Source organism: Nostoc sp. FACHB-892 (genome assembly GCF_014698795.1).
Lineage (GTDB): Bacteria > Cyanobacteriota > Cyanobacteriia > Cyanobacteriales > Nostocaceae > Nostoc.
On sequence record NZ_JACJTR010000005.1, the window covers coordinates 57672 to 115342 of the forward strand.

At 40.0% G+C, this 57671-nt stretch carries 24 protein-coding genes (2 of these 24 cut by a window edge); 13 read left to right on the forward strand and 11 right to left on the reverse strand.

What is annotated here, in order from left to right:
• From H6G96_RS08790 to H6G96_RS08805, 4 genes are all read right to left on the reverse strand, one after another.
• A protein-coding gene (locus tag H6G96_RS08790; protein WP_190911099.1) for a response regulator crosses the window boundary here: on the reverse strand, positions 1–188 show its 5' portion. 1702 nt of this gene lie to the left of the window's left edge; the window shows 188 of its 1890 coding nt (coding positions 1–188); its start codon is at positions 186–188; the stop codon falls past the left edge of the window.
• On the reverse strand, positions 154–648 hold the full coding sequence (locus H6G96_RS08795; RefSeq protein ID WP_190911100.1) for a response regulator: 495 nt from the start codon (positions 646–648) through the stop codon (positions 154–156). The genes H6G96_RS08790 and H6G96_RS08795 overlap by 35 nt, the downstream gene beginning before the upstream one ends.
• Positions 649–955: 307 nt before the next feature.
• Positions 956–4306, reverse strand: coding sequence for a PAS domain-containing protein (locus H6G96_RS08800; protein ID WP_190911101.1), 3351 nt, complete (start codon positions 4304–4306; stop codon positions 956–958).
• 563 nt (positions 4307–4869) lie between these two features.
• Positions 4870–6246: an FAD-dependent oxidoreductase gene (locus tag H6G96_RS08805; RefSeq protein ID WP_190911102.1), complete on the reverse strand. Its 1377-nt coding sequence runs from the start codon at positions 6244–6246 to the stop codon at positions 4870–4872.
• A 580-nt stretch (positions 6247–6826) separates the two neighbouring features.
• Between H6G96_RS08805 and H6G96_RS08810 the strand changes: the two genes are divergently transcribed.
• The 3 genes from H6G96_RS08810 to H6G96_RS08820 all read left to right on the forward strand — a co-directional run bounded on the left by H6G96_RS08810 (position 6827) and on the right by H6G96_RS08820 (position 13841).
• Positions 6827–8089, forward strand: coding sequence for a DUF4912 domain-containing protein (locus tag H6G96_RS08810; RefSeq protein ID WP_190911103.1), 1263 nt, complete (start codon positions 6827–6829; stop codon positions 8087–8089).
• An 84-nt stretch (positions 8090–8173) separates the two neighbouring features.
• The gene (locus tag H6G96_RS08815) at positions 8174–9100 is read left to right on the forward strand and encodes a phosphodiester glycosidase family protein (RefSeq protein ID WP_190911104.1); all 927 of its coding nucleotides are present in this window, start codon (positions 8174–8176) and stop codon (positions 9098–9100) included.
• Positions 9101–9638: 538 nt separating this feature from the next.
• Positions 9639–13841 (forward strand): ATP-binding protein, encoded by a 4203-nt coding sequence (locus H6G96_RS08820; RefSeq protein WP_242063224.1) that lies wholly within the window; start codon positions 9639–9641, stop codon positions 13839–13841.
• A 121-nt stretch (positions 13842–13962) separates the two neighbouring features.
• Here the strand turns inward: H6G96_RS08820 and H6G96_RS08825 are convergent, their stop codons facing one another.
• On the reverse strand, positions 13963–14958 hold the full coding sequence (locus tag H6G96_RS08825; RefSeq protein ID WP_190911106.1) for a sucrase ferredoxin: 996 nt from the start codon (positions 14956–14958) through the stop codon (positions 13963–13965).
• Between the two features lie 390 nt (positions 14959–15348).
• On the opposite strand from H6G96_RS08825, the gene H6G96_RS08830 reads away from it, so the two are divergent.
• Both H6G96_RS08830 and H6G96_RS08835 read left to right on the forward strand, forming a co-directional pair.
• The gene (locus tag H6G96_RS08830) at positions 15349–17145 is read left to right on the forward strand and encodes an ABC transporter ATP-binding protein (protein WP_190911107.1); all 1797 of its coding nucleotides are present in this window, start codon (positions 15349–15351) and stop codon (positions 17143–17145) included.
• Between the two features lie 111 nt (positions 17146–17256).
• A complete protein-coding gene (locus H6G96_RS08835; protein WP_190911108.1) occupies positions 17257–19104 on the forward strand; it encodes an ABC transporter ATP-binding protein in 1848 nt (615 codons plus the stop codon).
• 9 nt (positions 19105–19113) lie between these two features.
• Here H6G96_RS08835 and H6G96_RS08840 read toward each other — a convergent pair whose 3' ends face one another.
• From H6G96_RS08840 to H6G96_RS08865, 6 genes are all read right to left on the reverse strand, one after another.
• Positions 19114–19503 (reverse strand): DUF1636 domain-containing protein, encoded by a 390-nt coding sequence (locus H6G96_RS08840; RefSeq protein ID WP_190911109.1) that lies wholly within the window; start codon positions 19501–19503, stop codon positions 19114–19116.
• A 78-nt stretch (positions 19504–19581) separates the two neighbouring features.
• Positions 19582–20583: an iron-siderophore ABC transporter substrate-binding protein gene (locus tag H6G96_RS08845; protein ID WP_190911110.1), complete on the reverse strand. Its 1002-nt coding sequence runs from the start codon at positions 20581–20583 to the stop codon at positions 19582–19584.
• 38 nt (positions 20584–20621) lie between these two features.
• Positions 20622–23198: a TonB-dependent receptor gene (locus tag H6G96_RS08850; protein ID WP_190911111.1), complete on the reverse strand. Its 2577-nt coding sequence runs from the start codon at positions 23196–23198 to the stop codon at positions 20622–20624.
• Between the two features lie 175 nt (positions 23199–23373).
• A complete protein-coding gene (locus tag H6G96_RS08855; RefSeq protein WP_190911112.1) occupies positions 23374–24387 on the reverse strand; it encodes an AraC family transcriptional regulator in 1014 nt (337 codons plus the stop codon).
• Between the two features lie 293 nt (positions 24388–24680).
• Positions 24681–25670 (reverse strand): iron-siderophore ABC transporter substrate-binding protein, encoded by a 990-nt coding sequence (locus H6G96_RS08860; RefSeq protein ID WP_190911113.1) that lies wholly within the window; start codon positions 25668–25670, stop codon positions 24681–24683.
• 100 nt (positions 25671–25770) lie between these two features.
• A complete protein-coding gene (locus tag H6G96_RS08865; RefSeq protein WP_190911114.1) occupies positions 25771–28473 on the reverse strand; it encodes a TonB-dependent receptor in 2703 nt (900 codons plus the stop codon).
• A 654-nt stretch (positions 28474–29127) separates the two neighbouring features.
• On the opposite strand from H6G96_RS08865, the gene H6G96_RS08870 reads away from it, so the two are divergent.
• The 8 genes from H6G96_RS08870 to H6G96_RS08905 all read left to right on the forward strand — a co-directional run.
• Positions 29128–34503 (forward strand): non-ribosomal peptide synthetase, encoded by a 5376-nt coding sequence (locus H6G96_RS08870; protein ID WP_190911115.1) that lies wholly within the window; start codon positions 29128–29130, stop codon positions 34501–34503.
• A 24-nt stretch (positions 34504–34527) separates the two neighbouring features.
• Entirely contained in the window at positions 34528–39099 is a 4572-nt protein-coding gene (locus H6G96_RS08875; protein WP_190911116.1) for a type I polyketide synthase, read from the forward strand.
• Between the two features lie 92 nt (positions 39100–39191).
• Positions 39192–40280: an LLM class flavin-dependent oxidoreductase gene (locus tag H6G96_RS08880; RefSeq protein WP_190911117.1), complete on the forward strand. Its 1089-nt coding sequence runs from the start codon at positions 39192–39194 to the stop codon at positions 40278–40280.
• A gap of 6 nt (positions 40281–40286) precedes the next feature.
• Positions 40287–45023 carry a non-ribosomal peptide synthetase gene (locus H6G96_RS08885; protein ID WP_199339458.1) on the forward strand — a complete coding sequence of 1579 codons (4737 nt, stop codon included), beginning with the start codon at positions 40287–40289 and terminating at the stop codon, positions 45021–45023.
• Between the two features lie 14 nt (positions 45024–45037).
• On the forward strand, positions 45038–46048 hold the full coding sequence (locus tag H6G96_RS08890; RefSeq protein ID WP_190911118.1) for a TauD/TfdA family dioxygenase: 1011 nt from the start codon (positions 45038–45040) through the stop codon (positions 46046–46048).
• A gap of 30 nt (positions 46049–46078) precedes the next feature.
• Entirely contained in the window at positions 46079–50659 is a 4581-nt protein-coding gene (locus H6G96_RS08895; protein ID WP_190911119.1) for a non-ribosomal peptide synthetase, read from the forward strand.
• A gap of 4 nt (positions 50660–50663) precedes the next feature.
• Positions 50664–53936, forward strand: a complete 3273-nt coding sequence (locus H6G96_RS08900; protein ID WP_190911120.1) for a non-ribosomal peptide synthetase — start codon at positions 50664–50666, stop codon at positions 53934–53936.
• Positions 53936–57671, forward strand: partial view of a non-ribosomal peptide synthetase gene (locus H6G96_RS08905; RefSeq protein WP_190911121.1) — the beginning only. 4175 nt of this gene lie beyond the right edge of the window; only the first 3736 of its 7911 coding nucleotides appear in the window; its start codon is at positions 53936–53938; the stop codon falls past the right edge of the window. The genes H6G96_RS08900 and H6G96_RS08905 overlap by 1 nt, the downstream gene beginning before the upstream one ends.

A 57671-nucleotide genomic window follows, 5' to 3' on the forward strand; every position in this document is an offset into this window, starting at 1 on the left:
CCCAAACGGTAGTCTACAAGATAAATGTCATGTTGGTTACGAGCGATCGCATTCTTCGCTGCTTCATAATTATCCACCCACTCCACTTCGCAGTTTGCTACCTGAAATTCACTCAACCAATAACGAGTCAAAATATAGTCATCTTCGTCATCATCAATGAACAGAACTTTGATAGGGCTGTTGTCCATGTTTATCTCCCACGGCTTCTAGTGGCAGTTTCACAATTTCAAACCAATATTTGAACAGCGTTTTCATGACCTCAACTAATGAAGCAAAAGTCACTGGCTTAATAATGAAGGAGTTCGCACCCAAATCGTAAGTATTATATATATCTTCTTCTCTTCGTGATGTTGACAGGATGACAACTGGAATTCGCCGCAATTGTGGGTCAGTTTTTATCTCTTTGAGCGCCTCCAGACCGCCAATTCTGGGCATATTCAAATCTAATAAAATCAAATCGGGATAAGGTATGCTGTTGTTAGCATATCCACCACGGTGGTAAAGATAATCCATCAACTGTTCACCATTACTCACGATGTATAGTTCAATTGGCAATTGACTTTCTGCCAACGCCTCACGAACCAAGATACCGTCGTCTTCATCATCATCAGCCATTAAGATTGTGACGTTTGTTTCTCGACCCTTCACTATGCATCGTCTCCTTTGTATTAGTATGAATCAAGTTATTAACTTGGTACAGATGGGAACTCTTACATTGACATAAATAATCAAATATGCAGTTTATATGTTTAGCTGTGAAAGCTCCATTATTTCGTTACCAACAAGCAACTAATACAATATGCATATTGTATTAGTTGCCAATAACCTGAAATGAATCTCATTAATAATTAACATGATGGTCAATTTGTACAACTACACTCTGTAATTTGTCGGGCATAGTTGTACAATTCAGTTAATTTTAGGGTCTAGCATTATCTCTCTCCAGGAATAAAAATCAAGTATGGAAATTAATTGACAATACAATCATAAATTTCGCTCCTTGCCCAGGTTTGCTTTGGGCTGTGATCTTTCCGTGATGACGCTCAATAATTTTCCGACAGATAGCTAAACCTATGCCAGTGCCTTCGTACTCAATGCTACTATGCAAACGTTGAAAAACATTGAAAATGCGATTAAGATATTTTTCTTCAAAACCAATCCCATTATCTTCTACGGTAATTTGACAAAGCTGAGAATTAGCAAAGATGTTATCTGCTTGATTGTTCAAAAACTCGCTATAAATTTTGACCACAGGTGGTATCTGTGGGCGGTGGAATTTGAGGGCGTTACCGATCAGGTTTTGCAGCAATTGACGCATTTGTAAAGGATCAGCTTCAATGGTGGGTAACTCTCCTATTTCCACACTTCCTCCAGTTTGCTGCACATAAATTTCTAAATCAAATAATACCTCTTGGGCAATCTTTGTGAGATTTACTGATACAAAAGGTTGCGTTCTGGTAGTAATTCGTGAAAGTGTCAACAAGTCTTCAATTAATGTCTGCATTCTGGATGCAGCACTCTGCATTCGTTCTAGGTAATCACGTCCTTGCTCGGTTAATGTATCGCCACAGTTCGTTTTGAGCAGATCGCCAAAGCTTTTAATCTTACGCAGTGGCTCTTGTAAATCGTGGGAGGCGAGAAATGCAAATTGTTTCAGTTCTTCGTTAGAACGGGCGAGTTCTTGCCGTTGCCAAGTTTCTTGTTCTAAAATTAGGCTCTGAGCTGAGGCGATACCTATTTGATCTGCCAGCTGTTGCAAAAGTTCAACTTCCCAGTTAGTCCAATGGCGGGGATGGGCGCACTGATGGGCAATTAGTAGCCCCCACAGTTGATTTTTCAAAAAAATTGGGACTACAAGGTTGGCTCTAACGGCGAAACGTTGCAGCAATTCGACATGACAAGGTTGGATATCAGCTTCCTTGATGTCGCTAATGGAACTAATTCGACCTTGACGGTACTGCTCGATGTAATCGTCGCGAAAGCAAGGGTCGATAATTTGCTGCCCCAGAACAACAGGTAAACCGGGAACTACTGCCTCTTGAACGGCCAGAAAAGAGCCAGTTGGCTGTAGACGCAAGATTAATACCCGGTCGGCAAGCAGTAGCTTTTGTACCTCTGTGACGCTGGTTTGAAGAATTTCATCAATTTGTAGAGACTGACGAATTTTCAGGGTGATATTAGCGAACAGTTGCGATCGCACATTTTGGCGTTCTAATTCTGCTTGTGCCCGATTGCGCTCGTGTAGCACGGCTCGCTGTTCGGTAATATCCATCATCGCACCCATCATCCGCACTGGTTTGCCTGCCTGGTCATGAACGACATAACCGCGATCAAAGACGTAGGCATAAGAACCATTGCTACGGCGAAAGCGGTATTCATTTAGCCAGAATTTTTCACCACTGTCTATAAGTGTCCGCGCTTGGGTGGCGATTCTCTGCCTATCGTCTGGATGTATGTGTTCACTCCACCAATCAGCAGTGAATGTTATTTGCTCTTGCGAGTAACCAAAGAGAGTTTGTAAAGCTTGATTCCACCAAACCTCATTAGTCAGCAAATCCCAGTCCCATAAAAGCTCATTGGTAGCACGGGCGACTATTTGGAAACGTTCTTCGCTCTGACGCAGTTGTTCTTCTGCCTGCTTGCGTTCAGTGATATCTGTATGGCAACTTGTCATCCGTACTACGTTACCATTTTCATCCCATAGTGCCTGACCGCGATCCAAAACCCATTTATAGGTGTTATCTTTACACCGGACTCGATGTTCGCTGGTAAAAAACGGGGTAATTTTAGCAAAGTGATCAGCGATCGCTTGTCTTACAAATCCAATATCATCTGGATGCACTCGTGTTGCCCATTCGTCTAAATGATTGGAAATCTCATGTTCTTCATAACCAAGCATTTCCTTCCAGCGAGTTGAGAAAAATACTTGATTATTTTTAACGTTCCAATCCCAAATGCCATCATTATTGCCCTGTACGGCTAACTGGTAGCGTTCTTCGCTTTCTTTGAGTGCGTCTTCTACCCGTTGGCGCTCAATGGCTGTAGCGAGAACATTGGCAACAGCTTGGAGAAAAGAAATGTCATCTTTGGTGAAAGTGTGGTGTTTGGTTGTGTGTGCCCCAAATACACCAAAAGGACGTTCTTTACCATGAATCACTACGCTAATACCGCTCACCACTTGATGCTCATGTAGCAGTGGTGGCCCATTGAATCGTGTTTCGGCGCTCAGATCATTAACAATCACTGGTTCTTTAGAAAGCAGGGTGTAGCCAGCTTGAGAATTGATCCCCCCGCTAACGGTCGCCTTTCCCACAAGTCCAGGTTGCCAACCTACCCCGGCGCGTAGCAGCAATTTATTATCATCTGGCAGTAGTTCCAAAATTTTGCAAGACTGGACTTTTAAACATTGGGCAACTATTGTTACACATGAGTTCATCAGCGCAGTCAAGTTTGTACTAGCTAAGGCCATTTGACTTAGTTCTGCCACCATTGCTTGCTGGTTAGCATGAACTTTTAGCGCCTCCTCGGCTTGCTTGCGCTTGGTGATATCCATGTATACCCCAGACATTTGCACAGCCACTCCAGATGCATCCCTACAAACAACACCTTTGCTTGCTAAAACACGAATTCTCCCATCGGCTAAAATAACTCGAAATTCGATGTCATATTTGACTTGTTCCTGAATAGCTTGCTGATGCGATCGCCTGACAAAATCGCGATCGTGAGGATGAATACAGTAGATAAAAGCTTCATAGGTGTAATTGAAAGTGCCTTTCTCTAAGCCAAAAAGTGCTTCTAGATTATCTGACCAAGTAATTTTGTTCGTCAGCAGATCCCAGTTCCAGATGACCATGCCACCCGCGTCTAATGCGATCCTGAATTGGGCTTTTTGCAATTGTGCCTGTGCAGTTTGCTGCCGTAATTCCTGTACAGTTCGACTAGCTCCCAGAAGACGGCGCAATCTTTGACGTAATATTGGCCATTGAATCGGCTTGCTAATAAAATCAGTTGCACCCGCAGCAAAAGCTTTCTCTACGGATGCCTGATCATAAAAATCCGTCATCATTAACACTGGTGTATCCTTGCCATCGGGGAGTGTTTGCAGTTGAGCGCAGCAACTAAACCCATCCATCACTGGCATCATGACATCCAACAGTACTATCTCTGGGTGGAGATGAGTATAGGTAGCGATCGCTTCTAAACCGTTACTCGCTTCTATCACCTGATACCCTGCTTCTGTCAATTGCTCACACAGATGCATTCGCATTAAATCGTCGTCGTCTACAACTAAAATCAGGTTAGTCATTTGTCCCTTGTTCTTTGTGATTAAGCAATGACTGTGCCAATTTTAAATATTTAATTTTGGATTGCCAAAAAATTTCAATCCTACAATCTAATGAATTGGGCTTACAGGCAGAGAATTAATTTGTAGAGAAACATCAAAAATATTATTGTTCCCAACCCCAGAAATACAGAGGCTATATTGAATAAATATGTAAAATATTATACCAATCTTTTAGTTGATATTGCAAACAATATCTCCGACAGGCTACCCCTATGCCTTTTTTAGTTTTGCTAAGTATCTCACGTTTCTATTGATGCACAAAGTTAAGCTATTATGCTTTTAAATTACACAATAACTCATCAGGTTTGTTGACTGCTGACAGTTAACAGTCAACGGTCAGCAGTCAACACAGAAAAATGTGCAACTTAGATGGGCGATAGCTTAGGGACTTCCAACTAAAAAAATATCCCACCGCGTTTAAGGCAGGGAAGCAGGGAGCAGGGGGAGAAACAGTCGTATTGAATCTAGAAATTGGGATAATTTATTTTTTGGAGTTCGCTTAGTTGTACATCAATAAAACCTCTTCACCTGTTCGGACAACCTGGCATATTATCTCCAAGCAGCAACCGTGCTAGGCTAGGTAATGCTTCACCATAAGTAGGATGGATATGAACCGATCGCTCTAACAACTGCCAAGTTGCTCCCGCTTCGATCAAATCCAGAAAAACATGCACTAGTTCAGCCGTTTCGTAGCCCACCAGGGTGGCTCCCAAGATTTTGTCTGTGTCGCTGTCGATTACCATGCGATAAAACCCTAAATCATGTCCCCACTCGATCGCACGAGCAATTTGGCTCATAGGTAATGTAACAGCACGCGCATTAATGCCATGCTTCTGAGCCTGTTCTAACGTCATCCCCACTCGCCCAACCTGAGGTTCTGTGTAGATAGCATAGCCAAGGACGCGATCGCTGCGCGTGCGCTTTTCTCCACACAAAATTGCCTTCAAGCGGCGATAGTCCTCCCAGGACACGTGCGTAAATGCAGGCTGTTTGGCAGCATCTCCGATCGCATATACTCCCGAACAGGTCGTTTGAAATTGGTCGTTAATTTTGATAAACCCCTGCTCATCTAGCTCAATTCCACTATTGGCTGCATTTAATGCACCTGTATTTGGTTTCCGTCCAATCACAACCAGCAACGCCTCTGCCTGGAGTTGCTCACCACTGCTCAATGTCAGTCTAAACAGATCATTATCGTGTGCAACCTGATTTACATTCACCCCAAAGTGGAGCTTAATCCCATCTTCCTTTAATGCTTCTGCTAAGACCTTGCTGACATCAGCCTCTTCTCGATTAAGGACGCGATCGCCCCGGACAATTAAGTGGGTCTGACTGCCCAAACGCGCCAGTCCCTGCCCTAGTTCCAATCCAATATAGCCAGCCCCAATTACCAGTAACCGAGGTGGTAATGTTTTTAAGTCAAAGAAATTACGGTTGGTCAGGTAAGGAGTTCCTGCAAGACCTGGAATATCAGGAATCAGCGATGACGTGCCCGTGTTAAGGATAACCATTGGAGCCTTAACCGTAACATCACCCCCTTTAACGGTACGTTCACCAACAAAGGAAGCTCCAGCACAAACGATTTTGACGCCAGCATCATCCAATCGCTTATGAATACCCTGGTTAAAGCTGTTACGGATTCCCCTTGTTCGCTCCATAACGGCGGGAAAATCAACCTGAACTTCCGTGTGGATGCCTAATTTCTTTGCTTGACGGGCACGCCCCGCTGCATGAGCTGCTGCCAAGAATGCTTTAGAAGGAGTGCAACCATAATTAATGCAACTGCCGCCCAAAGCATCCCGCTCAAACAAGACCACCTTGCGACCCGATGAAGCAAAATCAGCTGCCAGTGGAATGCCTCCTTGACCGCTCCCAATCACAATGACGTCTGCTGTTTCCATCACTGTTAAACTCCTTGAGAATAGTTTGCTTTCATAACATTCTCATACTCCAGGTTAAAGACTTTTCACGAATTATTGCTTTTGATTTTTTGGATAATTATTTCTTGGAACGTCTCTAAATAGTCTTTTTTTGGCGTTCGCGTAGCGTGTCCTTTAGGACAACGTATTGTTTGTAGATTAGGCTTTTTGACTAACTCACAGCTTAATGTCATGAAACTTTAACATTATTGCCATCCTAAAACATATAATGTTATGAAACTATGACATTCTGATCCCAGAAAAGCTTATAAATTCGTAATACAGGCAAAAAAGCTGTGGAAACCCCTTGATCCCTACATATGCTTAGTGGTTAATATTGACTTAACAAATAGGACTTCCTCGATCCCAAAGAAATGCTGATTTTGGCATAACTAAGGAATTGATTGGAAGTGACCCCAATTTAAAAACAGATTAAAAAACTTAAAACTGGGCAAAACCAGGAGTCAGGAATAAGAAATTCATCTGGAGTGGATGAGATTTTACATAGCATTCTTTAACCAGGGGAAATCATTTACCGCTTAAACTACTGGAGGCCAAAATAATGGCAAAAGAACGCCCGCCCCTAGAGGAGATGACCTTACGTCAACTACGCAAAGTTGCTAGCGAATATAGCATCTCTCGCTATAGCCGAATGCGTAAATCACAATTACTGGCATCAATTCAAGAAGTCCAGCGCAATAAAATTTCGCTCAGTCCATCTCGTTCATTGGAGGCACAGGAAACCGTGGAAGCTGCAAAGTTTGAATTAGGTCAGGAAGATCGCACTGGTGGATCTTTAGCTGATGTTGATGAAGGACTGGCAGATTTACCCTCTGGCTATGGTGAAAGCCGGATTGTTCTCTTACCACGCGACCCTCAGTGGGCTTACACTTACTGGGATATTCCCAATGATCACAAAGAGGAACTGCGTCGGCAAGGGGGACAACAACTTGCACTACGGATTTATGATGTCACCGACATAAATATCGAATTCCAAAGCCCCCACAGCATTCAAGAATATCCTGCTGATGAACTAGCTAGAGAATGGTATTTACCAGTTCCAGTTAGCGATCGCGATTATGTGATTGATATCGGCTATCGTGCTGCTGATGGCCGCTGGTTGGTACTAGCTCGTTCTGCGAGAGTACACATTCCTCCCGTTTATCCTTCTGACTGGATAGAAGATGTCTTCATCACTGTCAACTTTGAAGAAGATTTGCGTGGTAAGACTCAGTACGAACTAGTTCCACCTGCTAAGAAGGTTGCAGCAACCGCCAATGGCAATGCTGGTAATGCTGTGAATGGCAACCCCATCTACGACCAAATCTTTGGTTTAGCCGAATCTGCCGAATCACTACGGGTTGCTGGTTCTATTTTCGGTTCCCAGCATCAAGTACCAAGTTCAGCGCGTCCTGAACAAGCTATTAGCTCCTACGTTTTCCCATCTGGTGTTGGTATGTGGGCCGCTCCTACCGTGTCAGGCTTAACTGCTTCCGGTGCAGGAATGTCAGGTGTTGGCTTCTCGGCTTCCGCCGTACCAATGCGTCCGCGCCAGTTCTGGTTAATTGCCGATGCTGAGTTGATAGTCTACGGTGCAACCGAACCCGATGCTACCGTAACCATTGGCGGTCGTCCAATTCAGCTAAATCCAGATGGAACCTTCCGCTTCCAGATGTCCTTCCAGGATGGTTTAATTGACTATCCGATTTTGGCTGTAGCTGCTGATGGTGAGCAAACCCGGTCAATTCAGATGAAATTTAATCGTGAGACACCATCCCGAAATACCAACACCAAAGAAGAAGCTGTTTTAGAATGGTTCTCTTAAGTTTTGGTTATTAGATTAACCCCAGACTGAAATTTTAAATTATTCCCCGCTATAGTAATTCTGTAGCGGTTTTTTTTGCATTATATGTCTCTGAAAAAATTATTTATGTTATTTATCTTGATAATTGGTGCAGGCTTATTATCAGGTTGTCAAGAGATTGAAGCAAATTCAGCCCCAAAAGCATCTAAAACTTGCCCTGGTAAAGATCCTAAGTTCAGCATTGATTTTTTTAAAACCACTAATCAAGGTAAAAAGAATCAAAAAGGTATTAACAATGTGATTATTTTTAATCCCAAATCAGCAGAATTAGATTTCAAAGTTAATGTTGGTTTATCTCATAAACTCTACGCTAAAGATGCTAGGGGGAAACTGCGTAAAGAATATGTACCAAAACAGTTTCGTGAACTCATTGGCGATGAGAATGCCAAATTAAATGGACAGTTACCCATTGCGGCGATTAATGCCGACTATATAGGTACTGATGATAAACCACAAGGCTTAAATATTTCTCGTGGTGTCGAGTATTCAGGAGCGTTTAAAAATAAACGTTCTTCTTTTGGTATATCAGGAGGTACACCTAAGCAGCGACAGGCTACTATCCAGGCTGGTAGAAGAAAAAGCAATATTCTAAATTACAATTTAGTGGGTGGTAATGGCAGATTCTATCGTCAGGGTAAATTTAAAGATATCTGTAGAGATTTAGGAGAATTTGCTTGTAGAAATGCTACGAATCGTTCTCTGGCAGCCATCACTAATCAAGGCTATGTAATTTTATTGGTTAATGATTTGAAAGCTAATTCAGATATTGAATTATCGCAAATTAATCAAGAATTACTGCCAGATATGTTTGATAATGTCCTAGAAGGCATTGCTAGCAATAACTGTTTAGGTAAGATTCAAGAAGGAATTTTATTTGATGGAGGTATGTCTCCAGGATTATATTATAACCAGAAAACTTATGTAGAAAATTTTGGGCCAATAGGTTCAGTTTTTTTGATTTACAGAAAATAAAATAGGGCAAAATGCCTACTTGTAGCAAAGCAACCTAGTATTGGCAAACTAGTTCGTGCTTTGTCATAGTAAAGTTCACAAATTGGATAATTTATTTTTTGGAATTACCTTAGTAGCTTGGAATATTGATGAAGGTGACAATAAGCTGTTACGCATTTAACTTGAACATTTACATGAAGGCTGATGACTGATAACCGTTAACAGTTAACAGTTAACGACCGTAAAGAGTGTTTATACAATTTAGGCGCACATCAGCTTAGAAAATCGTCAAAACAGGAACTTGCGCCTAAAATAGGATCTTTAATACAATGCTTTGAAAAGTAACGGTAAAGTTGGTATTTCATGCTGTATATGCCCTTGAACATCTTCTAAAATGACTGTATAGGGCGTAAGTTTCAGATTTAGAAGGGATTTTGACCAACAGACAACCACAGTTGTAGGCTTTAACCGACGCATGACCAATCGAGAGGAATCATTGAAAAACGAGTTGACGTCAGCAAGCAACGCCGACGTAAATTTCCTTCTCGGTGGGGGTGAAATGGGGGCTAGGATGCGAGAACAGGACTGGTCAAAAACATCCCTTGGCCCAACACAGCAGTGGCCACAGAGTTTGAAGACTGCTGTGCGGATTATGCTGACTTGCCGTCAACCCATGTTTGTCTGGTGGGGCGAGGAACTGATTAACCTTTACAATGACGCTTACAAGGCTATTATTGGCGGCAAACATCCAGAAGCACTTGGGCAGCCAGCTTCCTATGTGTGGCGGGAAATATGGGATCAGGTTGGGCCTAGAGCAGAATCAGCGATGCTGAAGAACGAGGGCACTTACGACGAAGCGCTGCTGCTAATTATGGAGCGCTTTGGCTACCCGGAGGAAACCTATTACACTTTTTCATATAGCCCAGTTCCTAACGATCAGGGCGACACAGGTGGGATTATCTGCGCCAATACAGATGACACACAGCGCATCATTGGTGAACGTCAGTTGGCACTTTTGCGCGAACTAGCGGCTAGGACGGCAGACGCACGGACATTCGATCAAGCTTGTACAGTGAGTGCGAGTTGTCTGGAGAGCAACCCTTATGACCTGCCTTTCGCCATGATTTATCTGGTTGAGCCAGATCAGCAGCAAGTTTTTTTGGCTGGAACGTGCCGCATCGCGCAAAACCATCTAGCAGTTCCTCAAACAGTGGCTCTCGATTCTGATTGCGTTTGGCCTTTTGCAGAAGTGATCAGAACGCATCAGGCAAAACTAATTTCCGATTTGGGAGCGTCTTTTAGTAGCTTACCTTGTGGTGTTTGGCAGCGATCGCCCCATCAAGTGATCGCTGTGCCAATTGCACCATCCGGTCAGACGGGAAAATCTGGTATATTAATTGCTGGTTTAAATCCCTTTAGGCTATTCGACGATAATTATCGAGGATTCATCGATTTAGTTGCAGCTCAAATTGCAGCTAGCATCGCTAACGCCCAAGCTTACGAGGAAGAACGCAAACGCGCCCAAGCCTTGGCAGAAATTGATCGCGCTAAAACAGTCTTTTTCAGCAACGTCAGCCACGAGTTCCGTACCCCACTTACCCTAATGTTGGGGCCATTAGAGGAAACCATAGCCAATTGTGCCAACCTGCTTCCAGCCAACGAACGAGAGCAGTTAGAAATGGTGCAACGCAATGGACTTCGCCTGCTGAAACTGGTCAACAGCCTGCTAGACTTCTCGCGCATTGAAGCCGGACGGGTTCAAGCTTCATACGAACCCACAAACCTTGCCACCTTCACCGCAGAATTAGCTAGTGTATTTCGTTCAACGGTAGAACGGGCAGGGATGCAGTTATCAGTTAATTGCCCTTCTCTTCCAGCACCAGTGTATGTAGATCGAGAGATGTGGGAAAAAATTGTTCTTAACCTGCTCTCAAATGCATTCAAGTTTACAATGGCAGGAGAAATTACAGTCAGCTTGCAGTGGGCAAATGACCATATTGAGTTCGCAGTAAAAGATACGGGAATTGGTATCCCAGCAGAAGAGATTCCGCACCTTTTTGAACGATTCCACCGCGTCAAAGGGTCGCAAGGACGAACTTTTGAAGGGTCAGGAATTGGATTGTCGCTGGTGCAAGAATTGGTGCAAATGCATGGTGGAACAGTCCAAGTGACCAGTATTTTAGGAGCAGGCAGTTGCTTTACTGTATCAATTCCAACAGGATCTGCTCATTTGTCTCCAGACCGGATTAGCGCCCCTCGAACCTTAGCTTCAACCGCATTAGGTGCAACACCCTATTTAGAAGAAGCCCTGCGTTGGCTACCCGAAGAGAGCAGGGGAAGCAGGGGGAGAAGAGAAGCAGGGGGAGAAGAAATTGTTCAAGAAGACTACACACATAACATAAATTCTTCCCCTGCCTCCCCTGCCCCCTCTACTCCCCGGATTCTCCTGGCTGACGACAATGCAGATATGCGCGATTACGTCAAGCGGCTCTTAAGTCAACAGTATGAGGTGGAATCAGTGCCGGACGGTTTAGCTGCTTTGGATTCTGCTCGTGGGCGTGTCCCAGACTTGGTACTGACGGACGTAATGATGCCTGGATTAGATGGCTTTGGCTTGCTGCAAGAATTACGAGCTGATCCGCAGACGAGAAAAGTTCCAATCATCCTGTTGTCGGCACGGGCAGGGGAAGAGGCACGGGTGGAAGGGTTAGAAGCGGGAGCCGATGATTACTTAATTAAACCGTTCTCTGCCCGTGAATTATTGGCGCGGGTAGAGGCAGCTCTAAAAATGGCTCGTCTCCGCCAGGAGGCAATGCAACGGGAGCAAGGGTTACGGATTGAAGCTGAGGTCGCAAAAACCCATTTAGAGACTGTCTTAGCTGGCATCCAAGACCAGTTCTATGTGTTGGATCAAGAGTGGCGTTATACCTTTGTCAATGGCCAGGTAGCAGAAGTTGTTGGCATCCAAAAAGAAGAGTTGCTAGGTAAGATCATTTGGGAAGTGTTTCCAGATGTGTTCAAAAGCGAGTTTTATAATCAGGTTCAGCAGGCATTCGCACAACAAACCGTTGTTCAGTTTGAATTCTTTTATTCTGCTTGGCAGCGCTGGTTTGAGAATCGTGTCTACCCCAATGCTTTTGGAGTAAGCATTTTTGTTACAGACATCAGCGATCGCAAACAAGCAGAGAAAGCACTTCGTGAAAGCGAAGAGCAGTTCCGCAACATGGCTGACAATGCCCCCTTCATGGTTTGGGTAACTGATACAAATAGCTACTGCACCTATCTCAGCAAAAGCTGGTACGAGTTTACGGGCGAGAGCGAGGAAATGGGTGTGGGATTTGGCTGGTTGAACGCCGTGCATCCAGAGGATTACAATGAAGCTAAGAGTATTTTCCTGGAAGCTAACAGGCGTTACGAGGATTTCCGTATCGAGTACCGCTTGCGACGCAAAGATGGCGAATATCGCTGGGTGATCGATGCTGCTAATCCCTGGTTTGGGGTGGATGGTCAATTTAAAGGTTACATTGGCTCCGTGATTGACATTACCGAACGCAAAGTTGCAGAAGCCGAACGTGATCGGCTTCTGCAACTTGAGCAAGCTGCCAGAACTGAAGCCGAAACAGCCAACCGCATTAAGGATGAGTTTTTGGCGGTGCTATCTCATGAATTGCGATCGCCTCTCAATCCTATTCTTGGTTGGGCGAAACTCTTGCAAACCCGTGAGTTTGACGCACCAGCGTTGAAGAAAGCTATTGCAACCATTGAGCGGAATGCTAAATTACAAGCTCAACTAATTGAAGATTTGCTCGATGTCTCTCGCATCTTACAAGGCAAGCTCAACCTCAATATGTTTCCTGTCAACTTAGTGCTTGTAATTGAGGCAGCATTAGAAACAGTGCGTTTGGCAGCAGAAGCTAAAGATATTCAAATTCAGACGATGCTGGATGCTTCTTTGGGCCAAGTTTTGGGTGATTCCGGTCGTTTACAACAAGTGATCTGGAATCTTTTATCGAATGCTGTTAAATTTACTCCTGAAGGAGGAAAAATTGATATTCAACTGGAGCGCATTGATACTCAAGCTCAGATTACCGTCAGTGACACAGGTAAGGGGATCAGCCCTGAATTTCTCCCTCATGTGTTTGAATATTTCCGCCAGGCTGATAGCACGACAACCCGAAAGTTTGGTGGCTTGGGGTTAGGATTAGCAATTGTCCGTCATCTCATAGAATTACATGGTGGCACGATTTGGGCAGAAAGTTTAGGTGAAGGGCAAGGAGCTATTTTCACAGCTAGGCTACCGCTCATCAAAAAAGAGTTAACCTCAAAACCAGAGATAATTACTGCCTTAAATGCATCCCCTACAATTGAAATCCTTGCAGGTATTCAAATCTTAGTTGTGGACGATGACTATGATACCCGTGAGTTCCATACATTTGTGCTAGAGCAGGCTGGAGCAAGGGTAACTGCTGTGGCATCAGCAAAAGAAGCACTACAAGCATTGGTAGAATCAGAACCAGATATGATGCTCAGTGATATTGGGATGCCAGAGACAGATGGCTATATGCTGATGCGCCAAGTTAAAGCATTGCTGGCATTGCAAGCTAAACAGATTCCGGCGATCGCTTTAACTGCTTATGCTGGAGAGATCGATCAGCAACAAGCACTCGAATCAGGGTTTCAAAAGCATATGTCCAAACCCGTCGAACCAGAGGAGTTAGTCAAGGCAATTGCAACTCTGATTGGTATAAATGGGAATGCCTGAGTTACGCATTTAACTTGAATATTTACATGAAGGCTGATGACTGATGACCGTTAACCGTCACCAGTTAACAGCCGTAAACAGTGTTTATACAATTTAGGAGAGGGATTTCCTGATATGAATACTACTCTACTTCTACTAAATGACTAACACGATATTGCTTAATTTTTTCCAAGGGTTCATTCTCTCCCGAAGAAAAAGCGGTCATTACATAACCACTTACTTCTACCTTGGCTTCATAAGCACCGCTTTTACTTCCATTTGGTGTAGTAAAATCAATCCGAACATCTGCCCATTCTTGATTAATTTGATCATAAGCAATAACTTGACCTGATTTTTGGTATTCCAACCAATTCCAGCCCGCTTGCATCCATATTTCTCTTTCTACAATTTGTCCAAATTTGGATAAACCACCCCATCCCCGATAGTAAGGATAAAGTTCTTTGACGGAACCATGATTCCATACCAATAAATCCAAAATTTCTGGTTTTAAATGACCGTAGTAGCGTCCTTGAGGTAAATCAACTAGGGTAGGTGCAAACTGATGACCGCCAAAATGGCTACAACGCCAAACGCGCAAGTTGCTATTAGTTATAGCAGCATACTCAGAACGCAATTTTTTATAAAGAGGATAACCAAATTTGCTACAAGCAGCATCAACGTTACCGTGGTTGCAAACAAGTAATTCTTTAATATGATTGCTTTTTTGTCGATACTGTTCAAAATCTGGTAGGTTTCCTGGTTCTTTTATTAAAGCCAGTGCTAAAGCACCAATCTCAGCATCGGGTACGATAAATTCTTGTTTTTCATACTCAGCAAATAACCCTGCTGGTCGGCGATAGTGAAATACGTGCTTATAACCAGGTATAGAGTAATCTTGATCTGGAGCGATCGCTAGTTGCCGAATTGTTTTACCATGTTCCCAAACAAAACTCAATGCGTCCAACACTCCTTGTGGCATAGGTTCGGGTTCAATCCAAATCTCAACTGGCCAAGGTTGTGGAGCTTCAATAATTAAATATTGTTCAACGGCTATGGCAGAACCAATAGGATCTTCACCATTAGCTTGGGAAATTTCTGAACAGAAACGGCATTTGTCACGAGTTTGATTGATTACCATATTCCAATTGATCTATACACAACAAAACATTAAAAAGAATCGCCGATTACTCATTTTTTCAACAGTCGCTCGGATTTTTATAAATGAATTTTTGGTACTTTACTTCTTTGTACTGCTAAAGTCAGCAAATCATAATTTTATTGAAATCTATTAGCACTAAATCACTTATAGCCTTTCCTAATTAAATGAGCTACATTAGGCCCCGTCCTCGCTTGCGGAGGGTATTGGGAGTAGGATTCTTGTACCTCACTCAAAAGAAAATCACTATAAAAAGAAGTATTGCTAGGTTAGTAGCCATTTCTATAGTATACTGCTTTTGCATAACTTTCTCAATTACTTTTCATTGAATTATAACTTTCAGAACAATCCTGGCTAAGATTTGGCGACGTTATGAAAATTGGTCTAAAGCAGTTTGGGAATTTATTAATAGACTATCTCAAACCTCAAAAGGGACGCGTTGCCAAGTTTGCGATCGCTCTGTTAGCTAGTATCGGCTTGCAACTCCTCAACCCGCAAATTCTACGTAATTTCATTGATACATCTGTAGCAGGCGGTTCAGTGCGAAACTTATTCATTGCCGCATTTCTATTTATTGGTGTAGCTTTAGCGACGCAATTAATGTCAATTACGGCTACATACTACGGCGAAAACGTTGCTTGGACAGCTACTAATGCCTTACGTGCTGATTTAGTTGAGCATTGTCTGAAACTCGATTTATCTTTTCATAAGGCTTCGACACCTGGTGAATTAGTAGAACGAGTGGATGGTGATATTCAGAATCTTTCAAAATTTTTCTCAAAATTTAGTGTTTACATTTTAGGCAGTTTGCTGTTGATTTTGGGTGTGATTGTGGTAATGTTCGCCGAAGATTGGCGAGCTGGTATAACTATTTCATTTTTCGCCCTCACAGCATTATTTACACTAATTCGTCTGCGTTCCATCGCCGTTCCTCATTGGGGAAGCTATCGCCAAGTCAATGGAGAGTTTTTCGGATTTTTGGGTGAACAACTAACTGGCATTGAAGACATAAGGGCAAATGGTGCAAAAAATTATGTTATGCATCGCTTCTACAAAATTCTGCAACGTTGGTTGCCAACATATCACAAAGCACGCTTTGCTGATACTATCCTCTGGGGTACTACTAACGCTATATTTACACTCGGTAATATTATTGCTTTAAGTGTAGCTCTTTACCTTTGGAATCAAAAAGCGATCACTATTGGAACTGCATACATATTTTTTTACTACACTACGCTTTTGAGCGAACCAATTGAGCAAATTCGCACTCAGTTAGAAGACCTTCAACAGGCAGAAGCTAGTATTTATCGTATTCAAGACTTATTTCAAGTGCAATCACAACTTAATGTAGGAGGCAAAGAGCTACTTCCTAATGGCGCACTTTCTGTTACATTTGAAAATGTCTCATTTAGCTATAGCGATGTCCAAGGACAAGCCTCTACGAGTCTACGCATCAACAAGCAAGATACAAAACCAGAATTGATCCTGCAAGATATATCTTTCCATTTACCGCCTAGTCATGTATTGGGACTATTAGGACGTACAGGGAGCGGTAAAACGACTTTAGTACGTTTATTATTGAGGTTATATGACTCACAATCAGGCACAATTCGCTTAGGGAATGTTGGCATCAACCAGACTCCCTTAACAGATTTACCCAAGCACGTCGGGTTAGTAACTCAGAATGTACAGTTATTCCAAACCACAGTCCGCAACAATCTTACCTTTTTTAACCAAAATATCAGCGACGATCGCATCTATGAAACCTTGGAAATGCTGGGATTATCTGCATGGCTACATTCATTACCCAAAGACTTAGATACTGAACTGGGGCCTGATAGTAGCGGCTTATCAGCAGGACAGGCGCAATTGTTAGCATTTGCCCGTGTTTTTCTCAAAGACCCTGGTCTAGTAATTTTAGATGAAGCATCCTCACGCCTCGATCCTACAACAGAAAAATTCATTGAAAAAGCTATAGACCAGCTATTGATTGGGCGTACCGGCATCATTATCGCTCACCGATTAGCAACCGTGCAAAGAGCAAATCAAATTCTGATTTTAGACAAAGGTCGGGTAAGCGAATATGGGTTACGGGAAGAATTACTTGAAAATTCTCATTCACGCTTTGCTCAATTACTCAAGACTGGTTTGACAGATTTATTAGTTTAATTTTGGTCAACACTCTTCTTTTAATTAAAACTTACTAATTACATTAGCGAGTCTTGCCTACGGCACGCTGCGCGAACGAGCGTCATTACGAACTACTAATTACAAACTATTATGTTATCAGCAACCAAAAAAGCACAAGGTTGGAAATTATTATGGAACCTAATGTGCTATAAGCCAAAACTTTACATAATTGACACCTGCTTCTGGATTTTAATTATGGGCTTGCCTGCAATTCCTGGGTTAATTATCCGAGAATTCTTTGATAGCCTAACAGGGAAAGCACAATTTGGTTTAACACCTTTAGCTTGGATTGCATTATTATTGGCTTTGAATTTAGGACACATTGGGACAATATTTGCAGGGCGCTTAACCAAAACTCAGCATCGTTTCACCATGAGTTCGCTGCTGCGACGCAATCTGTTAGAACGCTTATTAAACAATCCTAATGCTCAACCTATGATTGTTAACAACGAGGCAGAAAAAACTGTATCCCAAGGTGAAGTTATTAGTTACTTTCGTGAGGATGCTCAACAAATAGAAGACAATGTGGCATGGGTATCAGAACTGCTTGGAGAAGGAATATTTGCTGTTCTTTGTCTGGCGATTTTATTAAGTGTTAATGTCCAAATGACCTTGTTTGTTTTTCTGCCTTTAGTTGGCATGATTGCAATTGTTCAAAAAGCCGAAACTTACATCAAACGATACCGCAAAGCTAGCCGCCAAGCAACAGAAAAGGTGACAGGAATTTTAGGCGAAATTTTTAGTTCAGTGCAAGCAATTAAAGTAGCTGGTGCAGAAAATGATGTGCTAAATCATTTTCGAATTCTCAACGAAAAACGCCGCCAAGTCATGGTAAGGGATAGTTTATTAAATGCCATATTAGATTCAGTATTTCAAAACATGGTGAATCTAGGAACAGGTTTTATTTTGCTACTAGCTTCTGTGCTAATTCAGAGTCAAAATAGTAAACTGACTGTAGGTGATTTTGCTCTGTTTATTTATAATCTCTCCTTTGTCACCGGCTTTTTCAACTCTTTAGGGAGATTCATGGCATTGTACAAGCAAACTGAAGTCTCCTTTGAACGGATGACAGCTTTGCTTTCTGGTGTGACAGCAGATGTTTTAGTAGCCAATAATTCACTTTATCTGAATAACCTGCGCGATCGCTTACGGCGAAACCCAGCCCATCGCAAACAATCACTTCCACCCCTAGAGCAACCACAGAAGCAAGAGAGCGATCGCTTACAATTATTAACCATATCAAACCTTACTTACCAATATCCCGGTACTAACCAAGGAATAACAGACATCAGCTTTCAACTACAGCGCGGTAGTTTGACTGTCATTACTGGTCGTATCGGTTCTGGTAAAACTACACTACTACGAGTTTTATTAGGATTATTACCCAAGCAATCAGGTGCTATTTATTGGAATGGCTGCCTAGTAGAAGACCCTGTTAATTTCTTTGTACCACCTCGTAGTGCCTATACTCCTCAAATTCCCCAGTTGTTTAGTTATACCCTCAGAGAAAATATTTTACTGGGTTTAGACAAAGATGATGCTGAAATCGAAAAGGCGTTAAAAATGTCTGTGTTTGAACAAGATTTAGCTGCCATGAACGAAAAAATGGAAACTTTAGTAGGAGCAAAAGGAGTTAGACTATCTGGTGGACAATTACAACGTTTAGCAGCTGCTCGAATGTTTGTTCGCAAACCAGAATTGCTGGTTTTTGATGACCTTTCTAGTGCTTTGGATGTAGAAACAGAATTAGCTTTATGGTCGCGGATATTTAATAATACAAGTGAAGAAGAAAATTGGATACCAACTTGTCTTGTGGTTTCCCATCGGCGTTCTGTTTTACGTCGCGCCGACCAAATCATTCTACTAAAGGCAGGTAAAATAGCAGCACAAGGAAAGTTAGATGAAATTATTAGCAAAGGTCAAGAGTTAAATTTTTGACTATATCAACTAAGCGATCGCCTCAGGTGTAGGAGGGATGCGTACTAAAAGATGCGATCGCAATGTTCCAGGTAGTTTCGGCGGTAAAACATACCCATCTTGGCTTTCTTGATAAAGCTGGCTGAATTGCAACAAGTCAGTTATGCTTTCCTGCGTTAGATCAACAAAATGGTATGTATATTTTTGTGTACAAACAAAGCTGACAGCACAAGAATATTTTTTAACGCAACTCCACAAACATCCCACAGGCTCTATATTGAGAGTGCTGTAAGCAGAATTATTTTTTTGAGTCTCTAGCAGCTTCAGTAAGAGTTGATTTCCTTCGGCGCGATCGTCTGCTTCTTCGTGATCGAGAACAGCACTACACGATTTACAAACAAATAAAGTATGAACTTTCATAATTGGGTACTTTATAAAAAGTATTTAAACAATTGTTAAAACACTAAATTGGCAACGTTCGGACTACTTCCGAATAAATCAAGGTGTGTTAATTAGATACTTAAATAAATCATCAATAATCGCGTTGGCAGCTAACATACCACTCCCAATCCAGTAGCTCGGAACTAAATAAACTTTATTCTCTTTTACAGCTTTTAAATTTTTCCACAGAGGACTTAATTTAAGCTGCTCTAATTTCTTTTGCGCTGTTTGATTGCCTTTGGCATCATTTTCACCCGTCCATATAAATATAACATCACCATCTGCTTTTTCAATTAATTCATTACCGATAGACATTTGAATCTGATTACCAAATAATTTTTTTGCCTCTGATGCCGTGAAATTTTGAGATTCTGGGCGAGATAATCCAGCATCTTGCAAAACTATCCCGCAGAAAGAATCAAGTAAATATAGGTTGATATTATTAGGATAAACTCGTACTACAGAAACTTTAATTTTTGACAGATTATTGCCCATTTTCTGTTTAAATTCTGCAAGACGACGGTAATAATCTGCCATTACTTTTTGACCAACTTCTTTCTTACCTAATACCATACTAATATTCTTAAATACTTCTTTCCATTGACCACTGTGTTCAAATTTCCATAAAACTGTTGGAGCAATTTTTGAAGTAAGAGGATAAATATCTTGTTGATAGTCAGAACCAGCTATTAAATCTGGTTTGAGTACGAGAATACTTTCTAGGTTAGGTTCGCCAATTGTCCCGATATTTTTTACTCCTGTTAGCTTATCCTGCCAATATGATGAAAAATCCGAGATCACAGCACCAACAGGTTTAATACCTAGTGCGATCGCATTTTCACCATCATCTAGAGTCACCAGTCTCTCAAATTTCTCTGGAATACAGGTGATTCCCGCAGCGTGTTCCATCTGACGACACGCCGCATTTGTGCTTTGATCATTAACAGGTAGAGAGCCATCACGATGACAAGCTACTGCAAGCAGTAAAGTACAAAATATGACAATCCCAAATCGCCACCGACGAGTCAGGCTTTTTATTTTGATATAACTGTCATTCATGATGTAATCTCATACCCCATATCTGATTTTCTTCAGAATTAAAATGTCACGGAAAAACTACCAATCACCGTTAATGGTGCGCCGGGTTCTACGGCAACTCTACCAAAGTTTGCTCCTTGAAAATATTTTTCATTAAAAAGATTTTGGATATTAATCCCAGCCCGCCAATTATCCCGTTGATAGTAGATTGCTGCGTCTGTTCTCAAATAGCTGGGGATGATATAGGTATTCTCAGTATCACCTTGGCGATCGCCTACATAAAATAAACCTACACCAAAACCTAAACCTTGCAAATCACCACGCTGCAATTCATAAGTTGTCCATAAGCTTGCTGTATTAAATGGGACATTCGGTGGTCGATTTCCAGCCAAACCATCATTATTTTCGGTAATCTCGGCATCAATATAAGAATAAGATGCAATCACATTCCAACCAGGACTAATTTCTCCTGTAACATTAAGTTCAATACCTTGGTTGCGTTGTTCTCCTATAGGAATGCTGGAGTCTGGATCATTTGGATCAGTTGTCGCAATGTTTGATTTTGTAATGTGATAAGCTGCCAAAGTAGCAGCTAATCTACCATCCAAAAATTCACCTTTTACACCAACTTCGTACTGAGTTCCCCGTTCAGGCTCTAGGAATGAATCATCAGTTCTTGTACCAGAATTCGGTTGAAATGATTGGCTGTAACTAGCATAAAGAGAAATAGGTTCAATAGGTTGATACACAATACCCAGCCTTGGGGTGAAAGCTGTATCGTATTGATTGGATTCAGAACCATCCAAGAAACTTCTGCGATTTTGATCTACAATATCCAATCGTCCACCCACAACTAATTTAAAATTATCTGTGAACGCGATTTGGTCTTGCAAGAAAACTCCTAGGCCATCGCTTGTATCCTGGTTATTACGTACAACTACCGTTAATTCTTCTAAACCAGGTCTGGGTATGAGATTATAAACTGGATTGAATACATTAATATCTGGTGTAAGTCCTGCTGGTAATCGCTTCTGAGTTCCCCCTGATGTGGCTCTAACTAAGTCAACCCCAAATAAGAGCGTATGATTAATTGAGCCTGTAGCAAACTTACCAACTAAATCAGTTTGTAAGGTATAAGTTTCTTGATAGTCATCATTGGATCTAAAGTTCCGTGACAGAATACCTGTTGTTTCATCGAAGTCTAGAGGCTCAGCACGATAATCAGAAGTATCAGAACTCGCATATCGAAAAGCATTACGGATTTTCCAATTCTCATTGAAATTATGCTCTAATCGATAGCTGAAGCCTATTTCTTCAACTCTTCTAACATCATCTGGTTCGCCTAAAAAACGCTCCAAAGGAATATCAAGAATACCATTACCAAAAGCTAAAAACCCTCGATCAAATGGACGTTCATCGTTAAGATAGTCGAATTGAAACGTTAAGTTAGTTGCTTTTCCCAGCTCCCATCTTAAACTAGGTGAAACAAAAAATCGTTGAACATTTTGATTAAAATCACGGAATCCATCTGAATTTTCATAAACAGCATTTAGCCTATATGACAGAGTTCTATCGGGGTTGAGTGGGCCAGAAAAATCAATACTAGGGCGAAAAGTGTAGAAACTACCTAGTGACAATTCAGCATTATAGTAGGGGTCTTTTAGAGGCTGTTTTGTAACTAAGTTAATCACTCCTCCAGGTTCAACGCCACCATATAAAACAGAAGCTGGCCCTTTCAGGACTTCTATGCGTTCAACGTTTGCAGTCTCTCTAATACCACCTCTTGCATCTTTAAAACCATCAACTAAAATATTTCCACCAAAAAGTCCTCCGCCTGAAAATCCCCGAATGCCAATTTGGTCTGATGTACCAGCAAACCCACCATCTTGAACTACACCACCAACATTAAGCAGCGCATCTCTTAAACGGGTGACTTTTTGATCCCTAATGACTTTTTCAGGAACTACTTGAATAGTCTGAGGAATATCTCGTAGTGGAGTGTCAGTTCTGGTTGCAGAGGAGGCATTAGGTACACGATATCCATCTTGTTCACCTGTAACCACTAGTTCGATTGGTTCTTCTTGCGCTGATGGTTGTTCTGGTTGAATTTCACTACTGGGTTGTTGTTCTGGTTGCGCTGGTGTTTGAGTAGTAGTCACAGTTGGTACAACCCCAAAAATTAAACCCTCGTCACCGTCAAAGAATTCAACTTGTGGCGCACCAATTTCACCCGTCAGCGTTACGCGAATTGTATTTGCATCTATGTTTGTAACAGTAATTTCCGTAATTCCCGCAATTGGTTTTTCTTGGCGAAAAGTATCACCAGTAGATAGACGCAATTGGCTGTTGGGTATATCTATAATGTAATTGTTGCCCTCACTTTTTACTACCGGTTGGAGCTTGTCACTTTGATTGGTTTCTAAAATTACATCAAGCCCTTTATCAGTAGATTGTAATTTGATATCTGGAATTACAATTAGTGATTGAGCTAGCAATGGTTTAACTTTACTTGTAGGGTTAAGATTATCTGCTTTGTTCTGTGTACTAGTGCTTGTTATCTCCTCACCAATTGCAGGTATAGCAACTAAAATCCAACTCAAACTCGCCATCCAAATCAGTTGTTGCAACTTTACCATTCTCCTCACCCACCAGTCAGAGCAATTTACCGAAAAAAATTAAGTAAAAATCTTTCTCAATAAATGTACCGCGATCGCCAAGCAGATTTGAAGACTAAAAATTGTTCCAAACGGATTTTTTTATTCTTCCAAACGGATTTTTTTGCTGAAACTGAGATCAGATAAATTTTAAAATTTATTCCTTGTATTTTTTAACTTGGTATGTTTTAGGGTTGACACCAAATTTTTTCTTAAATGCAGAATTGAACGAACTAGGGCTAGCATAGCCAACTGCTTGTGCTGCTTCTTTAACTTTCATTTTCTCTTTAGTTAACAGCATATATGCTTGCTGCATTCGATAATCGTGTAAATAACCAAATACTGTTGTTCCAAAAACTTGGCGAAAACCCTGCTTTAACTTATAATCGTTCAGTTTTACTTGTCTGGATAATTCTAATAGTGAAGGTGGATTCTTGAAGTTATGAATTATGAATTCTTTAGCTTGATGAATTCTGTCAATATCATCAATTTTTAAAGATGGTTTAGAATCAGAATATGATTTAGTCTCTATAAATTGACTAAACTGAAAGGTCATCAACTCAATTGCCTTAGCTTCTAAATATAGCCGTTTCATTAGTCCTTGGAAAGGACAATTTAAAATTTGTTGTAGAACCATCTGCATTTCTGGTGTTGTGATTCCCTGACGATAATAAGGTTGTATTTCACCATTAGCAGCCACTATTTGTAATTCAGGCGGAAGCTGTTGTAATTGATTAGCATCAAACTCGCTAAAAAATTTTGCAGGTTCAAGGCAAATTTGCACTCTTAAAACCTGCGTATTTGCTACATACTTATCCCTTTCTTTAATATTTGGTAAAGATTGTAAATAATTACTACCTACAATTTCATTTGCCGAATCATTTAGACCTTGTAAAATTGTTTGAGAGTTACCTTTTATAAAAAAACTTAAAGTTACGCTAGTATCATTTCCATGCTCTGCAATTTCAATTAAATTATCTATAGGTTTAAGTTCATAAGTTCTGAGATGTAAACCAGAGCGAAGCGGCATATAAAATTCCCGCCAATAAAAATATTTTGTATTTGCTTCTATATATTTTTGATAAATATCGGGATTTGAACCACACAGATGATTTTGTTGATATTCGTCTAATATTTCTTCCCAATCTTGGTCATATAAAACTATTGTCATAGTTATCAGCAATTAATATCTTACAGCTACAGTCAATATGTTTGAATTTTATTAAGATTATCTCTCATTTTGGGCACTATGTTTTTTAGAGGTTATTTATAAAGTAAATATTAAGTAGGGTGTGTTACGGCTGTTTAGGAATTTGAGGGTTTGAGAAAGTCTAATTTAGCCGTAACACACCATATTTTTAGGTGCGTTACGCGCTGCTTTAAGGCACCCTACAATTTTAGACAACAATTGCTGTGAACTCACCATAGCTATCCGTCTTGAACTGGATTCTGAGCGTTGAATATTTACAAAGATGATGACTGAACCAGATATTTAAACAAGTCATCAAGTAGCTTATTGACTCCAAAAAAGCCAAATGTCCACCATCTGTCTACTTGCACTCCATACACTTGATTATTTTTTGCTGCTTTGAGCGTAGTTAAAAGAGGATTTTGAAAAAAGGATTGGGTTAATTCTTGAGTATCATTCATGACAAATAGAATATCAGCATCGTAATTTTTTAATACCTCAATACTCGATACTAAAGTATCTTCCTTTTGGTTTACTAGTGTAGGTATGAGTCTGATACCAATGTCTTGGAAAACTTGATTATAAGTTTCATTATCTGAATATGTAGCGATGAGACTTTCTCCAAAAAGATTAATCACTGATACTTCTATCTCTTTTAGGCGCTCACCCATTAAATTTTGCAACTTCTTAACTCGTTCGTAGTATTGAGCGATGACTTGTTCTGCCTTTTCACTCTCACCTAATACTTGAGCAATAAAGCGGAGATTTTCTTTAAAAGAATAATTTAAACCTGGCAAATCTACGACAACTGTAGGTGCGATCGCTGATAATTGTTTATAGAAACTTTTCTGGTATTCACGCATCAAAATTAAATCGGGTTTGAGCAAAATAACTCTTTCCAAATTAGGCTGATTACCATCACCAACTATCTCAATACCAGCCGCTTCTTCATTAGTTACACCACGGAATAAAAAGTCGTACTGTGGAAAAAAACTTACTGTACCAATTGGTTTGACACCAAGAGATAGCACGGGATCTAAAAGACCAACATCATTTAATACAATAATTCGCTGTGGCTTGATAGGGATTCTTGTTTCACCCAAAGTGTGTTTGACTACGCGTGTAGCTACTGGTAATTGAGAACTAGCTGAGTTATTGTCACCTTGAACTTGTTGATTTGGGAAAAGATAGATATGGCTTACCCAAAGTAAAGCAATAGTAACAATTCCTAGTAAAACCAGTTTGATAGGGCGCTTGATTTTCATACTTTGGCCTCCTTCTATCTTCACACTGTGAATGAAGCAATAGAAAGCCTCTACGCGTCTATAAATATGGCGACAAACGTAGTGGCTCCCATAGTGTTAACTAAAGTTCAAACGAAATTGTCCCTATCACAGTAAACGGTGCGCCTGGAATCACTGTATTTCTGCCAAAGTTGAATGACTCAAAATACCTCGTGCCAAACAGGTTTTCGATATTGATGGCGGCTCTCCAGTTATCACGCTTGTAATAAACTGCGGCATCAGTTCGCAGATAGCTAGGTAATGTGAAAGTATCGTCAGCTAGATTAGTAGGAATATCACCACCTATTCTATCTGAAAGGTAAAATAGCCCTAAACCGAAACCTAAACCTTGCAAATTACCTTGGAGAAATTGATAAGTTGTCCATAAACTAGCTTTGTGTTCCGGTACTTTAGGAATTCTAGAACCAACTCTCAAAGCACCAGGTAAATCACTACTTTGTGTAACTTCAGCATCTGTATAACCGTAAGCAGCAATAATATTCCATCCAGGTAGTATTTCACCAGATATATCTAGTTCAATCCCTCGGCTTCTCTGTTCCCCAATTGGAATGCTAAAGATATCAGGGTTATTTGGATCTGGCGAAGCAATATTAGTTTTGGTAATTTCGTAAGCTGCTAAAGTTGCTGAAACTTTATCATTTAAATCTACTTTGACACCCACTTCATATTGAGTACCGCGTTCAGATTCCAAAAATGTGTTATCAGCACGTTGAGCAGAATTTGGTGCAAACGAGCGACTATAACTGGCATAGAGTGAAATTGGTTCAATTGGCTGATATACAATACCAATTCGCGGAGTGAAGGCTTCATCATACTGACTACTAGGGGTATTTGATAGTCTATCGAACTGGTTTTGATCTACAGTATCAAAACGCCCACCTATCAGCAGCTTAAAATTGTCTGAAAATGCTATCTGGTCTTGCAAATAAATGCCCAATGTCTCTGTTTTGGAGTTACCATCTCTAACTGCATTTGTGAGTTCTGAAAGACCTGGCCTTGAGATAAGGTTGTAAACTGGGTTAAAGATGTCTATAGATGGAGTTAATCCTTCAAATCGCCTCTGTGAACCATCACTCTTTTCTCTGGCGAGATCAAGTCCAACTAAAAGTGTGTGTTGGATTGAACCCGTCGTGAATTTACTAACAACATCTGTTTGTAAAGAGTACCTTTCAGTGTAGTCATCGTTGGATCGAAAGTTACGCGATAATTCACCAGTTCCCTCATCGAGGTTTAAAGGTTGAGCGCGGTAATCAAAGCTATCATTTGAAGTGTATCGAAATGCATTTCGGAGTGTTAAATTTTCATTGAAACGATGCTCCAGACGATAGCCAACATTTACCTCTTCTACTTCGCGCCTATCTCCTGGTTCACCTAAAAATCTGCTAGTGGGAATATCAGCAATTCCTCGACCAAAAGCAACCAAGCCCTGATCAAATGTCCGCTCATCGTTAACATAGCTTACATCAAATAGTAAGTTAGTGCGATCGCTAATTTTCCAATCAAATGTGGGGCCAAAGAAAAATCGCTCACTATTGCCAAAATCTCGAAAACTACCAGCATTTTCATAAGCAATATTCAGTCGATACAATAATGTTTTGTCTGGATCGAGAGGGCCAGATAAATCAATAGTGGGACGATAGTAGTTAAAGCTACCTACAGAGAAATCAGCTGAATAATAGGGCGTACTTAAAGGTCTTTTCGTGACTAAATTAATGATTCCTCCTGGTTCAGCATTTCCATATAACACAGAAGCTGGCCCTTTGATGACTTCTATTTGTTCGATATTGGCAAGTTCTCGCAATGTACCGCCAGCTTCTCTAAAACCATCTCGGAAAGTAGAAGTAAAATTAAAACCCCTAATATTAAAATTGTCAATTGTCCCTGCAAAACTGTCGCCTTCTACAGCACCACTAACGTTACGAATTGCGTCTGTCAGCCTAATAACTTGTTGGTCTTTTAGAACTTGTCTAGGAATTACCTGAATCGACTGGGGAATATCACGAATTGGGGTATCGGTTCTAGTGGCCCCTGATGCTTCTGGTGCCCGATATGCATCTTGTTCACCTGTCACAACCAATTCAATTGGTTCTTCATTCTCAGGTGTCTGATCTGTGGCTTGTTCTGAAGGCGTTTCAGTTGTTGGTGTCTGTGGTGTTTGTGGTGTCTCAGTAGGAGGTTGTTGTGCTGGCGGAGCCTGGCTAGTAGTGGATGCTGTTGTTGTCACCCCAAAAATTAAGCCCTCATCACCATCAAACAACTCGACTGTTGGCGCACCAGTTTCACCGATCACTGTCACCCGGATCGTATTCGCATCCAGGTTCGTCACAGTGATTGCTGTAATTCCTGTAAACGGTTTTTCTTGACTAAATGCACCACCAGTAGATAGACGCAATTGAGCATTGGGAATATCTGCAATAAAATTATTTCCCTCGCTTTTACTCAAAGGTTGCAGCTGATTTCCTTGAGCGGTTTCTAAAATTATCTCCAGTTGTTTAGCGACTGAGTTAACTTTGACCCCGGTAACTTGGATAATTTCTGGTGCTTGAACTAGCTTTTGAGTACTTTTGATTCTGTGGTGTAATGTCTTTTTTACAAGGCTATAGCGTTGAGTTGTAGTTTTTTTAGAAATCGCCTCTTGATCATTAGAAGTTGTTTCTTGCTGTTTTTTAGGAAGTTGTACTTCTTCACTCCAAGCGGGAGTTGCTAACAATAAAGCAAATGAGCCTGTAAGTAACAAGCTTTTAAATAACAGCACTGGTTTCATCTATTTCCTCACACACGGTTAATAAGCTGTTAATACCTTGATATAATTGATTTTCTAGATGCTTACTAAAATTTATTAGCACTAGTCTTATCAAGATTAGACTATTACATTATCAAAAATCAGTTAAAAGATACATATTTTTTGCATACTTATGTCAATAAATCTCGACAAGTTATCCTAGTTATATGGACTTCTAGTTTATGTAGTTTACTATACCAGTATTTAGCAAGTAATTAAGACAAGATGCTTCCCTTAATAATTTTAGGGAAAATTTAGAGTTTTCATGGATCTTGTAGTGCCATGTCTATGGCTGGAAAGCAATTTACTGATCAACAGCAAGTATAAGACATCTATCTTAAGAATTATCTTTTTCTAAAAAGAAGGGGTGACTAGCGTAAAAATTTAATAGGATTCAGCAAAAATAAAAATTAAAAGAGAATCATTTGCGTTAATGTGATATGAATAATATTGAGAATAAATTGCAAGACTGTGTGTAAGATTCTTATTTATGAACTCTAACGATCGCTAAACTACCCATTACCCAAGACTGTACGCGAATCTGATTTGCTCAAGAAGCCTAGAAGTTAGCCGCTAGTACAGTTTTCAGCTAAACCACGTATGACAGTTACATTCCAGAATTAGGTGTGCATCTAAATGCCTGAACATCAGAATACTCAGAGCAGTAATGCCTTTGAAGGCATTTGCGAATTTTCTACTCTTGTTGAACTTTTACGTTATAGGAGTAGCCAACAGGCTAAACAACTGAGTTACACATTCTTAGCCGATGGGGAAACAGAAAGCGATCGCCTCACTTATCAAGAGCTAGATAGAAGTAGCCGAGCGATCGCATCTCAACTGCAAAGCTTAGGTTTAAGTGGAGAGCGTGCGTTACTACTTTATCCCCCAGGTTTAGAATATCTTGCCGCCTTTTTCGGGTGTCTGTATGCAGGCGTTGTAGCGGTTCCGGCCTATCCACCACGCAACCAACGCAACACCCCCAGAATTTTAGCGATTCTAGAAGATTCACAAGCGGCAATAATCTTGACGACAGCCGCCATTGTGTCTCAGGTGCAATCTTTGTTTGCCGATAAATTTGATATAGATAATATTCATTGGCTAGCCACTAATAACCTCGCTCCTGATATAGAAGAGGGTTGGCAAGAGCCTCCGATCAATACAGACACACTGGCGTTTCTGCAATATACTTCTGGTTCTACCGGCACACCCAAAGGTGTAATGCTCAGTCATGGCAACCTGCTACATAATGCTGTCGTGACTCGTCAATATATGGAACATTCTTCCAGTAGTAAATTTGTCACCTGGCTGCCTATTTATCATGATATGGGTCTGATTGGCGGTGTACTACAACCTTTATATGGCGGATTTCCTTGTATCATGATGCCGCCAGCTGTTTTCCTTCAACGTCCCTATCGATGGTTAGAAGCAATTTCTCGTTATAGAGGGACTACTAGTGGCGCTCCCAACTTTGCTTACGAACTTTGTATTGAAAAAATTACCTCCGAACAACGCTCAACCCTAGATTTAAGCAGTTGGAGCGTTGCTTTTAATGGCGCTGAACCAATTCGTCAGGAGACTCTAGAGAGGTTTGCAGCTACCTTCGCTGAGTGTGGTTTTCGTCCAGAAGCCTTTTACCCATGCTATGGCATGGCAGAAGCTACATTGATGGTATCTGGTAGTGGCAAAAATGCTTTAGTAACAACGAAAACTTTACAAAAAACTGCTTTAGAAAGCAATCATATAGTTGATGCAGCTACCAATGAAGAAAATTCAACAGCATTAGTTAGTTGTGGTCAAGTTGTACCACAACAGCATATTGTAATTGCTAATCCAGAAACCTTAACTCGCTGTGATCCCGATGAAGTTGGGGAAATCTGGGTGTCAGGCCCGAGTATTGGTCATGGTTACTGGAACCGACCAGAAGAAACAGAGCAAACTTTCCACGCTTACCTCCAAGATACGGGAGTTAACCGAGCGTCAGGGCCATTTTTACGGACTGGAGATTTAGGCTTTCTGCACAATGGCGAACTCTTTATTACCGGACGAGTTAAAGATTTAATTATCATCAGGGGACGTAATCTCTACCCACAAGACATTGAACTAACCGCAGAACGCAGCCATAACGCATTACGTTCAGGAAGTGTTGCAGCCTTTGCTGTAGAGGTAGAAAAAGAAGAACGTCTCGTAGTTGTACAAGAATTAGAGTTTCGTGCCAAACCTAATATAGATGAAGTTACTGCCGCTATTCGCCAAGCAATTACAGAAGAACATGAAGTACAAGTTTATGCAGTTGTTTTAATCAAAGCCGGCACGATTCCCAAAACTTCTAGTGGTAAAATTCAGCGTCGAGCTAGCAAAGCCGGATTTTTGGCAGGTACATTAGAGGTTGTTGGTAGTAGTATCTTAGAAATTACCCAGACAACGCAAGCAGAAGATTGTCTGACACGCACAGAATTACTTGCAGTAGAAGCAGAACAACGACAGCAGTTATTAAACTCTTATTTACAAAAGCTAGTAGCACGAGTTCTAAAGGTAACACCTTCTCAGATAGCGCTAGAGCAACCTTTGAGTAGTTTGGGTCTAGACTCCCTGAAAGTTTTTGAATTAAAAAACCTGATTGAGGTTGATTTTGGGGTAACTATATCTGTAGCCGACTTCTTTGATGGTGCTGGTATTGCTGAGTTAACAACCCAAATATTAGACCAAGTTAATAGGAATTTGACTAGTGTGTATCTGCCCATCTCTAAAGTAGAGACAGCCACTAGCCAACATCCACTGACCTTTACTCAACAGCAGTTGTGGTTTATCAATCAACTGCAACCTGGGACAGCTACATATAATATTCCTGTAGCTATTCATCTGACAGGAAAGTTGAATGTGCCTGCGTTGGTTCGCAGCCTCAGCGAAATTATTCAAAGACACGACATCTTACGAACCAGCTTTGAGGTGGTGAATGGTGAACCGATTCAAAAAGTTGCAGATGCGATCGCGCTTAACGCACGCTCCGCGATCGCATTCAGTTTACCAGAAATTGATTTGCGTCATTTAACTGACGAACAACAACAGACTGAACTACAAAAGTTATCCTTGCAAGATGCTCAGTCATCTTTTGACTTAGGACAAGCACCTTTATTGCGGGCAAAACTGCTGCACTTGCAAGCAGAACAATCAATATTAATTTTGACATTGCATCATTTGGTTGGCGATGGTTGGTCAATCAAGATACTAGTTCAAGAATTATCTGCAATTTATCAAGCTCTTTCTGCTGGTAGACTCTCTCAACTACCTCAGCTTCCTTTACAGTACACAGATTTTGTGTATTGGCAACGAAATTGGTTGCAAGGTGAAGTTATAGACAAGCATTTAGCTTATTGGAAGCAGCAGTTAGGCGGAAATCTGCCTGTACTGCAACTACCTACTGCTCGTCCCAGACCGCCAATACAGACTTTTAGGGGAAAGCAGCAAAAGTTTGTATTTTCCAAAGCTTTAACTGAGTCCATCAAACAGTTAAGTCAACGGGAAGGTGTTACTTTATTTATGACCTTGTTAGCAGCGTTTCAGACTTTGCTTTACCGCTACACAGGTCAAGAAGACATTCTTGTTGGTTCACCCATAGCTAACCGCAACCGTGCTGAACTAGATCAGTTAATTGGTTGTTTTGTCAATACTTTAGTGTTGCGTACTAATTTAGAAGGAAATCCCACATTTACAGAATTGTTGGGACGAGTGCGAAAGGTAGGAATTGATGCTTATACTCATCAAGATTTACCCTTTGAGAAGCTAGTAGAAGCATTACAACCAAATCGAGATTTAAGCTATAACCCATTGTTCCAGGTGATGTTTGTGCTTCATAATCCTGCGGCAAACAGCATCTGGAAAACTGAGGAACTTGAGACAGGAACAGCCAAGTTTGATATTTGCTTATCGATGATCGATAGCGAAGAAGGATTAACAGGATTTATAGAGTACAGTACTGACATATTCAATCCAGACACAATTAACCGCCTATTGGCGCATTTCCAAACTTTGCTGGAGAGTATAGTTGCAAAACCACAGCAAAAAATTTCTCAGTTGCACCTACTGACAGAGCAAGAGCAACACCAGTTGCTAATAGAGTGGAACAATACTAAAACTGAATATCCTCAAGACAAGTGTATCCATCAACTTTTTGAAGAGCAAGTAAAGCGAAACCCTGATGCTGTAGCAGTAGTCTTTGGAAATCAGCAGCTAACCTATAGAGAGTTAAATACCCGTGCCAATCAATTAGCACACTACTTACAAAAATTAGGTGTAGAACCAGAAAAGTTGGTGGGTTTATGTTTAGAGCGTTCTATAGATATGATAGTTGGGCTGCTAGGAATTCTGAAAGCAGGCGGAGCTTACGTACCAATAGATCCGACATATCCACAAGAGCGATTGGCATTTATGTTGTCAGATTCGCAAGTGTCCGTACTACTTACTCAAAAACGATTAATAGAAAGGCTTCCTCAGCATCATGGAAGTGTTGTATGCTTGGATGTTGATTGGGGGGCGATCGCTCATGAGAGTCAAGATAATTGTGTGAGTAAAGTTCAGCCAGAAAACCTAGTGTATGTAATATATACTTCTGGCTCTACTGGTAAACCCAAGGGAACACTCATTATCCATCAAGGGCTAGTCAATTATTTGAGTTGGTGTACCAAAACTTACGCAGTAGCAGAGGGATCTGGCGCTCCGGTTAACTCTTCAATTGGATTTGATGCAACTATTACCAGCTTATTTTCTCCCTTATTAGTAGGGAAACAAGTATTACTCTTGCCAGAACAAGCAGAAATAGATGCTCTCAAAAGCGTATTATGTTCTCAGAAGAATTTTAGTCTTGTCAAGATAACTCCAGCGCATTTGGATATTCTCAGTCAATTATTACCGACTGAGCAATTAGAGAATCAAACGAGAGCCTTAATTATCGGAGGAGAAGCTTTATCAGCCAATCACATTGATTTCTGGCGGAATCATGCACCTAGTACCAGACTGATAAATGAATATGGCCCTACAGAAACCGTGGTGGGATGTTGTGTTTACGAAGTAGACAATCAAACCTCCTTATCAGGCAAAATTCTGATTGGCCGTCCCATAGCCAATACTCAACTTTATATTTTAGATAAGCATTTGCAACCAGTTCCTATTGGCGTAATAGGAGAACTTTATATAGGTGGTGCAGGTGTAGCAAGAGGCTACTTAAATAGACCTGAATTGACTCGTGAAAAGTTTATTATCAGTCCTTTTGACCCAGAAAAAAGCCTTTACAAAACAGGAGATTTAGCACGTTATCACTGTGATGGTAATATTGAATATCTGGGCAGAATTGACCACCAAGTTAAAATTCGTGGTTTCCGGATTGAACTAGGAGAAATAGAAGCAGCCTTAGCACAACATCCAAAACTAAGAGAAACAGTAGTTATTCTTAGAGAAGATATTGTAAATGAACGTCGTCTAGCTGCTTACGTAGTTCCTGAGCAAAAAGCGGAAATTTCAGTAAATGAATTACGGCATTTTCTCAAGGGAAAACTACCTGAATATATGGTTCCTGCCGCTTTTGTAATGTTAGAAGTGTTACCTTTAACTCCTAACGGCAAAGTTGATCGTCATGCTTTACCTGTACCGGAGAATCCAGATTTATCAGTTAATTATCAGGCTCCTAAATCTGAAATAGAAAAATCAATAGCTAAGGTTTGGAAGCAGGTACTACAGCTAGAAAAAGTAGGTATTCATGATAATTTTTTTGACCTTGGTGGGCATTCTTTACTGATTGTGCAGGTAAACAACAAATTACGAGAGATTTTGCATCGAGATTTATCAGTTGTAGAAATTTTTCAGAATCCAACTATTAAGTCACTGGCAGAACATTTAAGCCAAAAATCCTTATTGGCAACAACAAATTTAGAGAAAATGCGCGAAAGAGTGGGTAAACAAAGAGAAGCTCTGAATCAACGCAATCAAGTATTAATGAAACAACGGAAGAATCTAAATTAATTTAAAAGGTAATTGCAGTTAGTTATGGAAAGTATTGCCATTATCGGCTTGGCTGGGCGTTTCCCTGGAACCAAAAATATTACGGAGTTTTGGGAAAATTTATGTGATGGAGTTGAGGCAATTTCTCAATTCAGTGATAAAGAATTAATTGCTGCTGGAGTAGATCCATCATTACTCAAGAATCCTAACTATATAAAAGCGGGTGCTGTCTTAAAAGATATAGATTTATTTGATGCTGGTTTCTTTGGCTTGAATCCTAAAGAAGCAGAGATGACTGATCCGCAACATCGTTTATTTTTAGAATGTGCTTGGGAAGCGTTGGAAAATGCTGGTTATGACGCTCAAAGATGTGACAGTCGAATTGGGGTTTATGCAGGCGCTAGTTTAAATAATTATTTAACTTTTAACTTAAATCATGACCAAATTGGTTCAGCACATAGTTTTCAAAAGCTAATTGGTATTGATAAAGATTTTTTATCTACTCGCGTTTCCTACAAGTTAAATCTGACTGGGCCGAGTCTCACAATACAAACGGCTTGTTCTACTTCTTTAGTAGCAACTGCTTTAGCTTGCCAAAGCTTACTAAATTATCAATGCGATATGGCTTTGGCTGGTGGGGCTTCGATTCGTGTACCGCAAAAAACAGGGTATTTACATCAAGAAGGGGGAATTCTATCACCTGATGGTCATTGTCGCGCCTTTGATGCCAAAGCAAAAGGGACAATTATTGGTAACGGTGTAGGAGTGGTGTTGTTAAAGCGGTTATCAGATGCGATTGCAGATGGTGATCATATCTATGCTGTAATTAAAGGTAGTGCCATCAATAACGATGGTTCCGGTAAAGTGGGCTATACAGCGCCTAGTGTTAACGGACAAGCAGAAGCGATCGCAGAAGCAATAGCCCTGGCTGATATTGAACCTGAAACAATCACCTATATCGAAACTCATGGAACAGGAACAGCTTTAGGGGATCCTATAGAAATCGCTGCGTTGACAAATGTTTTTCGGGCTGAAACTGAGAAAAAAGGTTTCTGTGCGATTGGTTCTGTTAAAACAAATATTGGACATCTAGACGCTGCTGCTGGTGTGACAGGTTTAATTAAAACCGCTTTGGCTTTGCAACATAAGTTGATTCCTCCCAGCCTAAATTTTGAACAACCCAATCCAGAAATTGATTTTGCTAATAGTCCTTTCTACGTCAATACGAAGCTGACTGAATGGAGTGCAACTTCTACACCACGTCGTGCTGGAGTTAGTTCTCTAGGTATTGGTGGGACTAATGCTCATGTCATTCTAGAAGAAGCTCCTTCTGTGACGAGAGTGGAGAAGCAAAAGAGAGATTATCAGTTGTTAGTACTTTCAGCGAAAACTGATTCGGCTTTAGAAACTGCGACTAAGAATTTTGCTCAACACCTCAGACAGCATCCTGAGTTGAATTTGGCAGATGTAGCTTACACATTGCAAGTAGGGCGTGGGGTATTTGATTATCGCCGTGTTGTGGTTTGTCAAAGTACTCAAGAAGCAATAAACGCCTTAGAAACTGTAGATCCCCAACAAGTATTAACTCACTTTCAGGAACCAACTCAACGCTCTATTACCTTCATGTTTCCTGGGCAAGGCGCTCAGTATGTGGGAATGGGTAAAGAACTTTACCAGACTGAGCCTAGATTCCGGGAACAGGTGGATCGTTGTTGTTTGCTACTCAAACCGCATTTAGGGTTAGATTTACGTTCAGTTATTTATCCACACGAGTCTGAAAAAGAAGTAACAGAACAACTCAAGCAGACATCCTTAGCACAACCAGCATTATTTGTAATTGAGTATGCTTTGGCTCAACTGTGGATGTCTTGGGGTATCTCACCGCAAGCGATGATTGGCCACAGTATAGGGGAATATGTAGCCGCTTGTCTTGCTGGTGTAATGTCGTTGGAAGATGCGTTAACTTTGGTTGCTGTACGTGGGCGACTGATGCACCAGATGCCCACCGGTGCAATGCTTTCTGTTTCTGCATCAGCAGCAGAGGTTAAAACTTTCCTTAATGAAGATTTAGCTTTAGCCGCTAGTAATGCACCTTCTTTGTGTGTGGTTTCTGGAAGCTATGATGCAGTAGAAAAGATTGCTGAAAAGCTGACAGCCAAGGGCATAGAGTGTCGCAGTTTGCATACTTCTCATGCTTTTCACTCCCAAATGATGGAACCGATGTTAGAACCATTCATAGCGGAACTGAAAAAAGTCAAACTTAATCCTCCTCAAATTCCCTTTATTTCTAATTTGACGGGTACTTGGATTTCAGCACATGAAGCAACATCTCTAGATTATTGGGCGCAGCATTTACGTCAAACAGTACAGTTTTCAGATGGTTTATCAGTTTTGCTGCAAGAAAGCGAACAGCTACGCTGCGCCCCAGGCGATCGCATACTCTTAGAAGTAGGGCCAGGAAGAACTTTATGTACTCTTGTCAAACAACACACCCAACAAGCAGCCGGACAAGTTGTATTACCTTCCTTACGTCATCCCCAAGATGAAAAATCAGATGTTAATTTCTTACTTAACATTTTAGGACGGCTTTGGCTAGCAGGAGTTGAGATAAATTGGTCTGGTTTTTATACCCATGAACAGCGTTACCGCGTACCTTTACCGACTTATCCGTTTGAACGTCAGCGTTATTGGATTGAGCCAGAAATACAAACTCAAGTATCTGATATTGAAAGCAAGCAGGGTAAAAAACCTAACATTAGTAACTGGTTTTATATTCCTTCTTGGAAACGAGTTCCCCTCGTCAAAACAAAAGATATTACCTCTGATTATTCTCTAATTTTTGTAGATGAATATGGCGTAGGTTTACAACTTGCTCAACGATTACAACAACTTGGGCAAGATGTAATTACTGTCAAAGTAGGAGAAAAATTTGCTCAACTTGATACCAATACATACGCTATCAATCCGGCTGAAGCGGATGATTATCAAAACTTACTACAACAGTTACGGAAACAAGAAAAAACTCCCAATACAATTACCCACTTATGGAGTCTTACCCCACAAACTTTATCTTGGGAAACAACCCAAAATTTAGGTTTCTACAGTCTTGTTTACCTAGCACAAGCGATTGGACAACAACAGATAAGTGATGCGCTTCAACTTTGTGTTATTGCTAATCATCTGTATGACATAGGAGGAAATGAAGAATTATATCCTGAAAAAACAACTATAATAGGTGCGTGTAAAGTAATTCCTCAAGAATATCAGAACATCAGTTGTCGTCTGGTTGATGTTTTACTACCTACATCAACAAGCGAAGATATTCTAGAGCAGCTATTGGCAGAATTAACATCAGAATCAGAAGATTCAATAATTGCCTATCGGAATAATTACCGGTGGGTACAAACATTTGAGCCTGTTGCATTAGAAGCGGCTACCGAAGATAAAATTCGGTTGCAAAAAGCTGGAGTATACCTAATTACAGGCGGTATGGGAGGTATTGGCTTAGTTTTGGCTGAATATCTGGCTAAAACTGTACAAGCCAAACTCGTTTTATTAGGACGTTCTTTCCCATCTGATAACGACAAAATCAAACAATTAGAAGCATTCGGTGCAGAAGTATTGGTACTGGCTGCTGATGTGACTAATGAGGAACAAATGCAGAGTGCGATCGCGCAATCTTTAAAACGTTTTGGTACAATTAATGGTGTCATCCATACTGCTGGTATTGCTGGTGCAGGGATGATTCAACTAAAAATACCAGAGACTGCTGAAAAAGTTTTTGCACCTAAAATTCAAGGAACAATAATTCTAAATAATGTTCTCAAACACATCAATTTAGACTTCTTAGTTCTTTGTTCATCATTAAGTTCAATCCAAGGAGGATTTGGGCAGGTAGACTATTGTGCTGCAAATAGCTTTTTAGATGCCTTTGCTCATTGGAATACAGCAACAAATAACAGATTTACAGTTGCTATTAACTGGGACGCTTGGCGACAAGTTGGGATGGCAGTTAATACTAGTGTTCCTGATGAAATCAAAAACTGGCGTGAAGAAAGTTTAAAAAATGCTATTCTGCCAGCAGAAGGAGCAGATTGCTTTAACCGAATTTTGGCAACCTCTTTACCTCAAGTTATAGTTTCTACGCAAGATTTACAGGTAGGAATTGAGCAACTCAATCAATTAGCTTTATCTTTATCATTAGCTCAAAAGCCAGTAAATTCTTATCAAGTATCTGCCAGCAGACATTCACGAACTCTGCAAGAAAATACTTATGTAGCTCCTAGCAATGAAATTGAACAAACTATTGCCAATATCTGGCAAGAACTCATTGGAATTGAAAAAGTAGGGATTCATGATAACTTCTTTGAATTAGGTGGACATTCTTTACTGGCAGTCCAAACTATTTCTCGTCTCCGAGAAGCTTTTCAAGTCGAATTACCACTACGTACCCTTCTCTTTGATGCGCCAACTGTTAGTGAATTAGCTAATGTTATTGCCGAGAAACAACCACAATCAGAAGAACTTGATGAAATCACAAAACTATTAGCAGAAGTGGAAAATCTATCCATTGAAGAACTCCAAAGACAAATAGTCCAAAAATCGCCAGTTAGTTAAATCAATTTTAATTTTGTATCTCCTTCTTTGCGTCTCTGCTCCTACCCTGCGGGAAGCCGCTCCGCATCTATGCACGAAACTTTCATAAAAATATGGAATTCAGTATCCTCTACTTTTCTGGCGATGGCTCAACAACCGAATCAGAAAAATATAAACTCTTGATAGAAACAGCTAAACTAGCCGATAAACATGGGTTTTCAGCAGTATGGACTCCCGAACGCCATTTTCATCCTTTCGGGGGTTTGTATCCCAATCCATCGGTAATTAGTGCAGCTTTAGCAATGGTGACAGATAAAATTCAACTCAGATCAGGCAGTATTGTGATGCCATTACAGCATCCTGTCAGAGTAGCTGAAGAATGGGCAGTAGTTGATAACTTATCCGGTGGTAGAGTTGGACTTTGTTTTGCACCTGGTTGGCACGCCGATGATTTTCTATTACGTCCAGAAAATTATGCTGAACGTAAAGAAGTTATGTGGCGTGACATTGAAATTATGCAGAAACTTTGGCAGGGTGAAGCAATTGAGTTTGTTAACGGTTCAGGCAATAAAGTTGAGATAAAAACATTTCCTCGACCGATACAATCTCAAGTACCAATTTGGATTACTTGTCAAGCAGACGCTACATTTATTGGTGCAGGTAAAATAGGCACTAATGTTTTAACCTCTTTGTTGTATGCCACTATTGATGATTTAGCTCAACAAATATCTCTTTATCGTCGTACTTTGGCTCAACATGGACATGATCCAAAAAGTTGCAAAGTGTCTTTGATGATGCATACTTATATAGGAGATAATGAACAATTAGTTAAGCAACAAGTAAAACAGCCTTTTTGCAATTATCTCAAAACTCATTTTGGCTTAGTTGAAAACTTAGCTAAACGTATCAACTTTCAATTTAATCCTGAAAATTTTACCGAAGAAGACCGACAACAGCTTTTAGAGTTTGCTTTTGAGCGATATTTTCAACAAGGTAGAGTTTTAATCGGTACGCCAGAAAGCTGTCGTCAAACAATTGCAAAGCTTAAAGAAATTGGTGTAGATGAAATAGCTTGTCTGGTTGATTTTGGTCTATATTTTGATACAGTTATGACAAGCTTAAAGAAGCTAACAGACTTTCAGCAAAACTATCAAATAAAAAAAGATACAAGTAAATATTCAACTTTAAGTTTATTTGGATGATTAGCTGTGAAAGATATTAATGAAAGAATTGCCGCCTTATCTCCCGAACAAAGAGCATTGTTTGAAATGCGGCTAAAAGAAAAAAACTTACAATTTAAAAAATCAACATCAATTACTAAAAGAACAGCATCAGATATTTTATATTTATCATTAACTCAAGAGAGGTTGTGGCTGCTTCATCAGCTACAACCAGATACACCTTTATATAATGAATCTAGTTTATTGCGTCTTACGGGTGTTCTCAACACTCTAGCTTTAGAAAAAAGTATTAATGAAATTATTAAAAGACATGAAATTCTCCGCACTAGTTTTCAGATTGTAGATGAGCAAACCTTACAAGTTATTGCTCCCAACCTCGCATTTCCTCTAACAACTATAGAATTACCAATATACTCAGAAGCTAAAGTAAACCAAATTGTCACAGAAAAAGCTCGTCAACCTTTTGATTTGAGCCAAGTGCCACTGTTTCGAGGTACGCTAATTCATCTGAGTAAGCAAGAACATATTCTGCTACTTACTAAGCATCACATTATTTCTGATGGTTGGTCATGGCAAATCTTTTTTCGAGAGTTAGCAGCACTATATCAAGGCTTCTGCCAAGATATTCCAGCAACATTGCTAGAATTACCAATTCAGTATGCAGACTTTGCACTGTGGCAAAGACAATATTTAAATGATAAATTGCATCAGTTGACATACTGGAAGCAGCAACTCAAAGATGCGCCGCCAATTCTCAACTTACCAACAGATTATCCCCGCCCTGCACAACAAAGCTTCCAAGGTGCGCGTGCAACTATTGTAATACCGCAGGCGATCGCAGATGCACTTAAGTCTTTCAGTCAACAGGAAGGCGTTACCCTGTTCATGGTATTGCTAGCAGCGTTTAAAACCTTGCTTTACCGTTATACAGGACAGACAGATTTATTAGTTGGAACTCCCGTTGCAAACCGTACTCACAGCGAAATTGAAAATTTGCTCGGATGCTTTGTTAACACTTTAGTTCTCCGAAGTGATTTATCTGGAGAACCAAGTTTTAGAGAGTTGGTGAAACGTTTACGTGACACAGCCTTAGCTGCTTACACTCATCAAGATTTTCCCTTTGAGGAGCTAGTTAAAGAACTACAACCGGAACGGACATTAAGCCATACTCCCCTGTTTCAGGTGATGTTCGTCTTCCAAGATGCGCCAATGTTAGCCCTACAACTGCCGAATTTAACCTTGGCTCCTTTAATGGTAGACAACGGGACTGCTAAGTTTGATTTGACTTTGTATGTGGAAGATACCAAGCAAGGGCTAATCGGATTTTTGGAATATAACAGCGAGTTGTTCCATGCTGACACCATTAACAGGATGGTGGGACATTTTCATACTTTATTAGAGAGTATAGTTGCTAATTGCGATAGCTTCCAGCGGGGCGAAGCACATCGCTCTATTTCTAAATTGCCATTATTAACACCCACTGAGCAACATCAATTATTAGTAGAATTTAATCAAAATACTTTAGAAATTTCTCATAGCCAGCTTGAACTATGCCTACATCATTTAATTGAGGCACAAGTTGAAAAGACACCTGATGCTATAGCAGTAGTCTTTACAGATGAAAAAGTTACATATAAAGAATTGAATAATCGCGCCAATCAATTAGCGCATTATTTACAGCTATTAGGAGTTAAAGCAGAGGAACGCGTTTGCATTTGTCTAGAACGCTCCATAGAAATGATAGTGGGACTGTTGGGGATATTAAAAGCTGGTGGAACTTATGTTCCAGTAGATCCTAATTATCCTCTAGAGCGTTTAGCTTTCCTTTTAGAAGATTCTCAAGCACCACTATTATTAACACAGCAAAAAATATTAACCAAACTGCCAACATATCAAGGTCAAGTTGTCTGTTTAGATACTGATTGGAAAAACATAGCTCAACACAGCAAAGATAACCCGAATACCAAAATTACACCTGATAATTTGGCTTACATCATTTACACCTCTGGTTCTACAGGAAAACCAAAAGGAGTACAAATTTTCCATCGAGGAGTTGTTAACTTCCTCACCTCCATGAGCCAAATTCCTGGCATTAAGCAAGAAGATGTTTTACTGGCAGTTACCACTATTTCCTTCGATATTGCAGGGCTGGAATTATATTTACCACTAATAGTAGGAGCTAGGGTTGTGTTGGTAAGCCGTGAATTTGCCTCGGATGCAACCCAATTATTAAAAATACTAGAGCAAAGTGATGTGACTGTCATGCAAGCAACACCTGCGACTTGGCAAATGCTATTAGCAGTAGGCTGGCAAGGCAATCAACAACTCAAAATTTTCTGTGGTGGAGAGGCAATGTCTAGCGACTTAGCGAATCAACTACTCAGAAGCAATCGCTCTATTTGGAATATGTATGGGCCTACAGAGACAACCATCTGGTCTATGGTGTATCAGGTAGAGTCCGGCAGTACTTCTATACCCATTGGTCGCCCCATTGCCAACACCCAAATTTATTTGTTAGATTCCCATTTACAACCAGTACCTATTGGCATTTCTGGAGAATTGCATATTGGTGGGGTTGGAGTAGCTAGAGGATATTTAAATCGCCCAGATTTGACAGATGAAAAATTCATTCCTAATCCTTTTAGTGAAGAACAAGAAAGTCGCCTTTATAAAACAGGAGATTTAGCTCGATATTTATTCGATGGCAATATTGAGTATTTAGGGCGAATAGACCATCAAGTAAAAATTCGAGGTTTTCGGATTGAATTAGGAGAGATTGAAACAGTATTTTGTCAACATCCTGCTGTACGGGAAACCGTTATTCTTGTGCATGAAAATCAATCTCTTGTAGCTTATATAGTTTTTCATCAAAAAGCTAAAACTTCTATTAACGAACTACGAAGTTATTTACAGCAACACTTGCCAGAATACATGATTCCTTCTGCCTTTGTGCTGCTAGATAGTTTACCGTTAACACCTAATGGCAAAGTAGACCGTAGGGCATTACCAGCACCAGAACAAAGCCGCCCTGAACTAGAACAAACTTTTGTTGCTTCACGCAACCCAATTGAGGAAATGCTGACAGGAATTTGGGTAAAAATCCTGGGAATAGAACAAGTAGGCATTCACGACAACTTTTTTGAATTAGGTGGGCATTCTTTATTAGCTACTCAGGTAATTTCCCAAGTACGAAAAGCTTTTGGGGTAGAAATACCGCTACGTTACTTATTTGCATCACCTACAGTAGCTGAACTTGCCAAAAATATAGAGATGGCAATGAAGGCTAAACCTGAATTAAATTTAGTCCCTTCTGTAGAACCTGCTGACCGAAATCAAGAATTGCCACTGTCTTTTTCTCAACAAAGATTGTGGTTCCTCCATCAATTAGACCCAGACTCAACAGCCTACAATGGCTTTGACTTAGTGCAACTACAAGGGGCACTGAATGTAACAGCACTGGAAGAAAGCATTAACGAAATTGTCCGGCGACATGAAGTTTTACGGACGTGCTTTGCAACTGTTGAGGGACGACCAATTCAGAAGATTATTTCCGAATTAAGAATACCTCTATTAGTCGTAGATTTACAGCATTTAGAAACAATTGAAAGAGAACAAGAATTGCAAAGGTTAGAGGCAAAAAATGCCCAGCAGCCATTTGATTTGACACAAGCACCGTTATTACGGTTGGTGCTTTTGCGCCTCACTCCAGAAGAACACATCTTGTTCGTGACAATACACCATATTATCTCTGATGCTTGGTCAGGAGGAGTGTTTATCCGTGAGGTTTCAGCACTTTATGAAGCATTTTCAAATAACAAACCTTCTCTGCTACCAGAGTTACCAATTCAATATGCTGATTATGCAGTATGGCAACAGCAATGGTTACAAGGAGAAAGGCTTGATATCCAATTAACTTATTGGAAGCAACAGTTAGAAAATGCGAAGACAATCTTAGAATTACCCACAGATAAACCGCGTACTCAACTGCAAACTTCTTTAGGACAAAAACATTACTTCACCCTTTCTTCTACATTATCCAATAATCTCAAATCTCTTAGCCGACAAGAAGGTGTCACTTTATTTATGACACTGCTGGCAGCTTTCAACATCTTGCTTTACCATTATACAGAGCAAAAAGATATCCTTGTAGGTTCTCCAATTGCTAACCGTAACCGCAGCGAATTAGAAGGATTAATTGGCTTTTTTGTCAACACTTTGGTATTACGTACTAATCTTTCTCATAACCCCAGCTTTAAAGAGTTATTGCAACAGGTAAGAGAAACAGCTTTGGGAGCTTATGCACACCAAGATTTACCATTTGAGAAGTTAGTAGCAGAACTACAACTAGAACGCACTTTAAATCATTCACCGTTATTTCAAGTATGGTTTGTTCTCCAAAATGCTCCTAAATCAAATCTAGAAATAGAAGGGCTAAATCTCAGCATTTTAGAAGGTGATAGTGGCACAGTTCGTCATGATTTGAAGCTACAATTAACAGAAACACCAGAAGGAATGCAAGGTTTCTTTGAGTATAAAAGCGATTTATTTCATGCTACTACGATTGCACGCATGGCAGTTATTTTAGAAACATTACTAACAACTGTTGTGGAACAACCTGATATTCTACTTGACCAACTAGTAGAACTATTGCATGAAACAGAAAAACAACAACAAGTTCGCCAACATCAAGAATTACAACAAGCCCGGATTCAGAAGTTAGGCAAAGTAGAACGCAAGGCGATTACTGGGAAAAATCAACCATAATTAGATATAGAAAAATGAATCTAAGAACATTCAAAAGAAAATCAATTACAGTCTCTTCAGAAAACTTAGTCAAAACTAATTTTTTAGAACCTGAACAACAGCTACCTCTCGTTATTCAACCTGCTGTGGATGGCGTTAATTTAGTCAATTGGGCAAGTAACAACCGTGACTGGATAGAGAGACAATTAATTCAATATGGAGGTTTACTTTTTCGCAATTTTCCAGTTAATACTCATAGCGAATTTGCTAATTTCATGCAGGCTGTAGCCGGAGAATTAATCGAATATTCTTATCGTTCTACTCCGCGTAGCCAAGTTGATGGTAAGATATACACATCAACAGAATATCCGCCTGATCAAGCAATCCCTCTACATAACGAAATGGCCTATTCTCTTAATTGGCCAATGAAAATTGCCTTCTTTTGTGTAAAGGCAGCAGAGCAAGGTGGAGAAACACCAATTGCTGATAGCCGTAAAATATTTCAACGAATAGATCCAAAAATCAAAGAGCAATTTATTCAAAAAAAGATTATGTATGTCCGTAATTACGGACAAGGGATTGATTTATCTTGGGAAACTGTATTTCAAACTAACGATAAAGCAGAAGTCGAAGCATATTGTCAATCTGTCGGTATTGATTTTACATGGTTAGACGGAAATAAACTGAGAACCAGCCAAGTTTGTCAAGCCGTTGCTACCCATCCTCAAACTGGTGATTCAATTTGGTTTAATCAAGCGCATTTATTTCATATCTCAAGCTTAAAAGCAGAAGTCCGTCAATCTTTGCTTGCTATACTAAATGCTGAGGAATTACCACGTAACGCTTATTATGGAGATGGTTCAGAAATCGAATCTTCAGTATTAGAAGAAATTCAAAAAATTTATGAGCAAGAAATAGTAACATTCTCTTGGCAAGAAGGGGATATTTTACTGCTAGATAATATGCTAGCTGCTCATGGACGTAAGCCATTTATAGGCGCGAGAAAAGTTTTGGTAGGTATGGCGGAACCTTATATAGGTCAATAATTAAAATATATTTAAGTACATCGAATAATTATGCAAGCTCTATCAATAGAAGGCTTTCAAATTTCACCTCAGCAAAAACGCTTATGGTTATTACAGCAAGAAACGAACCATCAGCCATATCGAGTTCAGTGTGCAGTTTTAGTAGAGGGAAATATTGAACATTCAATTTTAGAAAAAGCCATACATAATGTTTGGGCTAAATATGAAATTTTACGTACTAGCTTTCCTACATTGGCGGGAATGGCAGTTCCTTTACAAGTGATTGGAGAGGAAATATCTATAAAATTTAACTATTATGATTGGCAGAATTTAGATACAGAAACACAACAAACAAATATAGATGCATTATTTCAAGACTATAATAAATTAGATTTTGATTTAAAAGAAGGTTTTACTAGCCAGATTGATGTAATTAACAAATCTGAAAATCAATACCTTTTACTTGTAGTAATCTCAACAATTTGTGCAGATAGAATATCCCTGCATCATCTTTTGCATGATATTAGCGTCACTTATGATACTTATTTGCAGGAATATAAGCTAGAAGATACACCTTTACAATATGCAGATATTGCTGCTTGGCAAAATGAATTATTAAGTGGAGAAGAACTGGAAATAGCAAAAGAGTATTGGCTCAATCAAAAAGTGTCTAATTCTCTTATCAATAAATTACCAAACGAAAAAAAAATTAATCAAAAGCCAGGATTTGAACCTAAAGTTATCAAGATTAACTTTGATTCTGCTATCACAAATAATATTGCAGCGATCGCACAAAAACAAACTGTAGATATCTCGACAGTTTTAATGGCTTGCTGGCAAATTCTCCTATGGCGTTTGAATAACAAATCTGAAGCTGTTTTAGCTTGGTGTTGTGATGGGAGAAATTACCAAGAATTACAGCCAGCAGTTGGTTTGTTAGCTAAATATTTACCAATCCATATTCAACTACAAGAAGGTTATATACTTTCTGATATATTAAAGCAGTTAGATGAACACTTAAATAAAGTTGTTCAATGGCAAGACCTTTTTAATGCGGAAGATTTTTTCACTGAGACTAAAGATAGCCAAGAATCATCTTTTTTACCTTTCGCTTTTGAATTTGTATCCCAACCTAATAAATATTTTGCTACTGGCGTATCTTTCGCTATTCAAGAAATCTATAGCTGTATTGAACGCTTCAAGGTGAAATTATTATGCTGGCAACAAGCTGATTCACTAACAGCAGAATTATATTATGATGCTAACTTATTTGAGCAAGAAGATATTGAACGTTTAGCGGCACAATTTCAAACTTTGTTAAGCAGTGCAATTAATAATCCAGAAATTGCAATCGCACAACTAGAAATCCTCTCCCCACAAGAACGCCAGCAACTCGTAGACGAATTTAACAATACTAAAACTGCTCCTTCTCCATACCAGTGCATTCATCACTGGATTGAAGCACAGGCTAACAGCACACCAAATAATATTGCAGTTGTTTTTGGCAATCAACATTTGACTTATAAAGAACTAAATGCCAAGGCTAACAACTTAGCTAATCATTTAGCATCATTAGGAGTCAAACCAGAAACTGTTGTCGCACTTTGCGTTGAACGTTCCTTGGATATGATAGTTGGTATCCTTGGCATTCTCAAAGCAGGTGCAGCCTACTTACCTCTGGAACCTTCTTTACCCGAAGCAGCATTAGCCTTCAGATTGCAAGATGCTCAAGTATCTGTGTTGTTAACTCAAAAGCACCTTGGGGAAACAATGAATTTTCAGGCGCAGGTAGTTTGTATTGATGCAGATATCAATGATGCGCCTCAAAACAACATTCTCAAGCCTGCTACGCCAGAAAACCTGGCTTATGTAATCTACACCTCTGGTTCAACAGGTAAACCTAAAGGAGTTGCAGTTGAACATCGACAAATAGTCAATTATGTTAACGGTATATTAGAAAAACTCGAATTACCAGTTGCTTCCAGTTTTGCCACTGTTTCTACCTTCACCGCAGACTTAGGTAACACAGCAATTTTCTCAGCGTTGTGTACAGGTGGATGCTTGCATATTATTGCAGAGGAATGTGCTACTGATCCAGTTGCATTTGCCGAATATTGCGATCGCAATACCATAGACTCTTTAAAGATAGTTCCTTCACACCTATCTGCTTTATTATCAAGTTCTCACGCCGAAAAACTTCTACCACGTCAGCGCCTCATTCTTGGTGGTGAAGCCGCAACCTGGGATTTGATTAAGCGGGTACGTGAATTAGCACCAGAATGCAAAATTCTTAACCACTACGGCCCAACAGAAACTACCGTTGGTGTACTCACCTATCCGGTAGAAGAAATTTGTACTGATACGCCATCAACTACAATTCCTCTCGGTCGTCCTTTAGCCAATACCCAAATCTATTTACTAGATAACTATTGCCAACCTGTACCCTTGGGTGTCACAGGAGAAATCTATATAGGTGGTGATAATGTAGCTAGAGGTTATATAAATCAACCAGAACTAACTAACGAGCGATTTATTCCTAATCCATTCAGTAGTGAACCTGACGCAAGACTCTATAAAACTGGGGATTTAGGACGCTATCAATCTGATGGTAACTTAGAATTTTTGGGTCGAATTGATGACCAAGTAAAATTACATGGCTATCGAATCGAACTAGGAGAAATTGAAGCCGTACTTCGTCAATATTCGCAAGTACGAGAAGTAGTTGTAGTTGCAAAAGAAGCTTATCCAGGAAAAAAGCAGCTTGTAGCTTATATCGTTGGTCAAGAACATTTAAAATCTGCCCAATTGCGCGATTTTATCCAGCAAAAGCTGCCTGATTATATGATGCCTTCACAATTTGTATTTTTGAAAGCTTTACCGCTAACAGCGAATGGAAAAATCGACAAAAAATCTCTACCAGCACCAGATTCAGTTAAATCAGAATTGCAAGCTGCTTTTGTTGCACCGCGTACTCCAGTAGAAATTGCTTTAGCCAAAATTTGGGCAGAACTACTCAACTTAGAGCAAGTTAGTATTCACGATAACTTCTTTGAACTGGGTGGAGATTCGATTATCAGTATTCAGGCGATCGCCAAAGCAAATCAAGTCGGTTTACGCCTCACTCCCAAGCAAATTTTTGAACACCAAACAATTGCGAAGCTAGCATTAGTTGCAGATACTACTTCAAAGGCAGAATCAGAACAAGGGTTGGTAATTGGTACTGTACCTCTCACACCAATTCAACACAGCTTCTTTGCTCAAAACTTACCAAAACCAGATCATTGGAATCAATCGTTATTGCTAGAATTACAGCAAAATATCGAGCCTAATATCTTACAGCAAGCAATACAGCATTTACTGGCGCAGCATGACGCACTTCGCTTATGTTTTTGCCCCACAGCTAATGGTTGGGAATCGTTTAATGCTGGTGTTGAACCTGAAATTCCATTTACCAAATTCGATTTTTCTCATCTACCCCAAGAGCAACAAAAAGCGGCGATTGAAACCAAAGCGACAGAATTGCAAGCAAGTTTAGATTTATCACATGGTTTACTGGTTCGGTTAGCGTTATTCGATTTGGGTTCTCAGCAAAAGAACCGCTTACTAATCATCATTCATCATTTGGCTATTGATGGCGTTTCCTGGCGAATTTTATTGTCAGATTTGCAAACAGCTATAGAACAACTTCAGCAACATCAAGCAATTCGATTACCAGCCAAAACAACTTCTTTTAAACAATGGAGTGAACGTTTGCAGGAATATGCAAACACAAACACGTTACACTCACAGTTAGATTTCTGGTGTTCTGAGTTAAGAAAACGAGTTTCTCCTTTACCAGTAGATTATGTAAGGGGATTAAATACCGTAGCTACAAGTAAAACTCTTTCAGTATTTGTCAATGAAACTGAGACACAAGCACTGCTGCAAGAAGTACCAGCCAAGTACCATACACAAATAAACGATGTTTTGTTAACAGCATTAGCAAAAACGTTTGCAGAGTGGACAGGAGAAAAAACACTGTTAGTTAACTTAGAAGGACATGGACGAGAAGACATTTTTACTGACGTTGATTTATCTCGTACAGTCGGTTGGTTTACTACTGTGTTTCCAGTCCTATTGAATTTAGAAAATGGTACAATTGGGGATACTTTAAAAGCAATTAAAGAACAGCTTCGTAGTATCCCAAATCGAGGTTTTGATTATGGTGTGTTGCAGTATTTGAGCAACCATACTGCTAAAAATTTAGCTGCTATGCCCCAAGCAGAAGTTTGTTTCAACTATTTAGGACAATTTGACCAAGTTTTACAAGAATCTTCTTTATTCAAATTAGCATCAGAATCGAGTGGTGTAACACGTAGTCTTTTAGGAAGCCGCCGTCATTTATTTGATATTAATGGGTTTGTGACAGGTGGCTGTCTACAACTAAATTGGACTTATAGCACAGCAATTTACAAAGAGGAAACAGTATCAAGTATTGCTCAAAATTTTGTCCAAGCACTGCGGGAAATTATTAGCCATTGTCAATCGACTGATGCAGCAGGTTATACCCCTTCTGATTTCTCTAAAGCAAAAGTAAGCCAAAAAGACCTCGAATTTTTACTGGCAAAAATTAACCGTGGGAGTGAGAAATAACAACATGAAAGCTGACAGTATCCAAGATATTTATGAACTATCACCGCTACAACAGGGCATTCTCTTTCATAGTTTATATGCTTCCGAATCGGCTGTTTATTTTGTCCAGTTATGTTACTCGCTAAAGGGCAGTTTTAATGTTGTAGCCTTTGAACAAGCTTGGCAAGAAGTAGTCAACCGCCATACTGTTTTACGCACAGCTTTTTATTGGGAAAATATCGAAAAACCTTTACAGGTTGTGCATCGAGAAGTCAAAATATCATTAATACAGCGCGATTGGCGAGATATTAACCCAAATGAGCAGTCGCAGAAATTGCAGGAATTTTTGGAGAGCGATCGCACCTCCAATTTTGACCTTACACAACCATGCTTAATGCGGCTGCATTTAATTCGCTGTAATGATGATTGCTATTACTTTATTTGGAGTAAGCATCATCTCATTTTAGATGGTTGGTCAACAGCTTTAGTCTTAAAAGAAGTAGTAGAAATTTACCAATCACTTTGCCAAGGTAAAAATTTACCTTTAATATTAGATACTTCCTTTGGCGATTATATTGGTTGGTTGCAACAACAAGATTTAAACAAAGCAAAGGAATTTTGGCAACAGTCATTACAGGGAGTTACAGCACCCACACCCTTAATTAATTTAAATACTCAAGACTCATTCAGGCAACCAGAGAAATACAATCAGCAAGTAATCAAGCTTTCGCAAACAACCACCGCAGCACTACAATCTTTAGCAAGACAAAATCAACTCACACTTAACACCTTTGTCCAAGGAGCTTACGCTTTACTTTTAAGCCGCTACAGTAGAGAAACAGATGTAGTTTATGGTGTAACAGTCTCCGGTCGTCCAGCAGATTTAGTCAACGCTGAGTCTATGGTGGGGATGTTTATCAATACCCTGCCTGTACGAGTGAAAATTAATGCTGAAGAATCTTTGTTGTCTTGGTTGAGAAAATTACAATCACAACTGGCAGAAATTCGGCAATATGAATATAGCCCACTGGTAGAGGTGCAAGGCTGGAGCGAAGTCCCGCGAGGTTTACCTTTATTTGAAAGCATATTAGTATTTGAAAATTATCCCATTGACACTGCATTAAAAAATGGGATGCAAGATTTAGAAATTCAGTCTATTAGTTCTGTTGACAATACTAATTATCCTTTAACAGTAACAGCTATCCCTAGTTCTGAGTTGGAACTGAGAATATCTTACGATTGCGATGCCTGCGGCGGGCTACGCCAAGGTTTTCATTCAGATACTATCAGCCGGATGCTGGCGCATCTAGCCGCTTTACTAGAAAATATGATTGCAGATATTAATCAGCCTCTGGCTTCATTGTCGATGTTGACAGAAGTTGAGAAACATCAACTGCTAGTGGAGTGGAATAATACTCAAGCTGACTATCCCCAGGATAAGTGCATCCATCAATTATTTGAAGAACAGGTAGAAAAAACACCAGATGCAGTGGCGGTAGTTTTTGAAGGTCTGCAATTAACCTACAGACAATTAAACCAAAAAGCCAATCAACTAGCGCACTACTTAGCAAGTTTAGGTGTTAGCACTGGGGTAAATGTTGGTATTTTTCTAGAACGCGGTTTAGAAATGCTAGTGGGATTATTAGCTATCCTCAAAGCAGGCGGTACTTACTTACCATTAGACCCAGCATATCCCCAAGAACGCTTAACTTATATATTGGCAGATGCTCAGGTATCAATTTTATTAACACAACAAAATTTATTAACAGCTTTACCAGTAAACCAAACTCAAATTCTCTGCTTAGACAAGGAATGGGAAAATATTTATCATCAGTCTCAAGAAAACTTAGTTAATGGAAATATAACTCAAAGCCTAGCTTATATAATTTACACTTCTGGCTCTACAGGAAAACCCAAAGGTGTAGAAATACCTCATCGATCTGTGGTTAATTTTCTGATTTCTATGCTGGGAAAACCAGGGCTAACAGACCAAGATACAATATTATCTGTCACAACAATTACTTTTGATATAGCAGTTTTAGAACTTTTTCTTCCCCTAATTATTGGTGCGCGGTTAGTCATAGCTAGCCGTGAAATTGCCACAGATGGTAGTCAATTATTAAAGTGTTTGGTAAACTCTAATGCTACTGTTATGCAAGCAACACCAGCAACATGGCGGATACTTTTAGAATCTGGGTGGCAGGGTAGTCCAAACTTGAAAATCCTCTGTGGTGGAGAAAGTTTACCCAAACAACTAGCGCAACATTTAGTAGAAAAATGTGCTGCTGTGTGGAATATGTATGGGCCAACAGAAACTACTATTTGGTCTACTCTCTACAAAATTATTGATATTAACAAACAGCAAGTATTGATTGGTCGTCCCATTGACAACACACAAATTTATGTTTTAAATGACAATTTACAACCAGTACCCATAGGAGTGATGGGTGAACTTTATATTGGTGGTGATGGTTTAGCAAGAGGCTATCATAACCGTCCAGATTTAACAGATGAAAAATTTATTGCCAATATTTTTAGCCCAGAATCAAAAGCACGACTTTACAAAACAGGTGACTTAGTTCGTTATCTTCCAGATGGAAATCTTGAGTTTTTAGACCGCATTGATAACCAGGTTAAAATTCGTGGTTTTCGCATTGAAATGGGAGAAATTGAAGCCATATTGAGCCAATATCCAACAGTTCAAAAAACTGTAGTTATCATCAGAGAAGATAACCCAGGTGATAAAAGATTAGTGGCTTACATTGTTTCTAACGACATTCTGCAAATCTCGGAAATTCGCAACTTCTTAAAAGACAAGCTGCCAGTTTACATGATCCCCTCAGCTTTTGTGCAGCTTGACACTCTACCACTTACACCAAATGGCAAAATCGACCGTAAAGCACTACCAGCAGCAGTTAAGAGCAACTTAGAGCTAGAAGATTCTTTTGTCGCACCTCGTACCGCAGTTGAGGAAATCTTAGCAAGAATCTGGGCAAAAATACTGCGTGTTGAAAAAGTCGGTATACATGATAATTTCTTTGAAATTGGTGGACATTCCCTATTAGTAACTCAAGTTATCTCCCGTATTCGTGAAACCTTCCGCATGGAATTACCTTTGCGTTCTTTATTTGAGTCGCCAACAGTAGAGAAATTAGCACAAACAATTATTGCCAAAGAAGCCAAACCAGGAATCACAGAAAAAATGGCTCAAGTCCTCAAAAAGCTTGAGGGTATGTCAGAGGAAGAAGCAAAACAAGCACTACAAAACCGCAATGCAGTAACAGAGGTGAAAGCATAATGGATTTATCTGCTGAAAAACTAGATCTTTTGGCGTTATTACTGGAAGAAGAAGATATCGAATATACACCATTACAAACAATTTCACCAAGAAAAAATACTGATAAGTTAGAGCTTTCTTTTGCTCAGAAACGCCTATGGATTTTAAATCAATTAGAGCCAAATAATCCCTTTTATAATATTACTGCCACCCTAAAACTTAAAGGTAAGCTAGATATAAACGCTTTGGAACATAGTTTTAATGAAGTTATCCAGCGTCATGAAGTTTTACGTACTAATTTTAACGTTGTAGATGGGCAACCTGTTTTAGAAATTGTCCCACAGCATTCTATAATTTTACCAATAGTAGATTTAAGAGAAATTGCTTTAGTAGAACGTGAAGCAGAAGTACAAAGGGTAGCAAATGCAGAATTTCAGCGACCCTTTAATCTTGCATCTGAACCACTTTTATGCTGTACTTTGTTGCAATTAAATGAAGCTGAATACATTTTACTGTTGACAATGCACCATATTGTTAGTGATGGTTGGTCAACGGATATATTAGTGCGGGAAGTAGCAGCACTTTATGAATGTTTCACTCAAGGTAAACCTTCCGCATTACCAAAATTAGCTATTCAATATACAGACTATGCAATTTGGCAACGAAAATGGTTACAGGGCGAAGTTTTAGAAACTCAACTCAATTACTGGAAGCAACAACTTGCAGGGAATTTACCTATTTTAGAATTACCTATAGATAGACCACGCCCAAAGATTAAAACTTACCAAGGAGCAAAACAATATTTTCAACTATCTCCAGAACTTTCTCATGCTTTAAAAACCTTGAGCCAAAAGCAGGATTGCACTTTATTTATGATCTTGCTGGCAGCTTTTAAGGTACTACTATACCGCTACACAGGTCTGGAAGATATTATAGTTGGCTCACCTATTGCTAATCGTAATCGGCCAGAGAATGAAGGCTTAATTGGCTTTTTTGTTAATACTTTGGTACTGCGAACTGATTTATCAGATCATCCTAAGTTTGCAGAATTACTAAATAGAGTTAGGGAATCTGCATTATCAGCTTATGCTTATCAAGATTTACCTTTTGATTTATTAGTAGAAGAATTACAACCCCAACGTGACTTGAGTCATACCCCCCTGTTTCAAGTGATGTTTGTTCTACAAAATTCGCCAATTTCGGCAGTAGAGTTATCAGGCTTAACTGTAGAACCTTTAACAAGCGAGGGTGGAAATGCTAAGTTTGATTTAACTCTTGTCACAGCAGAAACTGATTCAGGAATTAGGGTAGGTTGGGAATACAACACTGATTTATTTAATGCTGAAACTATCACCCGCATAGGGGAAAATTTTCAAACTTTGCTTGAAAGTATTGTTGCTAATCCCCAACAGCGAGTTACAGAACTACCTTTATTAACACAAAAAGAGCAGCAGCAATTATTAGTAGAATGGAATAATACTGAAATTGATTATCCTCAAGCCCAGTGTATTCATCAATTATTTGAAGAACAGGTAGAACGAACACCAGACACTGTAGCCGTAGTATTTGAAAATCAGCAATTAACCTATCGAGAACTAAATCAGCGAGCTAACCAACTGGCACATTACTTGCAAAAGTCCGGAGTCCGGACAGAAATGCTAGTGGGGATTTGTGTCGAGCGTTCCCTAGAAATGGTAATTGGCATTTTAGGGATTCTCAAAGCAGGTGGTGCTTATGTACCCCTTGACCCCAGCTATCCCCAAGAGCGTCTAGCTTTCATGTTGGAAAACTCCCAAACCCCAGTTTTATTATCTCAGCAGAACTTAGTTGCCCAACTAGGGGATTGTGCAGCCAAAATCATCTGTTTAGATAGGGACTGGGAAAAAATTGCTCAAGAAAGCCAAGAAAACCCATTAACTGATGTCAGCAGCCATAACCTAGCTTATGTAATTTACACATCTGGCTCCACTGGTACACCTAAAGGCGTTTTAATTCAACATTCCAATATAGTACGACTGTTAGGAGCTACCCAAGCATGGTTTGAATTTAATAGCAATGATGTCTGGACTTTATTCCACTCCTACGCATTTGATTTCTCAGTTTGGGAAATTTGGGGGGCGCTGGTTTATGGTGGACGGTTAGTGGTTGTGCCTTATTGGATCAGCCGTGCGCCAGAGGAATTTTACAAATTATTATCCCACCAGGGAGTGACGGTTCTCAACCAAACGCCTTCCGCTTTTTATCAACTCATCCAAGCCGATGCAGTTTTAGGTGACAAGCACTCATTACATCTACGGTTGGTAATTTTTGGTGGCGAAGCTTTAGAACTGCAAAGCTTAAAACCCTGGTTTGAGCGACACAGCGATCGCTCACCGCAATTAGTAAATATGTACGGCATTACTGAAACTACTGTTCACGTCAGTTATCGCTGCCTCACCCAAGAAGATGTGATACAGTCTTTAAAAAGCGTGATTGGTCGTCCGATACCAGATTTACAGGTGTACCTACTCGACCAAAGCCAGCAACTTGTACCTGTTGGCGTTGTCGGTGAAATGTATGTTGGTGGTGCTGGACTAGCGCGGGGTTATCTGAACCGACCAGAACTAACTACACAAAGATTTATTTCCAACCCCTTGAGCCGCAAACCAGATGCACGTCTTTACAAAACAGGTGATTTAGCTCGTTATTTACCTAGTGGGGAACTAGAGTACATCGGTCGGATTGATAACCAAGTTAAACTCCGGGGTTTCCGCATTGAACTGGGAGAAATTGAAGCTGCTATTAACCAATACCCATCTGTATCCACTAGTGTGGTTGTTGTGCGCCAAGACGAATCCGCAAATCAAAGTTTAGTAGCTTATTTGATACTCCAACCACAGCAGATAGTAACAATTCCCGAACTGCGCCGCTTTTTAGAGTCAAAACTGCCAAATTATATGGTGCCAACGGCTATTGTGGTGTTAGAGGCGTTACCCTTGACACCCAATGGCAAGGTAGACAGACGAGTATTGCCAGCACCTAACCTAACACAGCTAATATCTGAATCCAATTTTGTGGCTCCTTCCACACCAGTGGAAGAAATGCTAGCTGGAGTTTGGGCGCAGGTAGTAGGTTTAGAAAAGGTAGGTGTAAACGATAACTTCTTTGAGTTGGGTGGACATTCCCTTCTAGCAACTCGTGTTATATCCCAGATACGGCAAGTATTTGAGGCAGAGATACCTTTACGTCGCTTGTTTGAATTGCCAACAGTAAGCGAGTTAGCGAAAGAGATTCAAATAGCGATTAACGCCGACAAAGGATTAGAAATACCACCCATCAAACGCATTTCGCGATCGTCGGAGACGGGGCTTTGCCCATCGCAAGAATTACCCCTATCCTTTGCCCAACAGCGCTTATGGTTTCTTAGCCATTTAGGGCCGGATAGCCCTTTTTACAATATTCCTGCTGCTGTGCGCTTAGAGGGGCAGTTGAATCTAGCAGCACTAGAACAGAGTTTCAATGAAATTCTCCGCCGTCACGAAGTCTTGCGAACTAATTTTCGGACAGTCGAAGGGCAAGCCATAGCAGTTATTTCACCAACAACACCGCAGTTATTATCAGTAATTGACCTGAGCGAATTACCTCCCGCTCAACGAGAAACCAAGGTTAGACAACTAGCCCTAGCAGAGGCGCAACAACCATTTGACCTAGAGGCTGACACTCTGGTAAGAGTGAAATTACTACGCCTGAGTGAACAAGAATACGTCACACTATTGA

Bases quoted from the DNA above. Each gene is read 5' to 3' on its own strand.
- H6G96_RS08810 (WP_190911103.1), top strand. From the start codon at position 6,827: ATGGCAAAAGAACGCCCGCCCCTAGAGGAGATGACCTTACGTCAACTA.
- H6G96_RS08890 (WP_190911118.1), top strand. From the start codon at position 45,038: ATGAATCTAAGAACATTCAAAAGAAAATCAATTACAGTCTCTTCAGAA.
- H6G96_RS08825 (WP_190911106.1), bottom strand. From the start codon at position 14,958: ATGGTAATCAATCAAACTCGTGACAAATGCCGTTTCTGTTCAGAAATT.
- H6G96_RS08850 (WP_190911111.1), bottom strand. From the start codon at position 23,198: ATGGTAAAGTTGCAACAACTGATTTGGATGGCGAGTTTGAGTTGGATT.
- H6G96_RS08815 (WP_190911104.1), top strand. From the start codon at position 8,174: ATGTCTCTGAAAAAATTATTTATGTTATTTATCTTGATAATTGGTGCA.
- H6G96_RS08805 (WP_190911102.1), bottom strand. From the start codon at position 6,246: ATGGAAACAGCAGACGTCATTGTGATTGGGAGCGGTCAAGGAGGCATT.
- H6G96_RS08800 (WP_190911101.1), bottom strand. From the start codon at position 4,306: ATGACTAACCTGATTTTAGTTGTAGACGACGACGATTTAATGCGAATG.
- H6G96_RS08900 (WP_190911120.1), top strand. From the start codon at position 50,664: ATGAAAGCTGACAGTATCCAAGATATTTATGAACTATCACCGCTACAA.
- H6G96_RS08845 (WP_190911110.1), bottom strand. From the start codon at position 20,583: ATGAATGACAGTTATATCAAAATAAAAAGCCTGACTCGTCGGTGGCGA.
- H6G96_RS08895 (WP_190911119.1), top strand. From the start codon at position 46,079: ATGCAAGCTCTATCAATAGAAGGCTTTCAAATTTCACCTCAGCAAAAA.
- H6G96_RS08880 (WP_190911117.1), top strand. From the start codon at position 39,192: ATGGAATTCAGTATCCTCTACTTTTCTGGCGATGGCTCAACAACCGAA.
- H6G96_RS08855 (WP_190911112.1), bottom strand. From the start codon at position 24,387: ATGACAATAGTTTTATATGACCAAGATTGGGAAGAAATATTAGACGAA.
- H6G96_RS08830 (WP_190911107.1), top strand. From the start codon at position 15,349: ATGAAAATTGGTCTAAAGCAGTTTGGGAATTTATTAATAGACTATCTC.
- H6G96_RS08840 (WP_190911109.1), bottom strand. From the start codon at position 19,503: ATGAAAGTTCATACTTTATTTGTTTGTAAATCGTGTAGTGCTGTTCTC.
- H6G96_RS08875 (WP_190911116.1), top strand. From the start codon at position 34,528: ATGGAAAGTATTGCCATTATCGGCTTGGCTGGGCGTTTCCCTGGAACC.
- H6G96_RS08865 (WP_190911114.1), bottom strand. From the start codon at position 28,473: ATGAAACCAGTGCTGTTATTTAAAAGCTTGTTACTTACAGGCTCATTT.
- H6G96_RS08820 (WP_242063224.1), top strand. From the start codon at position 9,639: ATGGGGGCTAGGATGCGAGAACAGGACTGGTCAAAAACATCCCTTGGC.
- H6G96_RS08870 (WP_190911115.1), top strand. From the start codon at position 29,128: ATGCCTGAACATCAGAATACTCAGAGCAGTAATGCCTTTGAAGGCATT.
- H6G96_RS08835 (WP_190911108.1), top strand. From the start codon at position 17,257: ATGTTATCAGCAACCAAAAAAGCACAAGGTTGGAAATTATTATGGAAC.
- H6G96_RS08860 (WP_190911113.1), bottom strand. From the start codon at position 25,670: ATGAAAATCAAGCGCCCTATCAAACTGGTTTTACTAGGAATTGTTACT.